Raw genomic sequence first — 56,622 nt, 5'->3', positions numbered from 1 at the left:
GCCACCACCACGCCGGTCAGCGTGCCGATGCCGATGACGAGCAGGACGAACACACCGAGCGTCCACAGGGTGGAGCGCACCGACCTGATCTTCGTCCACTCGGACGCGATGGCGTGACCGAGGTGCGTGCGCACGACCGGGATCGGCGAGGTGTAGCCGGCGCCGCCGCCGTAGGAGGCGGAACCGGGAGCCGCCTGCCAGGCGGGCGCGGCCTGCGGCATCTGGGACTGGGGGCTGCTCATCGGGCGTCCTCGGGCTTGGTCAGGTCGGAGGTCGGGGCGGCGGCGGGCGCGGACGGCGCGGCGGCGGGCTGCGCGGGCTGCGGAGCGCTCGCGGGCGCGGGCGGGGCGGCTGCCGGGGGCTGACCCGGGGCGGCCTGGGGCGCGGGCCGGGCGGAACCCTGCGGAGCATTCTGCGGCGCCTGCTGCGGGGCACCCTGGGGCGCCGGAGGCGTCTGGGGCGCGGGCTGGGCGTACGGGTTGGCGGTGCCCGGGCCGGAGGCGCTCTGGGCGGAGCCGTAGGGGCCCGCCGGAGCCTGGCCCGGCGTGCCGCCCGGTGCGCCCTGCGGCGTGCCCGGGAAGGGCGCGCCGCCCTGCTGGGGCGGCGGCGGGGCGTACCAGCCCGGCTGGCCCTGCCCGGGCACCGGCATCGGCGGCTGCGCGCCGGGCGGCAGCGGCTGCTGGAGCCCTTCCTTCTGGTCGATGGTCGAGCGGTAGTCGACGGCGCCCTGCGTCATCCGCATGTACGCCTCCTCCAGGGAGGCCTGGTGCGGCGACAGCTCCCACAGCCGTACGTCGGTGCCGTGCGCGATGTCGCTGATGCGGGGCAGCGGCAGACCGGTCACACGCAGCGCGCCGTCCTGCTCGGGCAGGACATGACCGCCCGCCTCGGTGAGCGCGGCCGACAGCTTCTCGCGCTGCTGCGGTTCGGTGTCGGGCGTCCGCACGCGCGCGAAGTCCGCCGAGTTCGCCGAGATGAAGTCGGTGACGCTCATGTCCGCGAGCAGCTGACCGCGCCCGATGACGATGAGGTGGTCGGCGGTCAGCGCCATCTCGCTCATCAGGTGGGAGGAGACGAAGACCGTGCGGCCCTCCGCCGCCAGCGCCTTCATCAGGTTGCGGACCCAGAGGATGCCCTCGGGGTCGAGGCCGTTGACCGGTTCGTCGAACAGCAGCACCTGCGGGTCGCCGAGCAGCGCCGCCGCGATGCCGAGCCGCTGCCCCATGCCGAGGGAGAAGCCCTTGGACCGCTTCTTGGCCACGTCCTGCAGACCGACGACCCCGAGCACCTCGTCCACCCGCCGGGCCGGGATGCCCGAGAGCTGGGCCAGGGACAGCAGGTGGTTGCGGGCGGACCGGCCGCCGTGCACCGCCTTGGCGTCCAGCAGCGCGCCGACCTGCCGGGCGGCGTTGGGCAGCCTGCGGTACGGATAACCGCCGATCGTCACCTGCCCGGCCGTCGGGTTGTCCAGGCCGAGGATCATGCGCATCGTCGTCGACTTGCCCGAGCCGTTCGGCCCGAGGAAGCCGGTGACGGCTCCGGGCCGCACCTGGAAGGAAAGGTTGTACACAGCGGTCTTGTCGCCGTAGCGCTTCGTCAGGCCGACTGCTTCGATCATGCTCCGCACCCATCGCAAGGTTCAGGACAGCGGGGCACACGCCCCCGTAAGGGTTAGGAGGATATCGAGGCGCTGACGGTTCCTTCCAAGAGGAGGTAAAAGACCGGCCCGCATCCGTCCCGCTAGGCGTCGCGCTTCTTCAGCAGCACGTAACCGCCGACGAGCGCGGCGAGCACCCACAGCCCCATGATTCCCAGGCCGCCCCACGGTCCGTACGGCGTGTCGTCGCCGGTCGGCGTGACCACCTGCATGATCTTGCTGCCGGCCTGGTCGGGAAGAAACCGCCCGACCTTCTTCGTCGCGTCGACATTGCCCAGGATGTTGGAGATCAGGAAGAAGAACGGCATCAGGATGCCCAGCGACAGCATCGGCGAGCGCAGCATCGCGGCGACGCCCATGGAGAACATCGCGATCAGCGCCATGTAGAGACCCCCGCCGAGCACGGCCCGCAGCACTCCCGGGTCGCCGATCTCCGCCCGGTGCGAGCCCAGCATCGCCTGCCCCAGGAAGAAGGCGGCGAAGCTGGTGACGAGACCGACCAGCAGGGCGAGCCCACTGGCGACGGCGATCTTGCTGAACAGGAAGGACCCCCGCTGCGGCACCGCGGCCAGTGAGGTGCGGATCATGCCGGTGCTGTACTCGTTCGACACGACCAGCACCCCGAACACGATCATCGCGAGCTGACCCAGGCTCATCCCCGCGAAACTGATGAACGTCGGGTCGAACTCCGCCCGGTCCTGCGCGTTCATCGAGTCGAACTCGTTCTTCGACAGCGCCGAGATCAGCATGCCGAGGGCGACCGTCACGACCACCACCAGCGAGAGTGTCCACACCGTGGATGCCACCGACCGGATCTTGGTCCACTCCGACCGGACGACCTGCGTCACCGCCATGCCTCAGCCCCTCTTCCAGCCGTCGCCCCACTGCTGCCGCGGTGGCTCGGGGCTCGTCGCGCTCGTCCCGCTGTGTGCGTGGTACTCGACCGACTCCGCGGTCAGCCGCATGAACGCCTCCTCCAGCGAGGCCTGTTGCGGACTCAGCTCGTGCAGCGTGATCCGGTGCTGCGCCGCCAGCTCACCGATCCGCTCGGCCTTGCCGCCGTCCACCTCCAGCACCCCGTCACCGCTCTGCACGGCCACGATCCCGGCCTGCTGCAGCACATCGAGCAGCCGCTCCCGCTGCGGGCTGCGGACCCGGACGTACGAGCGTGAGTTGCGGTCGATGAAGTCCGCCATGGAGGTGTCCGCGAGGAGCCGCCCCTGCCCGATCACGACGAGGTGGTCGGCCGTCAGGGCCATCTCGCTCATCAGGTGGGAGGAGACGAACACCGTCCGCCCCTGCGCGGCGAGCGACTTCATCAGGGTGCGGATCCAGTGGATGCCCTCGGGGTCGAGGCCGTTGACCGGCTCGTCGAACATCAGGATCCTCGGATCGCCGAGCAGCGCGGCCGCGATGCCGAGCCGCTGCCCCATGCCCATCGAGAAGCCCTTGGTTTTCTTCTTCGCGACCGCGGTGAGCCCGACCGTCTCCAGCACCTCACGCACCCGGCTGCGCGGAATGCCGTTGCTCTGCGCGAGGCACAGCAGATGGTTGTAGGCGGTGCGCCCGCCGTGCCAGGCCTTGGCCTCCAGCAGGGCACCGATACAGGTCAGCGGGTCCTTGAGCTGTGGGTAGTGCTTGCCGTCGATACGGACGTCGCCGGCGGTCGGATGGTCGAGACCCAGGATCATCCGCATGGTCGTCGACTTGCCCGCGCCGTTCGGCCCGAGGAAGCCGGTGACGATGCCCGGTCTGACGGTGAAGGAGAGGTTGTTGACCGCCACTTTCTCGCCGTACCGCTTCGTCAGCCCCTCGAGCTCAATCATGCCGCCACGCTAGAACGTGGCAAAGCCCTCTGCCACCCGAGCGGCAGAGGGCTTTGCGGAGGTTCAGACTCCGTATGCCTGGCTGTTACCGGGACTGCTGGGCCGGGACCCCACGGGAGATCGGCTCGTCCTCGGCCGGCGTGCCGGCGGCGGCCACCGCGGCGCCCGTGAGCGTCGCGAGCATCTCGCGGACGTTGGTCAGCTGGGCGTTGATGCTGTCGCGGCGGTTGGTGAGGGCGGCCAGCTCGCGCTCGGATTCCGAACGGATGCGGTCGGCCTTGGCGTTGGCGTCGGCCACGATGTCCTCGGCCTGGCGCTGGGCCGTCTCGACCGTCTGGCGGGCGCGGCGCTCGGCGTCCGTGCGCAGCTTCTCGGCCTCCAGGCGCAGCTGCTCGGCGCGGTGCTCGATCTCGGCGAGGCGCTTCTCGGCCTTGGCCTGACGGGAGGCCAGGTCGCGCTCGGACTGCTCCCGGCGCTTGGCGAGGTTCGTCTCGAAGTCGGCGGCGGCCTGCGCGGCCTTGGCGCGGGTCTCCTCGAAGAGGGCGTCCGCCTCCTCACGCTTGGACTGCGCGTCCTTCTGCGCCTCGGAACGCAGCTGAGCGGCGTCACTCTTGGCCTTCTCGACGATCCGCAGGCCCTCGTCCTCGGCCTTCGCCTTGCGGTCCGCGGAGTACGACTCGGCGTCGTTGCGCACCTGCTGGGCCGCCGACTCGGCGAGCTCGCGGTGCTGCTCGGCCGCGCGCCGGGCCTCCTCGCGCAGGTCCTTCGCCTCTTCCTCGGCGAGACGGAGGATCTTCTCCACGCGCGCGCCGAGACCCGCGTACGACGGCTCGGCGTCGGTGATCTGGGCCTGGGCGTTCTGCGTCTCGAGGTGGAGCTCTTCGATGCGCTTTTCCAGAGCGGTGATGCGGGAGAGAGCGCTGTCACGGTCGGAGACGAGCTTGGAGATACGTTCGTCCACCTGAGCGCGGTCGTACCCACGCCGCACAAGCTCGAAGCCGTAGGGGGAAGTGTCGCTCATGGGGTTCCTGTCGAATGAGACCGGTGAGGTGATAGGTGGAATCCTAGGGGCCGAAACGGTGTGTCATCGAGCGGATGCGCGTTTGACTTGGAAAATGAGACCCCTTTTGGGTGGCTAAGCGGCGGATCACTTGCCAAAACTTGGTCAAAGCCCCCGGATGGCCCCGGAATCGGGCTGCCCGGCCCGGCCGGACCGCTAGCCGTCCGAGGACTTGCCACCCGATCGGGGCGCGCCGACCGTCGCGCCCGCCTTGACTCCGTTGTCCTTGGAACCGGCGGGGGCCTCGAAGGATTCCAACGCCTCAAGGACGTCCTGGACACGGGAGATCTCGGCGTTGATGTCCTCACGCCGGCGGACCAGGACCTCCAGCTCGCGCTTGCCCTCCTCGACCGTGCGCTTGGCCTCGCGGATCGCCTCGGCCTTGAGCTCCTCGGCCTCGCGGACCAGCGTGGTCTTCTTCTGCTCGGCCTCCTTGAGCAGCCCCTCCGCCTTCTTCACCGCGGCGATGCGCACCTTGCCGGCCTCGGAGTTGGCCTCCGAGACGATCTCCTTGGCCTTCGCCTGCGCCTTCGCCAGCTGCTCCTCCGCCGCCTTGACGAGCGCGTCGCAGCGGTCGCCGGCCGACTTCATTGTCTCGGCCGACTCACGGCGGGCCCGCTCGTGCAGCTCCTCGATCTCGGAGGTGATGCGGTCGCGCAGCTCCTCGGCACGCTCCCTTATCTGCGTGGCGTCCCGGCGCGCACCGACCAGCAGCTCGTCGGCGTCCGTACGGGCCTTCTCCACCAGCGAGTTGCCCTCGACCGTCGCCTCGGACACGAGCCGGTCGGCCTCCTTGCGGGCCGCGCCCACCATGGTGTCGGCCCGCGACTCGGCCTCCGCGGTGGTCTTGTGCGCCTGCTGCTGTGCCTCGGTCAGCAGCTTGTCCGCCTCGGCCGTGGTCTCCGTGATGAGCTTGTCGACCTGCTCGGCCGCCTCCGAGCGCCGCTTGTTGGCGTCCTTGCGGGCCTCGTCCAGCGTGCGGTCGGCCTCCTCGCGCGCGGTGGAGACGAGGCGCTCCGCCTCCGCCTCCGCGTCGGTCTTGACGCGCTCGGCCTCACGGCGGATCCGCTCGGCGTGCTGCTGCGCCGAGCCGACCGTCTCGGCGGCCTCGGCCCGCAGCCGCTCCGCCTCGCCGGCGGCCTCCGCCACCAGCTGGTCGGCCTTGGCCACGGACTCGGTCCGCACCCGGTCGGCCTCCGCGGCCGCCTCGGACCGCACGCGCTCGGCCGCGGACAGGGCCTCCGTGCGAACCCGCTCGGCCTCGTTGACCGTCTCCATCCGCAGCCGGTCGGTCTCCTGGACCGTCTCGGTGGTGAGCCGCTCCGCCTCGGCGCGCGCCTCGCCGATGAGGGTGTCCGCCTGCGTCGCCGCGTCCGACCGGATGCGGTTGGCGTCCTCACGGGCGTCCGCACGGGTGCGCGAGGCGCTCTGCTCCGCCTCGGCGATCGCGTCCGACGCCTCCGTGCGCACCCGCTGGGCGTGCTCGGCGACCTCCGTGCGGATCCGCTCCGCCTCCGAGATCGCCTCGGTCATCGTCCGCTCGGCGAGCGCCTTGGCGGCCTCGGTCTCCTCGTGCGCCTCGCGCCGCAGCCGGCCCGCGTCCTCGCTCGCCCGCTCCCGCTCGGCGTAGGCGTCGGAGCGGACCCGGTCCGCCTCCTCCTGGGCCTCCCGGCGGGTACGGTCCGCCGCGTGCTCGGCGGCGGAGCGCAGGCCGGTGATCTCCTCCTGGGCCTGCTCGTGCAGCCCCGCGACGGAGTCCCGGACCTGCTGGGCGTGCTGCTCGGCCGCCGACACCATCTCGGTGGCACGACGGTCGGCCTCCTCGACCAGCCGTACGGCCTCGGTCTGCGCCTCCTCCACGCGCTTGCGCGCCGAGGCCAGCAGCTCCTCGCTCTGCTCGCGGGCCCGCTCGCGCTCCTGGTCGGCCTCCTGGCGGGCGCTGCCGAGGACCTCCTCGGCCTCGCGGCGACGCCGGTTGGCCTCCTCCTGGGCGGCGGCCAGCGTCTCGGACGCCTCCGTGGCGAGCCGCTCGGCCGCGGACTGCGCCTCCGCGCGCATCCGGTCGGCGCTCTCCTGCGCCTCCGACTTCAGCCGCTCGGCCTCGGTCGCCGCTTCCGAACGCAGCCGTACGGCGACGGACTCGCCCTCGGCCCGCGCCGCGGACGCGTCCGCGGCGGCCTCGTCGCGCAGCCGCTCGGCCTCCGCCTCGGCCTGCTGCCGGAGCGTACGGATCCGCTCGGCGGCCTCGGCACGCAGCCGCTCGTTCTCCTCGGAGGTCTCCCGGCGGAGCCGCGCGGCCTCCTCGCGGGCGTCCGACAACGCCTGCTCGGCGGCCGTCAGCCGCTCCTCCGCCTCCGTCTGGAGCCGGGTCAGCTCCTCGGCGGCCTCGGCCCGACGGGCCTCTATGGCCCGCTCGGTCTCCTCGTGCAGCTCCCGCGCCGCGCGCTCGGCGTCCTCCTTGAGCGCCTCGGCCTGCTCGACGACCTCCTCGCGGTGCCGCTCGGCCTCCTGCCGGGTGCGCTGGAGGGTCTCCTCGGCCTGCCGGCGCAGGGTCGTCGCCCGTTCGATGGCCTCGGTGCGGACCTTCTCGCTGTCCGCCTGGGCCGTCGTGCGCAGCTCGTCCGCGTCGGCTTTGGCCTTGGCGAGCAGTTCCTCGGCGGACTTCGCCGCCTCCTCGATCTGCGCCACGGCCTCCTTGCGGGCCTCGGCGCGGATCTTCTCGCCCTCGTCGACCGCGTCGGCGCGCAGCTGCTCGGCCTCGCCGCGCAGCCGGCGGGCCTCCTCCTGCAGCTCGACCGTCTTGGCGCGGTACTCCTTGGTGTCGTCCTTCGCCGCGCCCTTGAGCTGCTCGGCGATGTCGTGCGCCTCGGCCCGCAGCCGGTCCGCCTCGGCCTCGGCCTCGGAGCGGATCCGCTCGGCCTCCTCGGCCGCGGCCTTGGTGGTCTTCTTGGCGTCCTCCGACGCCTTGTCGAGGACCTCCTCGGCGGTCCGGGCCGCCTTGGACAGCTGGGTAGCGGTCTCCTCGGCGGTGAGCGTGCGGGCCTTCTCGGAGGCCTCCGCGACGATCTTCTCGGCCTCGGCCTTGGCGTCGGCGACGAGCTGCTCGGCCTCGGACTTGGTGTTCTCGGCCTCCTTCGTGGCCTCCTCGACCAGCCGGGCGACCTGCTCCTTGGCGGTGCGCGTGCGCGTCTCGTTCGCCGACTCGGCGCTCGCCAGGGCCTTGGCGGCGGCCTCCTTGGCCTCCGCGACCAGCTTCTCCGACTCGGCCTGCGCCTTGCGCAGCGCCTCCTCGGCCTCGGCCATCCGCTGCTCGGCGGCCTTGCTCAGCTCCTGGGCCTCGCGGCGCGCGGACTCCGACTCGGTGACCGTCGACGTACGCAGCTGCTCGGCGTGGTCCGTGGCCTCCTGTGCCTGCGTGGAGGCGGCGTTGAGCAGGCGCTCGGCGTCCGTACGGGCGCGGCGCAGGATCTGTTCGGCCTCGGCCCGGGCCTCCTCGGCCGCGCTCGTCAGCCTCTGCCGGGCCTCCGTCGCCAGCCGCTCGGCCTCGGCGCGGGCGGTGGCCAGGGACTGCTCGGCCTCGGCCCGGGACTCCTCCAGCAGCCGGCGCGCCTGCTGCTCGGTACGGGCCCGCAGCTGCTCGGCCCACGCCACGTTCTCGTTGACGTGCGACTCGACCGTCTGGCGGCGCTCGGACAGCTCCTGGTCCAGCTGCTGGCGGCGGGTCACCGCCTCCTGGTGCAGCTCCGCCTGGAGCCGGGCCGCCTGCTCGGCGTGCTCCTGGAGGATCCGCTGGGTCTGGGCCCGGGCCTCGCTCAGCTCGCGGTCGGCGTCCGCGCGGATCTGGTCGGCCTGCATCTGCGCGTTGCGCAGCAACTGCTCGGCCTGCCAGCCGATGTCGCCCCCCTCGAAGGAGGGCCGGGACATGATGGTGCGCCGCGCCTCGTGCAGCTTGGCGCGCAGCACCTCGACCTGGTAGCCGAGGTCCTCGGCGTGCTGGATCGCCTTTTCCCGTTCGGTCTTCAGCCGCTTCATCTCGGCTTCGAACCGAGAGAGGTGGTCGACGTCAGCCGCCGGCTCTCGCTCCTGGCTCTCGTAGCCCCGCACTGCGCGGTCCCATCCGTCCCCTGGTCGCAACTCTTTCCGAACGAGCTCCGTCCATCCGCCGAACGGGGCCCCCGGGGAATGGTGTCAGATCATCGGCGGAGCAGAGGCTGCTGCCCCGACGCTCGTCCCCCGAAACCCGGACCCCGGTGGTCCTGCCGTCACACGGCGGGACCGCGGTCACCCTGGACTGAGCGGCGACCGCCCCCAACCCTACCGGCCCCTATGTACGAGGGTCAGTGCTCAGGTGACTCAACAGGCGCCGAAGTGACCAGTTCTGTCAGTACGCCGTGACAGTCCTTGGGGTGCAGGAAGGTGATCCGTGACCCCATGGAACCGACTCGGGGCTCTTCGTACAGCACGCGTACGCCCTTGCCCTTGATCTCGTCGGCGTCACCGTCGACATCCGCCGTACCGAAGGCGATGTGGTGCACGCCCTCGCCGTTCTTGGCGAGCCACTTGGCGACGGTGGAGTCCTCGCGGGTCGGCTCCAGGAGCTGCAGGTACGTGGCGCCGCCGTCGGACGTCTCGTTGATCTTGAGCATGGCCTCGCGCACGCCCTGCTCCTCGTTGACCTCGGAGTGGAACACCTCGAAGCCGTAGGTGGCACGGTAGAACTCGACGGTGTTGTCGAGGTCGAAACAGGCGATTCCGATGTGGTCGATTCGCGTCAGCATGGATTCAGTGCAGCGCCCCCGGGGTGGTTACGCAACGTGCGCGCGATCACACCGACAGCCCGATGACGGCACGGAGTGCCACTCAGTACATTCGAAGTAAACCCTCGTTCACTCCTCGGCTGTGCAGCCGGTAAGGGGATCGCAGCTCATGTCTTCTGGAACTTCCGAAGCGAACAGCTCGGTGATCGTCGCGGGCGCGCGGACGCCCATGGGCCGGTTGCTCGGTTCGCTCAAGTCCTTCTCCGGAGCCGACCTCGGCGGCTTCGCGATCAAGGCCGCCCTCGACCGTGCGGGGATCGGTGGCGACCAGGTGCAGTACGTGATCATGGGGCAGGTGCTCCAGGCCGGTGCGGGGCAGATCCCGGCCCGTCAGGCCGCGGTCAAGGCCGGTATCCCGATGAACGTGCCCGCGCTGACCATCAACAAGGTGTGTCTGTCCGGCCTCGACGCCATCGCGCTCGCCGACCAGCTCATCCGCGCGGGTGAATTCGACGTGGTCGTCGCCGGTGGCCAGGAGTCGATGACCAACGCCCCGCACCTGCTGCCGAAGTCCCGCGAGGGCTACAAGTACGGCGCCGTCCAGATGCTCGACTCCATGGCCCACGACGGTCTGACCGACTCCTTCGACGGCGTCGCCATGGGCGAGTCGACGGAGAAGCACAACACCCGGCTGGGCATCGGCCGTGCCGAGCAGGACGAGATCGCCGCGCTGTCGCACCAGCGGGCGGCCGCGGCGCAGAAGAACGGCCTGTTCGAGGCCGAGATCACGCCCGTCGAGATCCCGCAGCGCAAGGGCGACCCGGTGCTGTTCAGCAAGGACGAGGGCATTCGCGGTGACACGACCGCGGAGTCGCTCGGGAAGCTGCGTCCGGCGTTCTCCAAGGACGGCACGATCACGGCCGGTTCGGCCTCGCAGATCTCCGACGGTGCCGCCGCCGTCGTGGTGATGAGCAAGGCCAAGGCGCAGGAGCTGGGCCTGGAGTGGATCGCCGAGATCGGGGCGCACGGCAACGTGGCGGGGCCGGACAACTCGCTGCAGTCGCAGCCGTCCAACGCGATCCTGCACGCGCTGAAGAAGGAGGGCCTGGAGGTTTCGGACCTCGACCTCGTCGAGATCAACGAGGCGTTCGCGGCCGTCGCCGTGCAGTCCATGAAGGACCTCGGCGTGTCCACCGAAAAGGTGAATGTCAACGGTGGTGCGATTGCCCTGGGTCACCCGATCGGGATGTCCGGTGCGCGTCTGGTGCTGCATCTCGCGCTGGAGCTGAAGCGGCGCGGGGGCGGTGTGGGTGCGGCCGCGCTGTGCGGTGGCGGCGGGCAGGGTGACGCGCTGATCGTGCGCGTGCCCAGGGCCCAGGCCTGAGTTTCGGTACGTCCCCTATCTGAACGGAGCTGTGATGCAGGACGTCTCCACCCTGGTGGCCCAGGCCAGGGAAGGCCGGCCGCGGGCCGTGGCCCGGCTGATCTCCCTGGTGGAGGGGGCGTCCCCGCAGCTGCGGGAGGTCATGGCGGCGCTCGCGCCGCTGACGGGTGGGGCGTACGTGGTCGGGCTGACCGGGTCGCCCGGGGTCGGCAAGTCCACGTCGACCTCGGCGCTGGTCTCCGCGTACCGCAAGCAGGACAAGCGGGTCGGCGTGCTCGCCGTCGACCCGTCGTCACCCTTCTCGGGCGGTGCGCTGCTCGGGGACCGGGTGCGGATGTCGGAGCACGCGTCCGACCCGGGCGTCTACATCCGCTCGATGGCGACGCGCGGGCATCTGGGCGGGCTGGCGTGGTCGGCCCCGCAGGCCATCCGGGTGCTGGACGCCGCCGGCTGTGACGTGATCCTGGTCGAGACGGTGGGGGTCGGGCAGTCGGAGGTGGAGATCGCCTCGCAGGCGGACACGTCGGTCGTGCTGCTGGCGCCCGGGATGGGCGACGGGATCCAGGCGGCCAAGGCCGGGATCCTGGAGATCGGCGACGTGTACGTCGTGAACAAGGCGGACCGGGACGGGGCGGATGCGACGGCCCGCGAGCTGAACCACATGCTGGGGCTGGGGGAGTCCCGGGGGCCGGGGGACTGGCGGCCGCCGATCGTGAAGACGGTCGCGGCGCGGGGCGAGGGCGTCGACGAGGTCGTCGAGGCGCTGGAGAAGCACCGGGCCTGGATGGAGGAGCGGGGTGTCCTCGCGGAGCGGCGTCTTTCCCGGGCGTCGCGGGAGGTCGAGACGATCGCGGTGACGGCGCTGCGGGAGCGGATCGGGGACCTGCACGGGGACCGGCGGCTCGGGGCACTGGCGGAGCGGATCATCTCGGGCGAGCTGGACCCCTACCGGGCGGCTGACGAGCTGGTCGCGGGGTTGACGGAGGGCTGAGGCGGCTTCGGCTTCTCGGCGGTGGGGTGCGGGTGGCTGCGCCTGTCGCCGGGTGTGGGTCGGGGCCGCGCCGGGGGGTGTCCGTCCTCGGAACGTCGCGATGGGGTCTGACGTCGACTGGCTGTTCGTTGACGCGACAACCGCTGCGGGCGGACACCCCCCGACACGGCCCCTTCTCGCCGTACGCGGGTGCCGGTGCGCTCTGGCCCAGCTGCGGGCATGCGTGCCGCTGGGGGAGGCACCCCGCCCCGCCGGGCCGTGCGACGCCCCGGCGTCCGTTTGGACACCGGGGCGGAGGGGATCAGGGCAGGGGCGGTCAGTCCTGGTCGTCCGAGTCGTCGTCGTCCTGGGCGTCCGAGCGGTCCGCCGTGACCTTGCCCGACTTGAGGTCGATCTTCCAGTCCTGCTCGGCTCCGCCCGACTTGCGGGTCTCGGCCTCCCAGGACTTGTTCTTGCCGTCCTCGTCGAGGCCGACCGACGTCACGACACCCTTGCCGGCGGCAGCCTTCGCGGCCTGCTCGGCGGTCACCGACGAGCCCTTCAGGGCTGCGCGCACCTGCGCCGTGTCGTCCTCGTCGTCGGTCTGCGAGCCCAGGACCTTGCCGCTGGACGGGTCGACGCTGACGCTGTGCCAGGTGTTGTCGCCGGACAGGACGTCGACGTTCCAGATCACCTTGTCGCCGTCGTCCTCGTCGTCCAGCTCGGCGGAGACGACGGTGCCCGAGGTGTGCTTCAGCGCGGAGGCGATCGCCTCGGACGCGGTGACGTCCGCGGAAGCGGCCCGGGCTGCGTCGTCGTCCCGGTCGTCGCGGTCGTCCTGCGCGTCGTCGTTCACCGGCTGGGTGGTGGCCGCCTGCCGCGCCGAGCGCTCGTCGTCTCCCGTGGTCGCGAGGGCCGTGGCCGTACCGCCTCCGATCAGAGCGGCAGCGGTCACAGCGGCGATCACGATGTTGCGCTTCATGCGGATTCCTCCCGAGTCGTTTCGTTTTCGATGTCTTCGACTCTGGCCGACGGAGGCTGAGAGGAACCTGAAGCCCCCTGAAGTGATCTTCAGCTTGCTTTTGCCACTCTTTACGCATGCGCCTGTTGATCGTGGAGGACGAGAAGCGGCTGGCCCTGTCGCTCGCCAGGGGCCTGACGGCCGAGGGGTACGCCGTGGACGTCGTCCACGACGGGCAAGAAGGGCTGTACCAGGCCTCGGAGGGCACGTACGACCTGGTCATCCTCGACATCATGCTGCCCGGCCTCAACGGCTACCGGGTCTGCGCCGCCCTGCGCGCCGCCGGGCACGACGTACCGATCCTGATGCTGACCGCCAAGGACGGCGAGTACGACGAGGCCGAGGGGCTCGACACCGGCGCGGACGACTACCTGACCAAGCCGTTCTCGTACGTCGTGCTCGTCGCCCGGGTCAAGGCGCTGCTGCGGCGGCGGGGACAGGGGGCCGGGGCGTCACCCGTGCATGTGCACGGTGACCTGAAGGTGGACACCGCGGCCCGCCGGGTGTTCCTCGGTGACGACGAGATCGCCCTGACCGCCAAGGAGTTCTCCGTACTGGAGCAGCTCGTGCTGCGGGCCGGCGAGGTGGTGTCCAAGTCCGAGATCCTGGAGCACGTCTGGGACTTCGCGTACGACGGTGACCCGAACATCGTCGAGGTGTACGTCAGCACCCTGCGGCGCAAGCTGCGGGCGGGGCTGATCCGGACCGTGCGCGGGGCCGGCTACCGGCTGGAGACCTCGCCGTGAGGCGGTTGTTCGGGTCCGTCCGGGCGCGGGCCACGCTGGGAGCGACCCTCGTGGTCGCGGTGGCGCTCGTCGCCGCCGGGGGCGCCGTGCTGCTGTCCCTGCGGTCCAACCTGATCGGCGAGGCCGGTACGCAGGCGGAGCGCTCCGCGCGGGCGGTCGCCTCGGAGCTCGCCGCCGGGACGCCGTACGACAAGCTGTCCGGGCTGGACGGCGACGACGGACCGGTGCAGGTCCTGGACGAGCACGGGCGGCTGGTCGCGGCCAGCGAGGATCTGGAGAAGATCAGCGGGACCGACAGCGGGCAGGTGAAGCCGCAGCCGGCGGCCAAGCCCACCGGGGACGACAACGACGACACCGAGGACGCGGGCGAGGCCCTCGAACCCGGTGAGATCTCCGGGGAGAGCGTCTTCAGCAACGGCTCCGCCACGATCGACGGCGAGGCGGAGGACTACCGCTTCGCCGCCGTCGAGGTGGAGACCCAGGACCGGGGGCACCTCAAGGTCTACGCCGGCTCCGCGCTGGCCGCCGAGCACGGGGCCGTGCGGACGGCGCTGACGGTGATGCTGATCGGTTTCCCGCTGCTGCTCGGCGTCGTCGCGGCCGTGACCTGGCTGGTCACCCGGCGGGCCCTGCGGCCTGTGGAGGGGATCCGGCGCGAGATGGCCGCGATCACCCACTCCGAGGACCTCGCGCGGCGCGTTCCGGAGCCGGACACGCACGACGAGATCGCCCGGCTCGCCAGCACCACCAACGAGACGCTCGCGGCCCTGGAGACGTCCGTGGAGCGGCAGCGGCGGTTCGTCGCGGACGCCTCCCACGAGCTGCGCAGTCCGATCGCCTCGCTGCGCACGCAACTGGAGGTGGCCGCCGCGCACCCCGAGCTGCTGGACCTCGACGGGGCCGTGGAGGACACCGTCCGGCTGCAGCGGCTGGCGGCCGATCTGCTCCTGCTGGCCCGGCTGGACGCGGGGGAGCGGCCCGGCGACGCCAAGGTCGACCTCGCGGGACTCGCCCGGGAGCAGGCCGAGGGCCGGACGGGTGTCGCGGTGGACGCGGAGCCGGCGGAGGTGGCCGGATCGCGGGGGCAGCTGGGGCGGGTCCTCGCCAATCTGCTCGACAACGCCCAGCGGCACGCCCGGTCGGCCGTCACCGTGACCGTGCGGCGCGAGGGAGACCGGGCCGTGGTCGGTGTGGCGGACGACGGTGACGGGGTGCCCGAGGCCGACCGGGAGCGGATCTTCGAACGGTTCGTCCGGCTGGACGCCGCCCGCAGTCGCGACGACGGCGGCGCCGGGCTGGGGCTGGCCATCGCCCGGGACGTCGCCGTCCGGCACGGCGGCACCCTCACGGCCGGGCGGGGACCCGCAGGCGGAGCCCTGTTCGAACTCCGCCTGCCGCTCGTCTAGCGGGAATCGCCGCTACGGACGCCCGCGCTGGCCGCGCAGGTGCTCCGCGATGGGCTTGAGACTCTTGTCCAGCTCGGTCAGGGCCTCGGGGGACAACAGGTCGATGAAGTGCCTGCGCACGGATGCCACATGGTGGGGCGCGACTTTCTGCATCGTCGCCATGCCGTGGTCGGTGAGGACCGCGTACAGGCCCCGGCGGTCCGACTCGCAGTTCTCCCGCCGGACCAGGTTCGCGTTCTCCATGCGCGTGATCTGGTGCGAGAGGCGGCTCTTGGACTGCAGGGTGGCGGAGGCGAGGTCGCTCATCCGCATTCTCTGGTCGTCGGACTCGGAGAGATTCACCAGGATCTCGTAGTCGTTCATTGTCAGGCCGAACGGCTGCAGGTCCTTCTCGAGCTGGTACGTCAACAGCCTGTTGACCTCCAGGTGGGTGCGCCAGGCGCACTGCTCCGCATCGGTCAGCCAGCGAGTGGCCGTCTCGGTCTCCATGAATGAAGTCTACCTAAAAGGTTGAAAGGTGAACTAGTGAGGGGTGGCGTGTGACGGTGCACGCCTGGCGGACAGCAGTGCGCAGGCGTTCGATGTCACACTCCGCAGACTACCGCTCACAGCCCGAAGCGACGCTGGAGGTCCCCCAGCTGTCCGGGAAGGCGCGGTACGCCCGACTGGCCCGCCTGGGGGCTGTGCGGCCCGCCGCCCGGCACCCCGGCCTGGTGCGGAACAGCCCCCGTGACCTGCTCGGCCATCAGGGTCTCGGACGACTGGAGCAGCACCGTCCCGGCGCCGACGAACTCGAACTGGTGCTCCTCGCCGGAGGCGCCTCCGAGGCCCGTCAGCGCACGTAGACCGCCCATGACGCCGGTCATGTACCCATGGTCGTAGTGGTGGCACGGGGAGGGGCAGTCGGCCCAGCCGACCAGGGCCTGGGGGTCGACCCGGATGGGGGGTTCCATGAACACCACCGGTCCGTTGGACGCGGCCACGAACTTTCCGGTTCCGATGAGGGTCAGAAAACCCGGCACGATTGATTGCTTCAGTGCGAGAGTTGGCTGAAAAGCGAGCAGGTTGCCCGAGCGAATGGTCAGATTGCCGTCCTCGAGGTCGTACGAATTGACGTCGAAGGCCCGGTCGGCGAGGAGCATCTTGCCCGAGCCCTCGGCCACGACCCAGTCGCTCGCGTGCAGTGGCGAATGGAACGAGGTGCGCACGAGGCGGTCCAGCCGGCCGTGCCCGACGCCGTTGAAGTCGATCGAGCCGTAGTAGGCGATCATCTTCCCCTTCTGCAGGAACCACTGGCTCCCCTTGAGCTCCACGCAGAAGGTGTAGGGATTGACGTTGTCGTCGGGCGGCAGGGTCGCCGGGTCGAAGACCACGGGGCCGGCGCCCGGGGTTCCGTACGTGCTCACAGCTTCTCCTCCGACGCCTGGACGTACACCGCACCGCTGCCGCTGAGCTCCAGCTGGAAGGCCTCGCCCGAGCCGCGGCCCACCATGTCCCGCCAGCCCAGTGCCGTGGACAGCTTGTTGCGGACGTCGCCGTGGTGGGCGACGTAGGCCTGCGGGTCCACGTGGACCGGGCGCTGCGGGCTGATCGGGATCTCGATGACACCGCCATGAGCCATGACCGCGACGGCCCCGTGCCCCTTCAGCGTCGTCGTGAACAGCCCCTGGCCGCTGACCTGGCCGCGCACCATGCCCATGACGCCGCCCTGCGAGCCCAGGAACATCGTGCCCTGCTGGAGCGTGCCCTCGAAGGCCAGGAGCCGGTCCGCCTCGACGTAGAGCGTGTCGCCGGTGAGGCGGATCACCTGGACGTGGTGCCCGCCGTGCCCGAACAGGACCGTGCCGCTGCCCTCGACGGACATCAGGGGCGTGTCCTCGTTCGCCACCCGGCGGCCGATCATCGACATGACCCCGCCCTGGCCGCCCGCCGTGTTGGGCGTGAACGACACCTCGCCCTTGTACGCGAGCATCGCCCCGCGCTGGCTGAACAGCCGCTGACCCGGCGCGACGGTCGCCTCGATCATCTTCCCGTTGATCTCCCGGAAGGCCATCTCACACGTCTCCCGCGATCGTGTTCCGCTCGCTCGGCTGCACGTACACCAGCCCGTCCCCCTCGAACCGCATCTGGAACGCCTCGCCGCCGCCCTCTCCGAGCAGCGTGCGGAAGGTCACACCGGACTGGAAGGACTGCCGCAGATTCCCCTGGTGCGCCACGTACGCCCCCGGGTCGACGGTCAGCGGGTACTGCGCGCTCACCCGCAGCACCACCGCCGGCCCGTCCGACATGATCGCCGCCTGGCCGTGGCCCTCGACGGTCGTCGTGAACAGCCCGTTGCCCTGCGAGGCGCCGCGCAGGCCGGTGAACTCCGTGCCCGTGCGCAGCCCGCCGTCGGTCGCGAGCAGGTTGCTCGACTCGACGTAGAGCTTGTCGCCCTGGACGCTGACCAGGTTTATCTCGGAGGCCCGGTCCGCGAACCAGCAGGTCCCGCGCCCCTTCACCTCCATCAACGTCATCTGCTCACCGGTCAGCCGCCGGGTCACCATTCCCCGGATCCCCTCGCCGCCGCCGCTGAGCTTCTTGAAGGCCATCTCCCCGTCGTACGCGACCATCGAGCCGTTCTTCGCCTTCACGGCGTCTCCGGTCATGTCGACGGCGAGCACCTTGCTGCTCTGAAGTCGGAACATCGCCACGAGGGGAAGGTATCCGCAGGCCGGGCCTCACGGACAGGGCCCGTGGGTGGAGAACGACCCCGATGGCACCCCTACGGGATGCCGGGCGATCCGGGCGGCCCCCCGGCCGGAGGGCCCGGGGCGGTTTGCCACAATGGGCGGGACGCTTGTGCGCGCGTTCACAAACCGTGGGGCCCGTGCCAGCCGAATCGATCGACCACCGCCGCGTAACTTCCACCGAAGGTGACCCGTGGACCTCAAGACCGCCACCGCCATCCGCCGCCTCCGCCTGGTCTCGGCCCCCGAGGCGATCTCCTTCCTCATCCTGCTGGTCTGCTCGGTGCTGAAGCGGACCACGGAGTTCAACGCCGTGCCGGTGATGGGCGCGGTGCACGGCTTCCTGTTCGTCCTGTACGTGATCTTCTGGGCCGACGCCTGGAACCGGGCGAAGTGGTCGCTGAAGACCGCCGCGCTGTACTTCGTCCTCTCGGTGCTGCCCGGCGGCGGTTTCGTCGCCGAGCGCAGGCTCCGGCGTGAGGCCGAGGACGCGGTCATCGCCTCCCGCGCGCGCAAGGAAGGCGTGGTGGGCGCATGATCGTCGCCTTTTCCGTGACGCCGCTCGGGGTCGGCGAGGACGTGGGGGAGTACGTCGCCGACGCCGTGCGGGTGGTGCGCGAGTCCGGACTGCCGAACCGCACCGACGCGATGTTCACGTCCGTCGAAGGGGAGTGGGACGAGGTCATGGACGTCGTCCGGCGCGCGGTCGCCGCGGTCGAGCGCCGCGCGCCCCGGGTCTCCCTCGTCCTCAAGGCGGACATCCGCCCCGGCGTGTCGGACGGCCTGACGTCCAAGGTGGAGACGGTGGAGCGGCACCTCGCCGGGTAGCCGCCGGGAACAGCGGCGCGGGCACCGGGGCCGGTGCCCGCGCCCGAAGGACGAGACGGGGCTGACCACCATGTGACCGGCCGGTAAGGTCGGCTTCGTGCCGAAGCCGCTCAGTCTCTCCTTCGATCCGATCGCGCGCGCCGACGAACGCTGGAAGCAGCGCTGGGGGAACGTGCCGTCCATGGCCGCGATCACCTCGATCATGCGTGCCCAGCAGATCCTCCTCGCCGAGGTCGACGCGGTGGTCAGGCCGTACGGGCTGACGTTCGCGCGGTACGAGGCGCTGGTGCTGCTCACCTTCTCCAAGTCCGGCGAGCTGCCGATGTCCAAGATCGGCGAGCGGCTCATGGTGCACCCCACGTCCGTGACGAACACCGTGGACCGGCTGGTGAAGTCGGGTCTCGTCGCCAAGCGGCCCAACCCGAACGACGGCCGCGGCACCCTCGCCAGCATCACCGCCAAGGGGCGGGAGGTCGTGGAGTCGGCCACCCGCGACCTGATGGCGATGGACTTCGGGCTCGGCGTGTACGACGCCGAGGAATGCGCGGAGATCTTCGCGATGCTGCGGCCGCTGCGCGTCTCGGCGGGCGACTTCCAAGAGGAGTGACCCGGGGCAAGATCCCCCGGAACGGGTCGTTACGCTCGACGGCATGAAGAAGAGCGTGCTGACCCGCTACCGGGTCATGGCCTACGTCACCGGTGTGCTGCTCGTCGCGCTGACCCTCGGCATGATCGGCAAGTACGTCCTCGATCTGGGCGGCGCGGCTGACTTCACGCAGGTGGTCAGCATCGCGCACGGCTGGTTGTACGTCGTGTACCTGATTTTCGCCTTCGACCTCGGCTCCAAGGCGAAGTGGCCGGTCAAGAAGCAGCTGTGGGTACTGCTCGCCGGCACGATCCCCACGGCCGCGTTCTTCGTGGAGCGCAGGATCAGCCACGAGCTGGAGGGCAGGATCGCCGAGGACGCGCCCGCGCCGGTCAAGGCGTAGCCGGACCCGGGGCCGCCGCCGCAGGCGTGCGTGCGGCGGCCGTCCTCACCCGTTCGCCAGGTCACTCCCGTCAGCCATCGACATTTACTAGGACGTCCAAGTAAATTCGAGGGTATGGACGCTGACGCCATCGACGAGGGCCGCCGCCGCTGGCAGGCCCGGTACGACGCCGCGCGCAAGCGCGAGGCCGACTTCACCACGCTCTCCGGCGACCCCGTGGAGCCGGTGTACGGGCCCCGGCCCGGTGACACCTACGAGGGGTTCGACCGGATCGGCTGGCCGGGGGAGTACCCCTTCACCCGTGGCCTGTACGCGACCGGCTACCGGGGGCGGACGTGGACCATCCGGCAGTTCGCCGGGTTCGGCAACGCCGAGCAGACCAACGAGCGCTACAAGATGATCCTCCGCAACGGCGGAGGCGGGCTCTCGGTCGCCTTCGACATGCCGACGCTGATGGGCCGCGACTCCGACGACCCGCGCTCGCTGGGTGAGGTCGGGCACTGCGGGGTCGCCATCGACTCGGCGGCCGACATGGAGGTCCTGTTCAAGGACATCCCGCTCGGTGACGTCACGACGTCGATGACCATCAGCGGCCCGGCCGTCCCCGTCTTCTGCATGTACCTGGTCGCCGCCGAACGGCAGGGCGTCGACCCGTCCGTCCTCAACGGCACGCTCCAGACGGACATCTTCAAGGAGTACATCGCCCAGAAGGAGTGGCTCTTCCAGCCCGAGCCGCACCTGCGGCTCATCGGCGACCTCATGGAGTACTGCGCGGCCGGCATCCCCGCCTACAAGCCGCTGTCCGTCTCCGGCTACCACATCCGCGAGGCCGGCTCGACGGCCGCGCAGGAGCTGGCGTACACGCTCGCGGACGGGTTCGGGTACGTCGAACTGGGCCTGTCGCGCGGGCTGGACGTGGACGTCTTCGCCCCCGGCCTGTCCTTCTTCTTCGACGCGCACGTCGACTTCTTCGAGGAGATCGCCAAGTTCCGCGCGGCCCGCCGCATCTGGGCCCGCTGGATGCGCGACGTCTACGGCGCGACGTCCGAGAAGGCGCAGTGGCTGCGGTTCCACACGCAGACCGCGGGCGTGTCCCTGACCGCGCAGCAGCCGTACAACAACGTCGTGCGGACGGCCGTGGAGGCGCTGGCGGCCGTGCTCGGCGGGACGAACTCGCTGCACACCAACGCCCTCGACGAGACCCTCGCGCTGCCGAGCGAGCAGGCGGCCGAGATCGCGCTGCGCACCCAGCAGGTGCTGATGGAGGAGACGGGGGTCGCCAACGTGGCCGACCCGCTGGGCGGTTCCTGGTACGTCGAGCAGCTGACCGACCGCATCGAGGCGGACGCGGAGAAGATCTTCGACCAGATCAAGGAGCGCGGTCTGCGGGCGCACCCCGACGGGCAGCACCCGATCGGCCCGATCACCTCCGGGATCCTGCGCGGCATCGAGGACGGCTGGTTCACCGGCGAGATCGCCGAGTCGGCCTTCCGGTACCAGCAGGCCCTGGAGAAGGGCGACAAGAGGGTCGTCGGCGTGAACTGTCACGACGGCTCGGTGACCGGGGACCTGGAGATCCTGCGGGTCAGCCACGAGGTGGAGCGCGAACAGGTCCGGGCGCTCGGCGGACGCAAGGCGGCCCGCGACGACGCGGCGGTGCGCACCGCGCTCGACGCCATGCTCGCCGCCGCCCGCAGCGGCGCCAACATGATCGAGCCGATGCTGGACGCGGTCCGGGCGGAGGCCACGCTCGGGGAGATCTGCGGAGTGCTGCGGGACGAGTGGGGGGTGTACACGGAGCCGGCCGGCTTCTGACCGGGGGCCTCCCTCCGGGCGGCGGCCTAGCCGCCCAGCCCGTGCAGCAGCACCCTGGTGAAACTGCGGACCCATTCCTCGTCCGCCGGTTCCGCGCTCACCAGGGTGCGGTGGACCACCGCACCCGCCACCATGTCGAAGATCAGGTCCACCGTGCGGTCGGCCGCGGCGGGGTTTGGCTCCGGGGGGAGTTCGCCCCGGGCCTGGGCCCGCGCGCGGCCCTCCAGGACCAGGCGCTTCTGGCGGTCGACGACCGAGGCCCGGATGCGTTCGCGCAGCGCCTCGTCGCGGGTGGCCTCCGCCACCACCGCCATCAGGCCGCTCCTCGCTTCCGGAAGAGCCAGGATCGTGGCGAACTGCAGGACCACGCCCTCGATGTCGGCGGCCAGGGAGCCGCGGTCGGGGAGTTCCAGCTCGTCGAAGAGTTCCGCGACCGCGTCGACGACCAGTTCGTTCTTGCCCGCCCAGCGGCGGTAGAGCGTCGTCTTCGCAACCCCGGCGCGCGTCGCGACGTCTCCGAGGGTGAGTTTGGACCAGCCGAGTTCCACGAGCGCCTCGCGCGTCGCGGCCAGGATCGCGGCGTCCGCCGTGGCGCTCCGCGGGCGCCCGGTGCGGCTGGCTGGGCTGCGGCTCTGCATCTGTCGACCATAAACCGGCCATTCCCGCGGAGGGCCGTGAGGGAGATCACCGGGGGGTGGTGTCCCGGCGGTACGGTGTGGCATTACGCTACGACTCGTAGCGAAAGCCCGTGAAGGACGTACACGGGCCTCGGTACACCCGGCGCGGGGTGGGGACCCGGCGCCGAACGGCACGGACCGGCCTTGCTTTGACACCGTTTTTCACACACGCGCGCAGGACGGGGGAGGATAGACGCATGCAGCCACGGAACATGTCCATGAGCGGAGTCGTCGACCTCGCCGCGGTGAAGGCGGCCCAGGAGGCCAAGGCGAAGGCGGAGCAGGCGCGCGCGCAGTCCGCCCGGGAGGGCGGGACGGGGGCGATCTCCCCGGCCGATCTCGTCATCGACGTCGATGAGGCGGGGTTCGAGAGGGACGTCCTGCAGCGTTCAGCCGAGGTCCCCGTCGTCATCGACTTCTGGGCCGAGTGGTGCGAGCCGTGCAAGCAGCTCAGCCCGGTCCTGGAGCGGCTGGCCGTCGAGTACAACGGCCGCTTCCTGCTCGCCAAGGTCGACGTCGACGCCAACCAGATGCTGATGCAGCAGTTCGGCATCCAGGGAATCCCCGCGGTGTTCGCGGTCGTCGCGGGTCAGGCACTGCCGCTCTTCCAGGGGGCGGCGGGCGAGGCGCAGATCCGGCAGACCCTCGACCAGTTGGTGCAGGTCGGTGAGCAGCGCTTCGGCCTGACCGGTCTCACCGTCGACCCCGAGGCCGTGCCGGGCGGTGCCCCCGCGGCTCCCGAGCGGCCGGCCGGCCCGCACGACGGGCTCCTCGAAGCCGCGGTGCAGGCCCTCGACTCGGGCGATCTGTCCGGTGCCGTCCAGGCGTACAAGAACGTGCTGAACGAGGACCCGGGCAACGAGGAGGCCAAGCTGGGTCTCGCGCAGGCCGAGTTGCTCCAGCGGGTGCAGGGCGTCGACCCGCAGCAGGTGCGCCGGGACGCGGCCGAGAAGCCGGCCGACGTCCAGGCGCAGATCGCCGCGGCCGATCTGGATCTGGTGGGCGGCCACGTCGAGGACGCGTTCGGCCGGCTCATCGAGACCGTGCAGCGCACGGTGGGTGACGACCGGGACACCGTGCGGATGCGGCTGCTGGAGCTGTTCGAGGTCGTCGGGCCCGACGATCCCCGTGTGATCGCGGCCCGCAGGGCCCTGGCGCGCGCCCTGTTCTGACCAGTCGTTAAACACGCGGGCATGTGGTGCCCGCGTGAAAAGTTTGCCCACAGCAGGTCACTGCGGCCGCGCTTTACCAAAACTTGGTAATCGCGGCCGCTGTTACTAGGAGTAAGTCACGGGCGTTGATCTGTCGGATTCTGTCCATTGATCAACAGCTTTGCGCCGCCCTCCGGCGCCACCCTGAGTCGTCGTCCGAGACCGATGGGTCGTTGTTCGGTTATCCGGCCGTTACTAGCGAGTAACGAACCCCCTTGTGCGGGCGGCGAGAATGCACCACGATCGGCCACGCTCGGTCCATTCCCGTACCCCGGCAGCCGGTTGGGTCGCGGGACTACCTGGGTCCCCACCGAGCAGAGCCGGCGGCAGTGGCGCCGGCTCTTGGACAGGGGGGTCTTCGCCCTTCCGGCGAAGCCTGTCCAGCAGGGTTGTGCGTGATGCGTGTCAGGCGCGACCAGTGGTTGTCGCTCGGGGGTGATCGCCGGTGATTCGGGCGCAGTTGCGCCGCCGAGTGCAGGCGCTCTCCTTCCCGAGGACGTAGCACTTCTCCCATCCCTGCCCGGCTGAGCCGCCAATCGGGGCGAGCCAGGACAGGAGATGTACGTCCGAGAAGGAGGAAATATGGAGTCCCAGGTGCGTGGCGGGACCAGATGGAAGCGGTTCGCTGTGGTCATGGTGCCCAGCGTCGCCGCCACGGCTGCGATAGGTGTCGCCCTCGCGCAGGGCGCTCTCGCCGCGTCGTTCAGCGTCTCCGGCCAGTCGTTCAAGGTCACGACCGACCAGCTCGTCGGTACGGGCTTCTCGCAGTACGGCGCCCTCGATGAGGGATACACGCTTGACGGCAAGAAGTCGGTGCACCCGGTCGCCGTCTCGTCGTTCAAGCAGGCGACGATCAAGAACCTGTGCCAGTCGGTCGTCACCCCGAACATTCCGGTGCTCGGGAACGTCAGCCTGATTCTGCGTGCGGGTCAGGGTGCCAAGCCGGTCGAGGCCCAGAACCTCTACATCGACGTCGCCGACCTCAGTGCCGACGCGACGTTCGAGAACATCGACATCGGTGTGGCCGCCAAGGACGCCAACAAGGGTCCGGCCATGAGGAAGGGCGAGACGGCGAACCCGTACGGCTTCGCCCAGCAGGCCGACAAGGCGACCCTGACCGACGTGAAGCAGACGGCGTGGGCGACCACCGCCGGAACCTTCAAGCTCAGCGGCCTGAAGATGTCGCTGTCGACGGGTGTCAAGGAGTGCTACTAAGCACTCGATGACGGGCGGGGGAGCCGGTGGCGCCCCCGCCCGTCCACCTTCCGGCCGCGCCTTCACGCGGGGCCCACATCACCACCACAGCAACGCTGTACCAGGGAGCTGTTTTTCCATGAGCGCCGAGACTCCTGCCGCCACCGGCCAGTTCACCGTCCGGAGGCAGCAGTTCCGCGCCTGGCGGGGTGAGCGGCCGTTCTGGGCCGGGCTGTTCGTCCTCCTCAGTGGACTGCCCATCGCCTACTTCCCGTACGCGAACCTCCAGATCGGTCACCTGACGCTGGCGATGGCGACCACCGCGGGTGCCGGATCCCTGATCATCGGCGTGCTGCTCGTCGTACTGGGCGTCAGCCTCTGGTTCCAGAAGCACGTCCGCGTCTTCGCGGGAGTCGCGGCCATCCTGCTGGCGCTGGTGTCCATCCCCGTGTCGAACATCGGCGGCTTCCTCATCGGCTTCCTCCTCGCCCTCGTGGGCGGGGCGATGGCCGTGGCCTGGGCGCCGGGCGCACCGCCCGCGGGACAGCCCGCCGCCATGGCCGGCACGGGCATGGGCGGAGCTCCCGAGGCCACGGACCACGACACCACGGTGCTCAAGCCCGTGGACGGGGCGGGCGAGCCGAACGATCTTTCAGGAACGAACCCGGCCAACGGGGCGAACGGGAGGCACAGTGCCGGCTGACGAGGTGACCCACGGGGTTGATGTGGAGGCGTCCCCTGTGAGAACCGGGCCGCGCCACGCGGCACCCAAGAAGCCGCTGTTCACCAGGTTCAGCAGGCCGACCGGCAAGGCGATGGCCATGGCGGCGATGCCGACGGCGGTGCTCATGGGCATGGGCTTCACGTCGACGCTCGCCATAGCCGACAGCGCCAACCCGGCGGCGCCGTCGTCGAAGAGCCTGACGGCCGACGAGTACAAGGACTGTGTGGCGGCCCTCGAGGACGACGGCAAGGCCGACGACTCCAAGGGCGAAGACTCCGCCTCGCCCACCCCGTCCGCCTCGGCGAGCGACGGCGCGGCGGACGAGAAGGACGAGCAGGGCGACACCGCCCCCGAGCCGTCCCCCTCAGGTGGTACGGAGGCGAACAACGGCGGTTCCTCTTCGTCGGATTCAGGTTCCGACGACAAGCCCGAGCCGCAGCCGTCCCCGTCCACGAGCGCGCCCGCCGCGGGCGACGAGGAGGAGGCCACGCCGTCCCCCTCGCCCTCCGAGGGCGGCGGCAACGTCCTGGAGGACATCGGCGACGCCATCGGTGGCATCTTCAACGGCGGCAACGGCGGGGACACGGCTGAGGAGAGCCCCAGCCCCACCCCGTCCGCCTCGGCGTCGGAGAGCACCGAGAAGCCCGCCGAGGACACCTCCGGTGCCGGGCAGGACACGACCGGCAAGGCCGCCGGCACGGTCGAGGACACCGTCAAGGACACCACCGGCAAGGCGTCCGGCACGGTGAAGGACACCGGCAGGACGGTGGAGGACACCACCAAGGCCGTCGAGAAGGCCGCCGAGGACGCGGCGGAGAAGGCGAAGGAGGCCACCGCCTCGCCCAGCCCCTCCCCGAGCGCCACCACGGACGCCGACGACTGCCCGGCCGCCACCGACGCCGAGGGCGGCGTCGACAACAAGGTGCCGCTGCCCGACGACCCGTGGTTCCTCAACGCCAGCTCGCTGACGCTGAAGGGCGCCGACTACAAGGGCGTCGTCGAGGTGCGCACCGCCGACGGCACCGTCAAGAAGGTGCTCAAGTACGTCATATCCGGCGGCACCGACATCGGCGACCTGCACCAGACCGTCAAGGACAAGCAGTCCGGCAAGACCTACCACGTGCAGGCGGCCAAGGGCTCGACGTCCACGATCCGCGACGGCGACACCGTGATGTACACGGAGAGCATCTCGGGCAACCTGCTCGGCCTGATACCGATCACGTTCGACCCCGAGCACCCGCCGCCGCTGAACATCCCGCTGATCTACTTCACCAACGTGAAGGTCCAGCAGGCCGGCCAGTTCGGCGGCACGCTGACCGTGCCGGGGCTGCATCAGTACGTCACGGACTGACGTCTCCGCCGGAACCGAGGGCGCCCCCTGGCCACCAGAGGGCGCCCTCTCCACTGCCTCGGAGGGATAGGGGATGGGGTGATCGCGGCATGACCATAGTGGACGTGCTGACGAAATTCGCCGAGTCCGGCGGCATCGGCGTTCTCAAACCGGGGGCGTCTCTCGCTGACGTGTCCGAGCGGCTGGGGCCGCCGAAGGATGGGGAGTACTTCCCGGGCCGGCGGCGGAAGAGGGGTGAGCCGCGCAACGTGCGCTATGGCGATGTCCGTCTCGAGGTCTGTTGCGACAGGATCCTGAGCGTGGCATTGAGCACCGGGAGCGAGTCCGTCGACCTGCCGAGCGACGTAAGGGGAGAGACAGAGGAACTGCGCTCGGCCGTGACCGCTGCGCAGCTGCGCGACGCGTTCGCTACTGCCGGGATACGTGCCGAGGAGGGGCTGTGGCCCGAGCCGGCCGACCAGTTCACCCTCGTGGTGCCCCATTCCCCGGCGGACGTGCACTTCACCTTCCGCCGGACCGACGCGGACGGATCCGGGGACAGCGGTACGGTCCTGCACAGCGCGATCGCCCGGAGCCACCACGCCTGCGGCTGACGCAGGAGTGGGGGGCCGACCCGCAGCGCGGGCCGGCCCCCTTCAGTTCTGCATCGGCGCCTACCCGACACCCTTCTGCCGGCTGATCTCCTTCAACGCCTCGACGAGACGCCTCAGTTTCGGCGCGAAGTTGGTCTGGCAACCCCACCGCAGAGCACGGGGTTTCTGACCGGGCTGCAGGTTCTCGTTGTACTTCTGGTTCGCGGCGTCCTGGTTGAAGATGCGCATCGCCTCGGTCGACTTGGCGATCAGATCCTCGCGCAGCCGGTCGTCGTCGATGAGCGTCTGGACGACCGCGCGGATCTCGTCCTTGGTGGCAGCTCCCGCCGTGACGTCGATCGCGTAGCCCATGATGCCGCCCTTGACGTGGGTGGTCTGCAACCCCACCTCACGGCCGTTCTTGAGTTGACGTGCGCACCTCGCTTGGTGCACCAGTCCCCGTCGATCGGCGAGATGTGGTGGATTCCGCAGAACCGCTTCTTGCCGCCTGCGGCCTTGGCGGCGGCGAGCCCCTTGGCCTTGGGCGCCCCGGCCGCGCTGCTGAACAGGTCCGCCGCGTCCAGCACGCACTCGCCGAGCTGGCCCTTGCGGTACTTCTCGATTATGTCCTTCAGCCGGCGAGGGTCTTCCTACCTCACGCGGCCTTCTCGAAGAACTCGGCGATACCGCCAGCGACCCGGACAATCGCCTTGCCGACAGCGGGGAGTTTGCCTTGACGTTGTTGACGCCGAGCACTTCCAGGAGGATCTCGCCGCCGCTGGCCTTCAGCCAGTCGATCACGCTCAGTGAGACAGCCGCCTGAGCCGCGCGGTAGTCATCGACGCACTGCTGGCCGCACTGGGCCCGCAGGATGGCCTCGTCGTCGGCGCTCAGGGCCGGGCCCGTGGAGCCGCCGGGTACACCGGTGCCGCCCGCCTCCATCGCCGCACGGCGCTGTGCTTCGAGCCGCTTGCGCTCGTCCTGTTCCGCACGATCGGCAGCCTGGTCCGCTTCCTTCGCGGCGCCGTCGGCGTTCTTCGCCGCCGACTCGGCCGCCGTGGCGTCCTGCTCCGCCTTGGTGGCGGTGCCGCGAGCGCTGGCCGCGTCCTTCTCCGCGGCGCCGGCGGCGGAGCGGGCGCTGGCCGCGTCCTTCTCCGCATCGTCGGCCTCACGGTCCGCCGCAGCGGCCTCTGATTCCGCCTCGTTCGCGGCCATTCCGGCGTAGACGGCATCTGTGCCCGCTTGCTGGTCGTACTTCTGAGCGTTCGCGTCGGCCTGCTTCGCCGCTTCCGCGGCGGTGGCAGCCTCGGCCGCGGAGGCGTGCGCGGCTGCCACCGAGACCGCTGCTTTCGCTGCGTCGTCGGCTGCCGCAGCGGCGGCCTCGGCGGCCCTTGGCGTCGCCCTTCGCCTTCTCGGCCAGAGCTTTGGCCTCCTTGGCCGCCTTGGCGGACTCATCGGCCTTGGCCTTGGCGGCGGCTGCCTGGCGCTGCGCGATCGGTTTGGACGTCTGCCCCACGAGAACCGCGAACGCGGCCGAGACGTCGGTCTCCTTGAACGGAGTTCCGATGGCGATGGCCTGGTTGGCGGGCTTGATCACTTCGGCGGCGGAGTCTCGGGCGGCGGTGGCCGCCGCACTCGCGGCGAAGGCGTATCCGGCCGTGGTGGCGGCCCACGCGGCCGTCTTGGCGGCCTCGGCCTTCGCGGCCGTGGCTTCCTTGCGTGCCGTAACCGCCGAGGCGGCGGCCTTCTTGCCTTCGGCCTCGGCGTCGGCGGCGTTCTTCGATGTGCAGCGCCGTACCGGCCACGCACCGGTTCGTCCGGGCGTCCGCCCCGAGACTGATCCGGAACTGGCCGGCGTCCGGGTCCTCGGTCGGCGGGTCGTCGGCCCGGGCGGGTGTCGCGTACACCAGTCCCGTCAGTACGGCGGATGCCGCTACCAGGGCGGTGCCGGCTAACCCCCGTGAGCGCAGGGCTCTTCGCATGTCGTCGCCTGTCTGCTGGATGAGTGGTCGACCCAGGAGGAGGGCAGGCGGACATGGCTGCGTGGCGGCCGTGGTCGGCCGGCAGGTGACTTCCGTCAGGAGACGTCCGTATTCTCAGTGGCAAACGCCACCATCGAGACGAGGGCGCCCGCTGGATTCCAGGAGGCGCCCTCGGTTCCGTCTACGGGCCATCACGGCCCTTTGCGGATCAGCCCTTGGCCTCGCCCAGGTGGTGGACCCGCACCATGTTGGTGGTGCCGGGTACGCCGGGGGGCGAACCGGCGGTGATGACCACGATGTCGCCGGCGTTGAAGCGGTTGAGCTTGACCAGCTCCTGCTCCACGAGGTCGACCATCTCGTCGGTGCTGTTCACGAACGGCACCACGTACGGCTCCACGCCCCAGCTCAGCGCCATCTGGTTGCGGGTGCCCTCGTCGGTGGTGAAGGCGATGATCGGCTGCTGCGCGCGGTAGCGGGACAGGCGGCGGGCCGTGTCGCCGGACTGGGTGAAGGCCACCAGGCCCCGGCCGCCGAGGAAGTCGGCGATCTCGCACGCGGCCCGGGCCACCGAACCGCCCTGCGTGCGCGGCTTCTTGCCCGGCACCAGCGGCTGCAGGCCCTTGGACATCAGCTCCTGCTCGGCCGCGGTGACGATCTTCGACATCGTCTTGACGGTCTCGATCGGGTACGCGCCCACGCTCGACTCGGCGGACAGCATGACCGCGTCGGCGCCGTCCAGGATCGCGTTGGCCACGTCGGAGGCCTCGGCGCGGGTCGGACGGGAGTTGGTGATCATCGACTCCATCATCTGGGTCGCCACGATCACCGGCTTGGCGTTGCGCCGGCACAGCTCGATCAGGCGCTTCTGCACCATGGGGACCTTCTCGAGCGGGTACTCGACGGCCAGGTCACCGCGGGCGACCATCACGCCGTCGAACGCCATCACGACGTCCTCCATGTTCTGCACCGCCTGCGGCTTCTCCACCTTGGCGATGACGGGGACCCGGCGGCCCTCCTCGTCCATCACGCGGTGCACGTCGGCGACGTCCTTGGCGTCCCGGACGAACGACAGCGCGACGAGGTCGCAGCCCATGCGGAGGGCGAAGCGGAGGTCCTCGATGTCCTTCTCGGACAGAGCGGGCACGTTGACGGCCGCGCCGGGCAGGTTGATGCCCTTGTGGTCGGAGATGACGCCGCCCTCGATGACGATCGTCTTCACCCGGTGGCCCTCGACCGCGGTGACCTTCAGCTCGACGTTGCCGTCGTTGATGAGGACCTGGTCGCCCTTGGTGACATCGCCGGGCAGACCCTTGTAGGTCGTCCCGCAGATCGTCTTGTCGCCCGGGACGTCCTCGGTGGTGATGGTGAACTCGTCACCGCGCACCAGCTCCACGGGACCCTCGGCGAAAGTCTCCAGACGGATCTTCGGGCCCTGGAGGTCGGCGAGGACACCGATGGCCCGGCCGGTCTCCTTGGCGGCGGCACGGACCCGGTCGTACCGGCCCTGGTGCTCGGCGTGGCTGCCGTGGCTGAAGTTGAAGCGGGCCACGTTCATGCCGGCTTCGATCAACGCGACAAGCTGATCGTGGGAGTCGACCGCGGGGCCGAGAGTACAGACGATTTTCGAACGGCGCATGGGGGCGATCCTATCGGTTTGTTTCGCAAGGGAATATTCCGTCTGGCGGAAAATACAAAAGGGCGGGATGCCGCTCAGGTGTGATTCCCCGAACCAATTACCAGCGCGTAGGTCTGAGTCGCGATCTCCAATTCCTCGTCAGTAGGTACCACCGCCACCGCCACCCGGGCGCCGTCGGGCGAGATCAGCCGCGCCTCGTCGCCGCGCACGGCGTTGCGCTCGCCGTCCACCGCAAGGCCCAGCTCCTCCAGGCCCGCCAGGGCGGCCGCCCGCACGGGAGCCGCGTTCTCGCCCACACCGGCGGTGAAGGCGACCGCGTCCACCCGCCCGAGGACGGCGTAATAGGCGCCGATGTACTTCTTCAGCCGGTGAATGTAGATGTCGAACGCCAGCTCCGCCTGCTCGTCGCCCTCGTCGACGCGGCGGCGGATCTCCCTCATGTCGTTGTCACCGCACAGACCGATCAGACCGCTCTTCTTGTTGAGAAGAGTGTCGATCTCGTCGGCGGACATTCCACCAACACGCATCAAATGGAAGATGACGGCCGGGTCCATGTCTCCGGAGCGCGTACCCATCACGAGCCCCTCCAAAGGCGTCAGCCCCATGGAGGTGTCCACGCAGCGTCCGCCCCGTACGGCCGAGGCGGACGCCCCGTTGCCCAGGTGCAGCACGATGACGTTGGTCTCGGCGGGGTCCTTGCCCAGCAGTTCGGCGGTGGCCCGGGAGACGTAGGCGTGGGAGGTGCCGTGGAAGCCGTAGCGGCGGATGCGGTGCTCGTCGGCCGTCTTCACGTCGATGGCGTAGCGGGCGGCCGACTCCGGCATCGTCGTGTGGAACGCGGTGTCGAAGACGGCGACCTGCGGCAGGTCGGGCCGCAGGGCCTGTGCCGTGCGGAGGCCGGTCAGGTTGGCCGGGTTGTGCAGCGGCGCGACGGGGATGAGCCGCTCGATCTCCGCGAGCACGGCGTCGTCGACGACGGTCGGTTCGGTGAAGTGCTTCCCGCCGTGCACCACCCGGTGGCCGATCGCGGCCAGTTCGGGTGAGTCCAGGCCGAGGCCGTCCTTGGCGAGCTCCTCCGCGACGGCCTTCAGGGCGGCGTCGTGGTCGGCGATCGCCCCGCCGCGCTCCCGGCTCTCGCCGCCGGCCGGGGTGTGCTTCAGACGGGAGGTCTGCTCGCCGATGCGCTCGACCAGGCCCACCGCCAGCCGGCTGTTGTCGCGCATGTCGAGCAGCTGGTACTTCACCGACGAGGAGCCGGAGTTGAGGACGAGGACACGGGTGGGGCTCACTGGGCGGCTGCCTTCTCGCTCGGGGACGGGGCGGGGGACTGGGCCTGGATCGCCGTGATGGCGACGGTGTTGACGATGTCCTGGACCAGGGCGCCCCGGGACAGGTCGTTGACCGGCTTGCGCAGACCCTGGAGCACCGGGCCGACGGCGATCGCGCCGGCCGAGCGCTGCACGGCCTTGTAGGTGTTGTTGCCGGTGTTCAGGTCGGGGAAGATCAGCACGCTCGCCTGCCCGGCGACCTCCGATCCGGGCAGCTTGGTCGCCGCGACCGACGGCTCCACGGCGGCGTCGTACTGGATCGGGCCCTCGATCTTCAGGTCGGGCCGGCGGGAGCGGACCAGCCCGGTGGCCTCGCGCACCTTGTCGACGTCGGCGCCGGAGCCGGAGGTGCCGGTGGAGTACGACAGCATCGCGATGCGCGGCTCCACGCCGAACTGCTCGGCCGTGGCCGCCGACTGGATGGCGATGTCGGCGAGCTGCTGGGCGTCCGGGTCCGGGTTGACCGCGCAGTCGCCGTAGACGAGGACCTTGTCGGCCAGGCACATGAAGAACACGGACGAGACGATGTCCGCGTCCGGCTTGGTCTTGATGATCTCGAAGGCGGGACGGATGGTCGCGGCCGTGGAGTGCACCGAGCCCGACACCATGCCGTCGGCGAGGCCCTCCTGGACCATCAGCGTGCCGAAGTAGTTCACGTCGGAGACGACGTCGTAGGCCAGCTCCACGGTGACGCCCCGGTGGGCGCGCAGGGCCGCGTACTGCTCGGCGAACGTGTCCCGCAGCTCGGAGGTCGCCGGGTCGATCAGCTGGGACTCGCCGAGGTCGATGCCGAGGTCGGCGGCCTTCTTGCGGATCTGGTCGACCGGGCCGAGCAGCGTCAGCTCGCACACGCCGCGGCGCAGCAGCACCTCGGCGGCGTGCAGCACCCGCTCCTCGGTGCCCTCGGGCAGGACGACCCGGCGCAGGTCGGAGCGGGCCTGCTCCAGCAGCTTGTGCTCGAACATCATCGGCGTGACGCGGTCACTGCTCGGCGCGGAGACCCGGCGGGCGAGGTCGGCGGTGTCGGCGTACCGCTCGAACAGGCCGAGGGCCCGCTCCGCCTTGCGCGGGGTGGCCGCGTTCAGCTTGCCCTCCAGGGAGAACAGCTGCTCGGCGGTGGGGAAGCTGGTGCCCGCCACCGACAGCACCGGGGTGCCGGGGGCGAGACGGTCGGCGAGGGTGAGGATGTGGTCGCCGGGCACCTCGTCCAGGGTGAGCAGCATGCCCGCTATCGGCGGGGTGCCGGCGCTGTGCGCGGCGAGCGAGCCGACGACCAGGTCGGAGCGGTCGCCCGGGGTGACGACGAGGCAGCCCGGGGTCAGGGCGCTCAGGAAGTTCGGCAGCATCGCCCCGCCGAAGACGAAGCCGAGCACGTCCCGGGCGAGCCCCGAGTCGTCGCCCAGCACCACCTTGGCGCCCAGGGCGTGGCCGATCTGGGAGACGGTCGGCGCGGACAGCGCGGGCTCGTCGGGCAGCACGTAACAGGGCACGGGCAGCCGGGAGTCGAGCTGGCCGGCGATCTCGTCGCGGTCCTCGCGGGCCACCCGGTTGGTGACCATGGCCAGCACGTCGCAGCCCAGGGTGTCGTAGGCGCGGTAGGCGTTGCGCGTCTCGGCCAGCACGGACTCGACGGTCTGCTTGCGGCCGCCGACGACGGGGATCACGGACGCGCCGAACTCGTTCGCCAGCCGGGCGTTGAGCGACAGCTCGTCCGGGAGCTGGGTGCCGGCGTAGTCGGTGCCGAGGACCAGCACGACGTCGTAGTCCCGGGCGACCAGGTGGAAGCGGTCGACGAGCGTGGACACCAGCTCGTCCGTGCCGGCCTCGGCCTGGAGCGCGGACGCCTCGTGGTAGTCCATGCCGTAGACGGTCGCCGGGTCCTGGGTGAGCCGGTAACGGGCGCGCAGGAGCTCGAAGAGCCGGTCGGGCCCGTCGTGGACCAGGGGCCGGAACACGCCGACCCGGTCGACCTGGCGGGTGAGGAGCTCCATGACCCCCAGTTCGACGACCTGGCGTCCGTCGCCGCGGTCGATGCCGGTCACGTACACGCTGCGGGTCACGCGCGCTCTCCGTTTCGTCTCGAGTGGGGGGAGGCCTCACACCCACGGCTTTCCAGCCACGGGGCACAAAAATCGCCCACCGAGGTGAGCAGAACCATCTTGACAATACCTCTGCCGCTGGATAAGGCGCCCGTCAGGACGGGGTGCCGCAGCGGGCTGTGGAGCGTGAAACAATCGGCAGTGGCTCACCGGTGTCAACAGCGAGCAGGAGACACAGCACGATGCGTATCGGAGTTCTCACCGCAGGCGGCGACTGCCCCGGCCTGAACGCCGTGATCCGGTCGGTCGTGCACCGGGCGGTCGACAACTACGGGGACGAGGTCATCGGTTTCGAGGACGGGTACGCGGGCCTGCTCGACGGCCGCTACCGCTCCCTCGACCTGGAGTCCGTCAGCGGCATCCTCGCCCGCGGCGGCACCATCCTCGGGTCGTCCCGGCTGGAGCGCGACCGGCTCCGGGAGGCCTGCGAGAACGCCTCCGACATGATCCACCAGTTCGGCATCGACGCGCTGATCCCGATCGGCGGCGAGGGCACGCTGACGGCCGCGCGCATGCTCAGCGACGCCGGCCTGCCCGTCGTGGGCGTCCCGAAGACGATCGACAACGACATCTCCTCCACGGACCGCACCTTCGGCTTCGACACCGCGGTGGGCGTCGCCACCGAGGCGATGGACCGGCTGAAGACCACGGCCGAGTCCCACCAGCGGGTGATGGTGGTGGAGGTCATGGGCCGGCACGCCGGGTGGATCGCCCTGGAGTCCGGCATGGCGGCCGGTGCGCACGGGATCTGCCTGCCGGAGCGGCCGTTCGACCCGGCCGACCTCGTGAAGATGGTCGAGGAGCGCTTCTCCCGCGGCAAGAAGTTCGCGGTGGTCTGCGTCGCCGAGGGCGCCCACCCCGCCGAGGGCTCCATGGACTACAACAAGGGCGCCATAGACAAGTTCGGCCACGAGCGCTTCCAGGGCATCGGCACCGCCCTCGCGCACGAGCTGGAGCGGCGCCTGGGCAAGGAGGCCAAGCCGGTCATCCTCGGCCACGTCCAGCGCGGCGGTGTGCCGACCGCCTACGACCGGGTGCTCGCCACGCGGTTCGGCTGGCACGCGGTGGAGGCGGCGCACCAGGGCCGGTTCGGCCGGATGACCGCCCTGCGCGGGACGGACATCGTGATGGTCCCGCTCGCGGAGGCCGTGACCGAGCTGAAGACGGTGCCGAAGGACCGCATGGACGAGGCCGAGTCGGTCTTCTAGGAGTCGGCTTTCCCGGAGTGTCGGACGTTCAGCCTGCCTCCGGGGCCGTGTCGCCCTGGAGCTTCGTCCAGAAGTGCTCCACGATCCGGTCGAGGAAGTCCCGGCCGGCGTCGCCCGCGTCACCGCTGCCGCCGCCCCAGCTCAGGGTGGCGGCCATGTGACCCTGATAGTCCTCGTGCAGGCCCTGCAGGGCGTGCTCCAGCAACCGCCGGTCCAGGGGCACGAGTTTGGCCACCGGGCGGACGTAGGCCTGCCAGCGGGTGGTCGCGGCGCTGCGCAGCAGATCACCCAGCCGGGCGTCGCGGCCCGTGACGGTCACGAGGTCGGGCAGCGCGAGTCCGAGCAGACCGGCGAGGGCGGCGGCCTGGCGTTCCGTGCCGCGCCAGCCGCCGGTCTCCTCCATGCGCAGGTACGCGTGTACGTCGTGCCCCACGGCCCGGGCCACGTCCTCCGGGGCGAGGCAGCGGGCGATGCGGTGTTCGCGCAGGGTGCGCGGTCTGCTGATCAGTTCGGAGGGCGAGCACCACAGCACCCCCGCGAGCGCGGTGAGTTCGGAGTCGGTCGGGGCGGCGGTCCCGCGTTCCCAGGCCATCACGTGGTCCGGGGTGACGTGCGGATGTCCGTACGAGACGCGCATGCCGTGGGCGACGTGCTCGGGTGCCATGCCGAGGGCCGCGCGCAGCCGGCGGGCGGCGGGGGCGTTGAACGGCCGGGTGGTGGGGACGGCCGGTGCGGGGGGAGAGGGGGACGGGCGGTCGGGTCGGGCTGAAGGTCGGCGCACGGCCCACAAGCTAGGGCGGCCGGGAGGGGCTGACTACGGTCTGTTCGGCCAGGATCACGGATTGTAGGAAACTACGGCTACCGGCGGGTTCGACCGGGGCTGAAGATCGTCTGTCGGCAGGGGCACGGACGCGGCGAGGATGGCGCGGGGCCTGATGAACGCAGGCCCGGAAAGGCGGTGACTCACGTGAACGGCAAGCTCAACGGGCATATTCGCGAGCGGCTCCTCGCGCCGAACTTCTGGCATCTCGCGACGGTGGGCGCGGACGGAGCGCCCCAGGTGTCGCCCATGTGGGCGGACGTCGAAGGGGAGTACGTCATGGTCAACACCTCGGTGGGGCGGGTGAAGGAGGAGAACCCGCGGCGCAATCCGTTCGTTTCGCTGTCGCACCACGACCCCGTGAACCCCGGTTCGTGGAGGGCGAGGAGGCGGAGCGGGCGATGGACCGGCCGGCTCGGAAGTACCTGGGCGAGGACCGGTATCCGTGGCTCCTGCCGGGCGAGCGCCGGGTGATGCCGCTGATCGAGCCGACGCGGGTACGGAGGCTCGACGGTGTCGAGCCGTTCCGGGCGGGCGCGCTGCCGGACGAGGCGGTCGGCTGAGCCGTCTTCTCAGGGCAGTGGATCACGACGTCCCGGCTGACGGGCCGTCACTGCCCTGTGACCCAGCGGTACTGCAGCTCCGGTCGTCCCACCGTGCCGTACTGCGGGCGGCGCGCGGCGCGGCCCGCGTCGACCAGGTGTTCCAGGTAACGGCGGGCCGTGATGCGGGAGATGCCCACGGCCTCGGCGACTCCGGCGGCCGTCAGGCCCTCCGCGCTGTCGCGCAGGACCACCGTCACCCGTTCCAGCGTCGGCGCGCTCAGTCCCTTGGGCAGCGCGGCCGGGCCCGGCGCGCGCAGGGCCGCGAGCGCGCGGTCCACCTCGTCCTGGCCGCTCGCCTCGCCGACGGCCGCGTGGAACTCGGCGTAGCGCACGAGGCGGTCGCGCAGGGTCGCGAAGGTGAACGGCTTGAGGACGTACTGCACGACCCCGAGGGAGACGCCCTCGCGGACGACGGCCAGGTCGCGGGCCGACGTCACCGCTATCACGTCCGCGTGATGACCGGCCGCCCTGAGGGAGCGGGCCAGGTGCAGTCCGTGCACGTCCGGCAGGTGCAGGTCGAGCAGGAGGAGGTCCACCGGGGTGCGCTCCAGGGCCCGGCGGGCCTCGGCGCCCGTGTGCGCCTTGCCCACGGCCACGAACCCGGGCACCCGCCCGACGTACAGGACGTGCGCGTCGGCGGCGACCGGGTCGTCCTCCACCACGAGGACACGGATGGCCTTCTCGCTGCTCGTCATGCGTCGCCTCCAGCGCCTCTGGCCACCGGGGCGGCCCCGGAGGGCACGGTGTCCGCGGGTGTCCCCGGCTGCCGAAGCGGCAGCCGTACCTCGAACTCGGCGCCGCCGCCGTCGGCCTCCGCGACCGTCAGGGAGCCCGCGTGCCGCTGGGCCGCCTGCCGGACCAGCGCCAGTCCGAGGCCCCGCCCGCCCGGTCCCGCCGGTTTCGTCGAGAAGCCGCGCTGGAAGACCGCCTCGGCGTGCTCGGGGTCCACGCCCGGCCCCGTGTCCGAGACCCGCAGCACCAGCTCCGGGCAGTCGCCGCAGTCGCGGGTGTAAGCCGCCACCGTCACCCGGGCCCGCGCGCTGCCCTGGGCGGCGTCCACGGCGTTGTCGATGAGGTTGCCGAGGATGGTCACCAGGTCCCGCGCCGGCAGGGTCTCCGGCAGCAGACCGTCGTCCAGGCTGCTGTCCTCCGACACCATCAGCTCCACGCCCCGCTCGTTCGCCTGGGCCGTCTTGCCCAGCAGCAGCGCCGCCAGCACCGGCTCGCTCACCGCCGCCACGACCTGGTCGGTCAGTGCCTGGGCCAGCTCCAGCTCGGCCGTCGCGAACTCCACCGCTTCCTCCGACCGGCCCAGCTCGATCAGCGAGACCACCGTGTGCAGCCGGTTCGCCGCCTCGTGCGCCTGCGAGCGCAACGCCTGTGTGAAGCCCCGCTCGGAGTCCAACTCGCCCATCAGCGACTGGAGTTCGGTGACATCGCGGAGGGTGACGACGGTACCGCGCCGCTCACCGCCCGACACCGGCGAGGTGTTGATCACCAGCACCCGGGACGCCGTGAGGTGCACCTCGTCCACCCGTGGCTCCGAGGCCAGCAGGGCGCCCGTCAGCGGGGCGGGCAGCCCCAGCTCCGCCACCGACCTGCCCACCACGTCCCCGGCCACGCCGAGCAACTCCCGACCTCCGTCGTTGATCAGCGCCACACGGTACTGCCCGTCCAGCATCAGCAGCCCCTCGCGCACGGCGTGCAGGGCGGCCTGATGGTAGTCGTGCATCCGGCTGAGCTCGGTCGCGTTCATGCCGTGGGTGTGGCGGCGCAGCCGGGCGTTGACGACGTACGTGCCGACCGCGCCCAGCACCAGCGCGCCGACCGCGACGCCGAGCAGGGCCGTCAGCTGGTCCTGGACCCGCTGGGTGATCTGCTCGACCCGGATCCCCGCGCTGACCAGGCCGACCACCCTGCCGCCGTCCTGGATCGGGGTGACCGCGCGGACCGACGGGCCGAGCGTGCCCGTGTAGGTCTCGGTGAAGGTCTCGCCCTTCAGGGCCCGCTCGGTGTGCCCCCGGAAGGTCTGGCCGATCTGCCGGGGGTCGGGGTGCGTCCAGCGGATGCCCCGCGGATCCATGATCGTGATGAAGTCGACCTCGGTGTCCCGCATCACCTTCAGCGCGTAGGGCTGGAGCTCGGCCGTCGGGTCGGGGGTGTGTGTCGCCGCCAGCACCGACGGGGAGTCCGCGACGGACCGCGCCACCGCCCTGGCCTGCCGGGTCGCGGCCTCTTCCGCCTGGCTGCGGTCGCTGACGTAGGAGAACAGCGCGTATCCGGCCACGACGACCGCTATCAGCACGGCCTGCATGGCGAACAGCTGGCCCGCCAGACTGCGGGGACCGGGGACGGTGAAGCGCATGTCGTCAGTCTGCCTCGTGGCTGATTGTGAACTAAATGAACGGAAGGGTGACCGCGCTCACAGAGAACGACATAGTCACGGCATTCCCCATAACGCATCTCCGGGAGCCCCGCTCGGTGTTTCCCGAGTTTTCCCGGAGTCTCCCCGGACGTGAGCCGCACGCCGGTGATGCCGACGACGTCGTCAAGGAGGGCCGCCGTGACCAGCGCAGCCGATACGGCACCTGCCGCACGCAAACCCAAGCGGGACCGCACGCACTACCTCTACATCGCGGTGATCATCGCGGTCGCCGCCGGTATCGCGGTGGGCCTGGCCGCTCCGGACTTCGCTGTCGGGCTGAAGCCGATCGGCACCGGGTTCGTGGCGCTGATCAAGATGATGATCTCGCCGATCATCTTCTGCACGATCGTGCTGGGCATCGGCTCGGTACGGAAGGCCGCCAAGGTCGGTGCCGTCGGCGGTATCGCCCTGGGCTACTTCATGGTGATGTCGCTCGTCGCGCTGGGCATCGGCCTGGTCGTCGGCAACATCCTGGAGCCGGGCACCGGCCTCGCGGTCACCGACGCGATCAAGGACGCCGGTCACGCGCAGGTCGATTCCGAGGCCAAGGACACCACGGAGTTCCTGCTCGGCATCATCCCGACGACCATCGTCTCGGCCTTCACCAACGAGTCGGTGCTGCAGACCCTGCTGATCGCCCTCCTCGCGGGCTTCGCGCTGCAGGGCATGGGCTCGGCCGGCCAGCCGATCCTGCGGGGCATCGAGCACATCCAGCGGCTCGTCTTCCGCATCCTCGCCATGGTCATGTGGGCCGCCCCGATCGGTGCCTTCGGCGCCATCGCCGCCGTCACCGGCTCGGCCGGCCTGGATGCGCTCAAGAGCCTCGCCGTGCTGATGCTCGGCTTCTACGTGACCTGCTTCCTGTTCGTCTTCATCGTGCTCGGCGCCCTGCTGCGCGTGGTCTGCGGCCTGAACATCCTCACGCTGTTCAAGTACCTGGGCCGGGAGTTCCTGCTGATCCTGTCCACGTCCTCCTCCGAGTCCGCGCTGCCGCGGCTCATCGCGAAGATGGAGCACCTGGGCGTCAGCAAGCCGGTGGTCGGCATCACCGTCCCGACCGGCTACTCGTTCAACCTCGACGGCACCATGATCTACATGACCATGGCCTCGCTGTTCATCGCCGACGCCATGGGTACGCCGATGTCGATCGGTGAGCAGATCCCGCTGCTGCTCTTCCTGCTGGTCGCCTCGAAGGGCGCCGCCGGTGTCACCGGTGCGGGTCTGGCCACGCTGGCCGGCGGTCTGCAGTCGCACAAGCCGGCCTTGGTGGACGGCATCGGCCTCATCGTCGGCATCGACCGCTTCATGAGCGAGGCCCGCGCCCTGACCAACTTCGCCGGCAACGCCGTGGCCACCGTGCTGATCGGCACCTGGACGAAGGAGATCGACAAGGAGCGGGTGGGCCAGGTCCTGGCCGGTCAGCTGCCCTTCGACGAGAAGACGCTGCTGGACGACGGCCACGGCGGCCCGGCCGACGACCACGTCGAGGCCGAGGTGCCCGAGAAGGGCGGCGAGAAGGAGCTGGCGAAGGCCTGACGGCCGCGCCGCCCCCACGGATTCCGGGCGGCTGGGTGTCCCCCCGTCACTCAGCCGCCCGGTCCACACATCGAGAAGTTCACGCGTTCAGCTTCGCCACCAGCTCGGTGGCCCTCGAGGCGGGCACGCCCGCCGCGGTCAGTACGGTGACCGCGGCGCAGCGGCCCGCCTCTCGCGCTGCCAGCAGACCGTCGTTCACGGCCTCCATCACGGCGAACAGCATCTGCTCGTGCACGTACGCCAGGGCCGGAGCCGGCAGCGGCGAGCTGAAGACGTTCTCGTCCAGCCCCTGCTGCAGCAGCCCGATGCTCGCGTCCCGGACCGGGGCGAGCCGCTCCCGGATGCCCTGCATGGTGACCGTGCGCTGGGCAAGGGCGACCAGCAGCCGGTAGCGGTCGGCGATCTCCCACACCGCCAGCACCGAGCGCGCCACCGCCTCCGCCGGTTCCCGCACGTCCTCGCGACCCGCCGCGTGCGCGGCCGACAGCGCCTCCACGGCCTCGTCGACGAGCGTGCTGATCAGCGCCTCGCGGCTCGGGAAGTGTCCGTACACCGTGCGCCGTACGACGCCCGCTGCCCGTGCGATCTGGTCCATGGACGCGTCCGGGTCGCGCAGCAGCTCGGTCAGGGCGACGTCGAGGATGCGGCGGCGGTTGGCGTCGGCGCGGCTGGTTCCCGTGGTCATGGACGTCATTGTGCCCCTTCCCTCATCGAGTTGCACAGTGCTGTGCAACGGCGTAGATTGCACAGTGTTGTGTAAATGCACAGCCATGTGCAACCACGAGCTGGGAAGGCGACCCCTGTCATGCGACTCGTCATGAACGAACCGGCCGAGAGGATGGACCACCCCTATCCGCGCCGCTGGTGGGCGCTCCTCGTGCTCTGCCTCAGCCTGCTGATCATCGTGATGGCCAACACCGCCCTCACCGTCGCGGCGCCCGCCATGACCGAGGACCTCGGCCTGTCCAGCGCGGACCTGCAGTGGGTGATCGACGGCTACACCGTCCCGTACGCCGCGCTGATGCTGCTGCTCGGCGCGATCGGCGACAAGTACAGCCGCCGGGGCGCGCTCGTTCTCGGTCTGGTCGTCTTCGCGGGCGGCTCCGTCTTCGGCTACCTCGCCGACAGCTCCACGACGGTCATCGCCGCCCGGGCCGTGATGGGCGCGGGCGCTGCGATGATCATGCCCGCCACGCTGTCCCTGCTCGCCGCGACCTTCCCCAGGGCCGAACGCGCCAAGGCCATCACCCTGTGGACCGCCACGGCCGGACTCGCCATCGCGGCCGGACCGCTGGTCGCCGGGGCGCTGCTGGAGGACCACGGCTGGTCGTCGACGTTCCTCATCAACGTCCCCGTCGCCGTCCTGGCCCTCGCCGGCGCCTTCGTCCTCGTACCGCCGTCCAGGGCCGCGGACCGCGGTCGCATCGACTACGGCGGCGGGCTGCTGTCGGTGGTGTGGATCGCCGCGCTGGTCTACATGATCATCGAGGGGCCGCACTTCGGCTGGGGCGTCAAGGCCGTCACCGCGGCGGTCGTCGCCGCAGCCGGGCTCGTCGCCTTCGTCCTCTGGGAGCTGCGCCACCCGCGTCCGCTGCTCGACGTCCGCCGCTTCACCGACCGCGGTTTCGCCGGCTCCAACCTCGCCGTCGCCCTGTTCTTCCTCGCGGTCTTCGGCGCCTTCTACTACCTGACGCAGCACCTCCAGTTCGTCCTCGGCTACGACGCCCTGGACACGGGCCTGCGCATGCTCCCGCTGGCGGGTGCCGTGTTCGCGGGGGCGGCCCTCACCGGCTTCCTCACCCCCCGGGTCGGCATGAAGTGGACCGTCACGGCCGGCATGGTCGGCGGCACGGCGGCCCTGGCGCTGCTCACCCGGGTCGACTCCGGCGCGTCCTACGGCGACTTCGTCGCGCCGCTGATCGTCCTCGGTCTGTCGATCGGGCTCGCGCTCTCGCCCTGCACGGACGCGATCATGGGGGCGTTCCCGGAGTCGAAGCTGGGTGTCGGCGGTGCGGTGAACGACACGTCGCTGGAGCTCGGCGGTTCGCTGGGCATCGCCATCCTCGGCTCGCTGCTGGCGACCTCGTACTCCGGCCACCTCTCGGACGCGACGGCCGGCAGCAAGCTCCCCGCGTCCTCCCTCTCCACGGCCCAGGACTCCGTCGGGGCGGGGTACGCCGTCGCCCGGGGCATCGGTGACAAGGCCCGGCAGCTCACCGAGCAGGCCGCGCACACCAGCGACCCCCAGCAGGCCGAGCGGCTCCGGGCGCAGGCCGGGCAGCTCGGCGGCGGGGCCAAGCAGATGGCCGAGGCGGTCGGGTCCTCCTTCTCCGACGCGGTCGCGCACACCAGCCTCATCGGGGCCGTGATCCTGGGCGTCGGCACGGTGGTGGTGGCGCTGCTGCTGCCCGGCAAGGACAAGACGGTGGCCGAACCCGCCGAAGAGAACGAGGAGAGCAGGGAACCGGAGTCCGCAGGGGCCCGCTAGGGCCGCGGGAAGCCCCGCCCGCCCGCTCGCCGGGTGGGCGGGGCTTCCCGGGCGCTCCCTCAGCCGTGCGCGCGAGCGTCCTGTGCCGCCCCGGCCGCCACGTCCAGCCGGGTCCGTTCCTCCGGTGTCAGCAGCAGGTCCGCCGCGGCCGCCGAGTCCCTGATCGTCTCCGGCCGGCTCGCCCCCGGGATCGGGACGACCGCCGGGGACCGCGCCAGCAGCCAGGCCAGCGCCACCTGCTGGGGACTGACGCCGCGTTCCGCCGCCACCGCGTGGAAGGCGGCGAAGCGCTCTTCCCCCTCCGTGCGCGACGGCCCGTCCAGGGAGCTGCGGGCCAGCCCGCCCAGCGGACTCCACGGCAGGAACGCCAGCCCCAGCTCCGCGCAGAGCCGCAAGGCCGGTTCGCTGTCCCGCACGGCGGGGGAGTACCGGTTCTGCACCGACACCAGCCGGTCGCCGAGGATCTCGCGGGCTCTGCGGATCTGGTCCGCGTCGACGTTGGACACACCGGCCAGCCGGATCGTGCCCGCGTCGAGCAGCTCGCGCAGCGCGCCGACCGACTCCTCGAACGGCACCGCGGGGTCCGGCTTGTGCAGCTGGTAGAGGCCGATCGCCTCCACGCCGAGCCGCTTGCGCGACGCCTCGGCGGCGGCCTTGAGGTGACGGGGCGTGCCGTTCACCGTCCAGTCGCCGCCCGCCGGCCGGCCGCGTCCGCCCTTCGTCGCCACCAGGACGCCGGAGGTGTCACCGCCGTAGGAGGCCAACGCCCGGGCGACCAGACGTTCGTTGTGCCCGGGCTCCGCTCCCGGGAGATGGTACGAGTCGGCCGTGTCCAGGAGGGTCACGCCCGCGTCGAGGGCGGCGTGCACGGTGGCCAGGGCGCGTTCCTCGTCCGGCCGGCCCTCGATGGACAGCGGCATCGCGCCGAGCCCGACCGCGCTCACCCGAAGTCCGCCCAGTGTCCTGTACCGCATGTCAGGCGCCCTTCCCGAGCGTCTCGGCGACGGCATGCGGCAGCCACTGGCGGGCCTCGCCGAAGGTGAAACCGAGCCGGGCGGCACGGCCGTTGTCCACGCCGTAGGAACGGCGGAAGGAGAACGGCGAGACCTCACCGACCTCCACCGGCAGGAACTGGACCCGACCGCCGGGCACATGAGCGGCCACCGCCACGCACAGCTCCTCGGTGCTCAGCACCCCGCAGGAGGCGGCGTTCACCGGCCCGGTGAAGTCCTCGCCCGCCGCCCAGGCCAGGAACCGGGCGATCTCCTCCACGTACACATAGGTGGCGGGCCGGTTCACCGCAGGCACGGCGATCGGCTCGCCGGTGCGTATCCGCTCGGCGTAGTGGGCCAGCCTGCCCGTGAAGTCGTCGTTCCCGCCCAGCACATGGGCGACCCGCACCACCGTGGACTCGAACTCCGGTCCGGCCGCGAGAACCGCCTCGGCCTGCCGCTTGCCCTCCCCGTAATGCGCCTCCGCGAACGCGGGGTCGTCCCAGGCCAGGTCCAGGTCGACGGGGACGGTGGACGGGTCGACGGCCTCCTCGCGCACGAGAGCGGGGGAGTCCTCGTACTCGTACACCTCGACCGTCGAGGTCATCACGTAGCGGCGTGTGCGGCCGGTGAAGACACGGCGGGCGATCGCGGCCTGGCGCGGGGTGTAGCAGACCTGGTCGACGACGACGTCGAAGACGCGGGAGCCGAGCGCGTCGGTCAGTGACCGTTCGTCGTCCCGGTCGGCGCACAGGTGCTCCACCCCGGCGGGCGGCGGGGAGGAACCCCGGTTCAGGACGGTGACGCGGTGGCCTTCGGCGAGCAGCCGTGCGATCAGACGCTTTCCGACGTATCGATTGCCGCCGATAACCAGGATGTTCAGGGCCTTTTCCATGGCCATAATTCTCCCGGCGTACATCCACGCTCTGAAGGGGGAACCATGGGAGTTCAGGCCGCCGCACCGAAAGAACCACGGCAGTCGCGGACCGTCGCCGACGAAACGTCGGTGGCCTTCGACGCGCTGGACCGGCAGATCCTCCAGCTGCTCCAGGCCGACGGCCGGATCAAGCTCAGCGAGCTGGGCCGCCGGGTCAGGCTGAGCCCCGCGGCCGTCACCGAGCGGGTGCGGCGGCTGGAGGCGGCGGGCGTGATCAGCGGCTACGGCGCCCACGTCGTGCCGTCCCGGCTCGGCTACGGCATCCAGGCGTTCATCCGGGTCAATCCGCACGGCGGTTACACCCTGAAGCACCCCAGGACCCTGGAGCTGATCGAGCGGCCCGAGATCACCGAGGTGCACCACGTGGTCGGGGAGGACTGCTGGATCCTCAAGGTCGCGGTACGGGACACCGTCCATCTGGAGGACGTCCTGGAAGCCGTCTCCGCGCTGGGCCGCACCACGACGTCGATCGTGCTGACCTCCCCGGTGGAACGGAAACCGCTGTTGCCTTGACGCCGGGGTCAAGGATTACGTTCGAGCGCATGCGAATCGGCGAGCTGGCCGCACGGGCCGGAACCACGACGCGGACGCTGCGGTACTACGAGTCGCGCGGGCTGCTGCCCGCGCGGCGCACCGGCAACGGATACCGGAATTACGACGAGAGCGACCTGCGCCTGCTGCGGCAGATCAGGACGCTCCAGGACTTCGGGTTCGACCTGGAGGAGACACGGCCCTTCGTGGAGTGCCTGCGTGCCGGGCACCCCGAGGGAGACTCGTGCCCGGCATCGCTCGCGGTCTACCGGCGCAAGCTGGACGAACTCGACGCGCTGATCGGCCAGCTGACCGGCGTGCGGGAGACCGTCGCACGGCAACTTGAGCGGGCCGAGCTGGCGCGGGCCGAGCTGGCCGCCGAGGCGGAGGTTCCGGGTGGTCCGGAGCCCGTGTGCGAGCTGGGAGGGGAACCATGGTGACGAAAATGGCCGCAGTGACCGGCGTTACCGACGTGACGGACGCGGACTTCGAGGCGGAGGTGATCCGCGCGCAGCTTCCGGTGCTGGTGGAGTTCACCGCCGACTGGTGCCCGCCCTGCCGGCAGATGGGGCCGGTACTCAAGGCCCTCGCCGCCGAGGAGGGCGACCGGCTGAAGGTGGTGCAGCTCGACGTGGACTCCAACCCGGCGACGACCAACGCCTACAAGGTGCTGTCCATGCCGACGTTCATGGTGTTCCGGGGCGGTGAGCCCGTGAAGTCGATGGTCGGCGCACGGGCCAAGCGGAAACTGCTGGAGGAGCTGGCCGACGTGATGTAGGCGACCCGCCCGGACAACAGGAAATCCCCCGAGCAATTGCGCTCGGGGGATTTCCTTGCGTATATTTGTCTGTTCGTGACTTCAAGCAGATTGCGGTCACGTGAAGTTCAGTGAGCACAGTATATCCGGGCGGGAGCGGAATTGTCAAACACCGAATTTCCGGACGATGAATTGCGACAGGAACAGGAATTCATCGACGGGTTGTACGCGCGCGTGGACGCGCTGCGCGGCGACGCCGAGACCTCCGTCGCGGACGCGCTCGCGCAGGGCAACACGCCCCAGCAGGCCAGACTCGAGCGGGACATCCTCGTCGCCGAGCGCTCCGGGCTGCTCGCCGCGCTGAACGCGGTGGACGGCTCCCTGTGCTTCGGCCGGATCGACCTCACCTCGGGCGTCACCCACCACATCGGCCGCATCGGCCTGCGCACCGACGACGCCGAGCGCACCCCGGTGCTCATCGACTGGCGCGCCGATGTCGCCCGCCCCTTCTACCTGGCCACCGGGCACACCCCCATGGGTCTCCGGCGCCGCCGGCACATCGCCACCGACGGCCGCCGGGTCACCCAGCTGCACGACGAGATCCTCGACCTCGGTGACGAGACCCGCACCGGCCACGAGGACCCGACGGGCGACGCCGTACTGCTCGCCGCCCTCAACTCGGCGCGCACCGGCCGCATGGGCGACATCGTGCAGACCATCCAGGCCGACCAGGACCGCATCATCCGCGCCCCGCACCGCGGCGTCATGGTGGTGGAGGGCGGCCCGGGCACCGGCAAGACGGCCGTCGCCCTGCACCGCGCCGCCTACCTGCTGTACGAGCACCGGGAGCTGCTCGCCAAGCGGGCCGTGCTGATCGTCGGGCCCAACCCGGCGTTCCTCGGCTACATCGGTGAGGTGCTGCCCTCCCTCGGTGAGACCGGTGTGCTCCTGGCGACCGTGGGCGAGCTGTTCCCCGGGGTGAAGGCGACCGCGACCGACACGCCCGAGGCGGCCGCGGTGAAGGGCCGTGCCGGCATGGCCGACGTGCTCGCCGAGGCCGTGCGCAGCCGGCAGGCGCTGCCCGATCCCGTGATCGCCATCGAGCACGACCGCGAGGTCCTCATGCTCGACGACGGCCTGGTCAACATGGCCCGCGAACGCACCCGCGCCGCCAAGCTGCCGCACAACGCCGCCCGCGAGCACTTCGAGGGCCACATCCTCAACGCCCTCACCGACCTGTACGCCGAGCGGATCGGCACCGACCCCTTCGACGGGTCCAGCCTGCTCGACCCCAGCGACATCACCCAGATCCGTGACGACCTCGCCGAGAACCCCGAGGTCTGGGCGGCCGTCGACCGGCTGTGGCCGCTGCTGACCCCGCAGCGGCTCGTCGCCGACCTCCTCGCCGCGCCCGAGGAGTTCCTGACGGCCGAGGACGCCGACGCCGTACGCCGCCCGGTGACCCGGCGCTGGACGGTCGCGGACGTGCCGCTGCTCGACGAGGCCGCCGAGCTCCTCGGCGACGACGACCGGCTCGCCCGCGACCGCGCCGAGCGCGAGCGACGGCGGCAGATCGCCTACGCCCAGGGCGTGCTCGACGTGTCCTACGCCTCCCGGACCTACGAGTTCGAGGACAAGGAGGAGGACGACCCCGAGAGCTCCGAGGTGCTGTCCGCGCACGACATCATCGACGCCGAGCGGTTCGCCGAGCGGCACGAGGAGGACGACCACCGCAGTGCCGCCGAACGCGCCGCCGCCGACCGCACCTGGGCGTTCGGGCACATCATCGTCGACGAGGCGCAGGAGCTGTCGCCGATGGCGTGGCGGCTGCTGATGCGGCGCAGCCCGACCCGCTCGATGACCCTGGTCGGCGACCCGGCCCAGACGGCGGAGGCGGCCGGGGTCGGTTCCTGGTCGGGCATCCTCTCGCCGTTCGTCGAGGACCGCTGGGAGCACACCCGCCTGGGCGTCAACTACCGCACCCCGGCCGAGATCATGGACGTCGCCGCGGCCGTGGTGCGCGCCGAGCACCCGGACTTCGAGCCGCCCAGCTCGGTCCGTTCGACCGGCGTTCGCCCCTGGGCGCGTGCCACCGACGACCTTCCGGGCGCCGTCGCCGCGGCGGTCGGGGAGCTCGTCCCGGCCGAAGGCAGGCTCGCGGTGATCGCGCCGCGCGACCTCCACCGCTCCCTCGCGGCCCGGCTGGACGGCGTCACGGCGGGCTCCGAACCCGACCTCACGCAGACGGTGGTGCTGCTCGACCCCCGCCAGGCCAAGGGGCTGGAGTTCGACTCCGTCCTCGTGGTCGAGCCCGGCCGGTACGGCACCAGCGACCTGTACGTGGCCCTGACCCGGGCCACCCAGCGGCTGGGCGTGCTGCACACCGGGAAGCTGCCGAAGCCCCTGGCGGCAGCGCTCGGGTAATGGAGCGGCCCCGTACCCGCCCGGGTACGGGGCCCTCCTACCGCAGCAGCGACCTCGGATCCCGCAGGGCGTGCCACAGCCCGGCCGCGAGCGGTACGACCGTCAGGGCGAAGAAGACCCAGAAGAGGAACTCGGCCCCCGGCGCGAGCTCGTAGACGGTGCCGTCCTCCCACAGGCAGTAGGCCCGCGGCGGAAAGGGGGTGGAGACCCCCGTGACCTTTCCGCTCCCGAGGACGCCCTTGAGGTACGGCTCCCGGGGGCAGGGAGCGGTCTCCGGGAACAGCACGGGATCGTCCGCCCCCATGATGTACGCCCAGGTGAGGGCGCCGAGCGGTACCGACCAGAAAACCGAGGTCCTCACCCACAGCGGCAGCAGCGGATGCGCCAGGAGTCCCCGCAGCGAGACCCAGCACACCACCAGGACGACGAAGACGGGGAGCAGTGTCATGACGACACGGCCGCCTTCCGGGCGCGCAGTTCGCTCGCGCAGCCCACGCCGATGACGAGCAGGGCGGCGGTCAGGGCGAGGGACGCGCTCGCCCCGTTCATCCACCCGTAGTCCGGATCACTGGAGTAGACGGAGCCGTCCTCGCGCACGCAGTCGAAGCGCAGCGGCAGGTACGAGGACCGGTGGTGGGACAGCCCGTCCCGCGTGGCCTCGTCGAATCCGTCGCGGCAGGCCGGGGCCGGGATCGAGTCGGCGCCGTCACCGAACGCGTGCTCGGACGCCAGCACGGAGGAGAGCCCCAGCGCGTACACGGCCGCCGCACCCCACGCGGCGGCCGCCGCAACACGGCGCAGCAGATGCGCGGGCCACGGCTCGGGCCGGCCGGGAAGCGCCATCGCGACGGCACCGGCCGCGGCGACGAGCGCGCCGACGGCACAGGCGACCGAGACTCCGAGCCCCGTCAGCACGGCGGAACCTTCGAGGTGGTGTCCATGCGGCCACCCCAGCAGTTCCGGCCCCGGGCGGGCAGTGGTGGAAGCCACTCCTCCGGTCACACCCCTGTCACAGGCAACGGGCTCACCCCGCCGCGGGTGCGCGTTCGCGGGCTGCTCGGGCAGCCAGTCGCGCGCCGGATCGTACTCCGGCCACCGGCTCGGCCCCGCCTGCGGCGGCGCGGAGCGACTGGCTGCCCCCGCTCGCCATCGGCATCTCCCGCACGCGCTGACGGGAGCGGCGGTGTGAGCCGCTCCCGTCCACGCCTTGTGCCTTCCCCTGCCCGGCTCCTTACGCCGGCCGCAGCCACACCGTCGCCAGCGGCGGCAGCGTCAGGCGGATGCTGGCCGGGCGGCCGTGCCAGGCCACGGGTTCGGGCTTGACCGGGTCGGGGTTGGTGACGTCGCTGCCGCCGTAACGGGCCGCGTCGGTGTTCACGGCCTCGTGCCAGGCGGGGACGTCGTCGGGGACACCCAGGCGGTAGTCCGGGCGGGTGACCGGCGCGAAGTTGGACACCGCCAGCACCGGGACGCCCTCCGGGTCCAGCCGCAGGAAGGCGAGGACGTTGTCGTCGGCGGCGTCCCCGACGATCCACTCGAAACCGGCCGGGTCCGTGTCCAGGCGCCACAGCGCCGGGGTCGCCCGGTAGACGGTGTTCAGGTCGCGGACCAGGTCACGCACCCCGCGGTGGTCGGGCTCCGCCCCGTACCCCGGATCCAGCAGCCACCAGTCGGGGCCGTGCGCCTCGGACCACTCGGCGCCCTGTGCGAACTCCTGCCCCATGAACAGCAGCTGCTTGCCCGGATGGGCCCACATGAAGCCCAGGTAGGACCGGACCCCGGCGCGCTGCTGCCACCAGTCGCCGGGCATCTTCGACACCAGGGAGCCCTTGCCGTGCACGACCTCGTCGTGCGAGATCGGCAGGACGTAGTTCTCGCTGTAGGCGTACACCATGGAGAAGGTCATCTCCCCGTGGTGGTACTTGCGGTGCACCGGCTCGTGGCTCATGTACTGCAGCGAGTCGTGCATCCAGCCCATGTTCCACTTCAGCCCGAACCCGAGCCCGCCGAAGCCGCTCGGGCCCTTGTGGTGGGTGGCCCGGGTGACACCGTCCCAGGCGGTGGACTCCTCGGCGATCGTGACCACGCCGGGCACCCTGCGGTACACCGTCGCGTTCATCTCCTGCAGGAACGCCACCGCGTCCAGGTTCTCCCGGCCGCCGTGCTCGTTGGGCGTCCACTGACCCGCCTCACGCGAGTAGTCCAGGTAGAGCATCGAGGCGACGGCGTCCACGCGCAGGCCGTCGATGTGGAACTCCTCGCACCAGTACACGGCGTTCGCGACCAGGAAGTTGCGCACCTCGTTGCGGCCGAAGTCGAACTCCAGGGTGCCCCAGTCCGGGTGTGCGGCCCGTAGCGGATCCTCGTGCTCGTACAGGGGCCGGCCGTCGAACTCGGCCAGCGCCCAGGCGTCGCGCGGGAAGTGCGCCGGCACCCAGTCCATGAGGACGCCGATGCCGGCCTGGTGCAGCTTGTCGACCAGGTACCGGAAGTCGTCCGGCGTGCCCAGCCGGGCCGTCGGCGCGTAGAAGCCGGTCACCTGGTAGCCCCAGGAGCCGCCGAACGGATGCTCCGCGACCGGCATCAGCTCGACGTGCGTGAAGCCCAGGTTCTTCACGTAGCCGGGGAGCTGCTCGGCCAGCTGACGGTACGTCAGACCGGGCCGCCAGGACGGCAGATGGATCTCGTACACCGAGAACGGCGCCTCGTGCGCGGGGACGTCCGCGCGCCGGGCCACCCAGTCGGCGTCGCCCCACTCGTACCGCGAGGACGTGATCACCGACGAGGTGGCGGGCGGTACCTCCGTGCGGCGGGCCAGCGGGTCGGCGCGCAGCGTCTTCGAGCCGTCGGGGCGGGTGATCTCGAACTTGTACAGCTCGCCCTCGCCGATGTCCGGCAGGAACAGCTCCCACACCCCGGACGAGCCCAGCGAGCGCATGACGTGCCCGGTGCCGTCCCAGAAGTTGAAGGTGCCGGCCACACGCACCCCGCGCGCGTTCGGCGCCCAGACCGCGAACCGGGTGCCGGTCACACCCTGGTGGGTCATCGGGTGCGCACCCAGCGCCGTCCACAGCTCCTCGTGCCGGCCCTCGCCGATCAGGTGCAGGTCGAGGTCGCCCAGGGTGGGCAGGAAGCGGTAGGCGTCCTCGGTCTCCAGGACCGTGCCCTCGTACTCCACGATCAGCCGGTACGCCGGGACCTCGCGCAGCGGCAGCAGCCCCGAGAAGAACCCCTCTCCGTCGTCGTGCAGCTCGGCCCGCAGCTCCCCGGCGACGACGGTCACCCCCAGGGCGTACGGCCGGAACGCCCGGAAGGCGACGCCGCCGGGCACGGGGTGCGCGCCGAGCACGGAGTGCGGGTCGTGGTGCGTGCCGCCCAGCAGCCGCTCCCGGTCCGCCGCGGCGACGGCGGGCGAGACGGCGACTTCCATCTCCGGCGGAACGACCTGGGCGGCAGCGGCCCGGTCGGCGGGTGCCTCCGGGGCCGGGGCCTTCCTGGCCGCGCTCTTCTTCGGGAGGGTCTCCGCGGGCACCTTGGACGCGGTGTTCTTGACCGCGGCGGTCTTCTTCGCGGGGGCCTTGGCGGGGGGCACCTTCTTGGCGGTGGCCTTCTTGGCGGTGGCCTTGGTGGCGGCGGCCTTCTTCGCCGTGGCCTTCTTCGCGGCGGTCTTCTTCGCGGTGGCCCCGGCCGCAGGAGACCCGGCAGCCGTGACGTCCGCCGCCGCGGTTTTCGTGGCGGTGTTCCTGGCCGCCGTCGCCCTGACCGCCGTGGCCTTCTCGGCAGCGGTCTTCTTGACGGCAGTCTTGGCCGCGGTCTTCTTCGCGGCGGTCTTCTTCACAGCCGTCTTCTTGACGGCGGTCTTCTTCACGACCGCCGCCTTCTCCGACGAGGGCTGTCCGGCCGGCGTCTTCTTGGCGGGAGCCTTCTTCGTCGCCGCCATCCCGGCCACGGTCTTGGCGACGGTGGTCTTGCCGGCGGCGGCCTTCTTGGCGGTCGCCTTCGCCGGGGCCGTCTTCTTCGCCGCTGCCTGTTTGGGCACCGCCGTCTTCTTCGCGGCGCTCTTCTGCTGGGCGGCCGTGGGCTGCTCGGGGATCTTCTCCCCGGCGGTCCCCTTGGGACGCGAACCGCTGGACTCAGGGCGGGGGGTCACGGGCGGAGCCTCCAGGGCGAGGGGTCGGTCAGGTCAGGTGGCCGGTCGCGGCGAGCCGGTCTATGGCGGCCAGGGGCACCGGCAGCCAGTCGGGGCGGTGCCGGGCCTCGTACACCACCTCGTAGATCGCCTTGTCCGTCTCGTAGGCCCGCAGCAGCACCGGGTCGGTGCGCGGATCGCGGCCGGAGGCCTCCGCGTAGCCGGAGCAGTACGCGGAGCGGCAGGTCTCGGCCCAGTCCGGCTGGGGCGGGTCGGCCGAGCGTGCCGCGTAGTCGAAGGACCGCAGCATGCCGGCGACGTCACGTACCGCCGGCTGCGGCATGCGGCGCTCGGCCAGCGGCCGGGCCGGCTCGCCCTCGAAGTCGATCAGCCGCCACTCGCCGGACGGCGAGCGCAGGCACTGCCCCAGATGCAGATCACCGTGCACCCGCTGCGCGGTCCAGGTGCGGCCCTCGGCGGCCAGATCGCCCAGCGCGGTGAACGCCGACCGCAGGCCGCGGGCGTACGGCCGCAGCGCGGGCACCGCCTGGACGGCGGCTTCCAGCCGCTCGATCATGCCGCCGACCATGAGCTCGAGCTGCGTGTGACCGAGTGTGACGGTCGGCAACGCCCGGGCCAGCGCGGTGTGCACCTCGGCGGTGGCCCGCCCCAGTGCCCGTGCCTCGGCGCCGAAGTCCTCGCCCTTGGCCAGCTCGCGCAGCGCCAGCTCCCAGCCGTCGGAGGCGCCCTGCAGGAACGGCTGGAGCACCCCGAGGACGTACGGCCGGCCGGCGAGGTCGCCCGGGCCCGCCGCGACGACCGGGTCGGCCGTGGGGGCGATGTCCGCGACCATCCAGGCCGTCGGCGCGGGCACCCGGGGGCAGTTCTCCCGGGCCAGCGCGAGAGGCAGCTCCAGATCGGGGTTGACCCCGGGCACGATCCGGCGGAGCAGCTTCAGGATGAACGTATCTCCGTAGATGATCGACGAGTTGGACTGCTCGGCGGTCACCACGCGTGGCACCAGCCCGGAGCGGATGTCCTGGCCGGGGTCGCGCTCGAAGCGGAGCCGTCCGACCCGGGCCTGGGCGCGCAGCGCCTCCAGAAGCAGCTCGGCGGGCCGGGTGTCGTGCAGTGCGTCGTAGACGGTCCGGCCGGCCAGCGGTCCCGTCGGCACGTGTCCGATCAGCGCGGGCGCCAGCCGAGGCGGCAGCGCCTCGCGCACGCCTATCAGCAGCTGGTAGCAGTCACCGGGGTGATCCGGCGCCCCGTGGGACGGCGTGACGGGCTGACGGGCGCGGACGAGCAGGTGGTAGAGCCCCAGCTTGGACGTGGCCGGGAGCAGCTCGGTGGCCTCGACCAGCGTGAACCCGGTGACCGGCCGCCCCTTGCCCGCGAACCAGCGCTGCCGCGGCAGCCATTCCCGCAGCAGCGGATCCAGGGAGGACAGAAGGCCGGGCGGGGTGGTGACGGTGCGTGTGACGGCTTCCGACATGGCGTCGCGTCCTTTCACCCATGTGTGGTGCGCCTCCGGCGCCTGCGAGCGGCCCCGGACGGCGCCCCTCCGGCTCACGCGGGCGGGCGGGGTGTTACTGATGCGTGCCCCGGGCGGGGCGGAGGAAACGCCCCGCCGCCGGGGTTTGCGGCCCGTCCCGCGGATCGGGCCTCAACAGGCCTTTCCAGGCCTCACATGCTCTCCTTGCGGAGCCTGAACCAGTAGAACCCGTGCCCCCCGAGGGTCAGCAGGTACGGCAGCTCGCCGATCGCCGGGAAACGGACCCCGCCGAACAGCTCCACCGGGTGCCGCCCCTCGAAGGCGCTCAGGTCCAGCTCGGTGGGCTGCGCGAAACGGGAGAAGTTGTTCACGCACAGCACCAGGTCGTCCTCGTACTCGCGCAGGAACGCCAGTACGGCCGGGTTCGTCGAGGGCAGCTCGGTGTACGAGCCCAGTCCGAAGGCCGGGTTCTGCTTGCGGATCTCGATCATGCGGCGGGTCCAGTGCAGCAGCGACGAGGGCGACGACATCGACGCCTCGACGCTCGTGACCTGGTAGCCGTAGACCGGGTCCATGATCGTGGGCAGGAACAGCCGGCCCGGGTCGCACGAGGAGAACCCCGCGTTGCGGTCGGGCGTCCACTGCATCGGCGTGCGCACCGCGTCCCGGTCGCCGAGCCAGATGTTGTCGCCCATGCCGATCTCGTCGCCGTAGTACAGGATCGGCGAGCCCGGCAGGGACAGCAGCAGGGCCGTGAACAGTTCGATCTGGTTGCGGTCGTTGTCCAGCAGCGGGGCGAGCCTGCGGCGGATGCCGATGTTGGCACGCATGCGGGGGTCCTTGGCGTACTCGGCCCACATGTAGTCGCGCTCTTCGTCGGTGACCATCTCGAGCGTCAGCTCGTCGTGGTTGCGCAGGAAGATGCCCCACTGGCAGCCCGAGGGGATGGCCGGGGTCTTGGCCAGGATCTCGGAAACGGGGTAGCGCGATTCGCGGCGTACGGCCATGAAGATGCGCGGCATGACCGGGAAGTGGAACGCCATGTGGCACTCGTCGCCGCCGCTCGGATAGTCGCCGAAGTAGTCGACGACGTCCTCGGGCCACTGGTTGGCCTCCGCCAGCAGCACCGTGTCCGGGTACTGCGCGTCGATCTCCTTGCGCACCCGCTTCAGGAAGTCGTGGGTGGCCGGGAGGTTCTCGCAGTTCGTGCCCTCCTGCTGGTACAGGTACGGCACCGCGTCCAGCCGGAAACCGTCGATGCCCAGGTCCAGCCAGAACTTCAGCGCGGAGATCATCTCCTCCTGCACGGCCGGGTTCTCGTAGTTGAGGTCCGGCTGGTGGGAGAAGAAACGATGCCAGTAGTACTGCTTGCGGACCGGGTCGTAGGTCCAGTTGGAGGCCTCGGTGTCGACGAAGATGATCCGCGCGTCCTGGTACTGCTTGTCGTCGTCCGCCCACACGTAGTAGTCGCCGTAGGGCCCGTCGGGGTCCTTGCGCGACTCCTGGAACCACGGGTGCTGGTCGCTGGTGTGGTTCATGACGAAGTCGATGATCACGCGCATGCCGCGCTGGTGCGCGGCGTCGACGAACTCGACGAAGTCCGCGAGGTCACCGAACTCCGGCAGCACCGCCGTGTAGTCGGAGACGTCGTAGCCGCCGTCCCGCAGCGGGGACTTGAAGAACGGCGGGAGCCACAGGCAGTCGACGCCCAGCCACTGCAGGTAGTCGAGTTTCGCGGTCAGGCCCTTGAGGTCGCCGACGCCGTCGCCGTTGCTGTCCTGGAACGAGCGGACGAGCACCTCGTAGAAGACGGCGCGCTTGAACCACTCCGGGTCACGGTCCCTGGCAGGAGTGTCCTCGAAGGTGTCCGGAACGGGTTCGTTGACGATCATGTTGTGGCTGACCCTCCGATCTCCGGGGTGGACGGTCGCAGAACCGTGAAGACGTGCGCGGGCCGGTGGCCCGGTTCGAGGCGCACATAGTTGGCCCTGCCCCAGTGGTAGGTCTCGCCGGTGAGCTCGTCGCGCACCGGCACCGACTCGTGCCAGTCGAGGCCGAGTTGCGGCATGTCCAACGAGACCGTGGCCTCCTGGGTGTGGTGGGGGTCGAGGTTGGCGACCACCAGAACCGTGTTCGAACCCTTCCGCTTCGAGTAGGCGATCACCGCCTCCTGGTCGGCGTGGTGGAAGTGCAGGTCGCGCAGCTGCTGGAGGGCCGGGTTCTCGCGCCGGACGGTGTTGAGCCGGGTCAGCAGCGGGGCGATGGTGCGGCCCTCGCGTTCGGCGGCCTCCCAGTCGCGGTGGCGCAGCTGGTACT

The 56,622-nt window shown here is 71.0% G+C and carries 51 protein-coding genes and 1 pseudogene (1 of these 52 only partly in view); 23 read left to right on the top strand and 29 right to left on the bottom strand.

The window, feature by feature from the left end; translation table 11 throughout:
- From AB0F04_RS10560 to mce, 7 genes are all read right to left on the bottom strand, one after another.
- Positions 1-242 carry the beginning of an ABC transporter permease subunit gene (locus AB0F04_RS10560; RefSeq protein ID WP_362039899.1) on the bottom strand. The gene continues 640 nt to the left of window position 1, outside the view, so only the first 242 of its 882 coding nucleotides appear in the window; its start codon is at positions 240-242; the stop codon falls past the left edge of the window.
- Complete coding sequence (locus AB0F04_RS10555) at positions 239-1,618, bottom strand: ABC transporter ATP-binding protein (protein WP_362039897.1); 1,380 nt, start codon at positions 1,616-1,618, stop codon at positions 239-241. Before AB0F04_RS10555 ends, AB0F04_RS10560 begins: the two co-directional genes overlap by 4 nt.
- Before the next feature lie 122 nt (positions 1,619-1,740).
- Positions 1,741-2,511 carry an ABC transporter permease gene (locus AB0F04_RS10550; RefSeq protein ID WP_362039895.1) on the bottom strand — a complete coding sequence of 257 codons (771 nt, stop codon included), beginning with the start codon at positions 2,509-2,511 and terminating at the stop codon, positions 1,741-1,743.
- Between the two features lie 3 nt (positions 2,512-2,514).
- On the bottom strand, positions 2,515-3,483 hold the full coding sequence (locus tag AB0F04_RS10545; protein WP_362039894.1) for an ABC transporter ATP-binding protein: 969 nt from the start codon (positions 3,481-3,483) through the stop codon (positions 2,515-2,517).
- 85 nt (positions 3,484-3,568) lie between these two features.
- Positions 3,569-4,504, bottom strand: coding sequence for a cellulose-binding protein (locus AB0F04_RS10540; protein ID WP_362039892.1), 936 nt, complete (start codon positions 4,502-4,504; stop codon positions 3,569-3,571).
- Between the two features lie 195 nt (positions 4,505-4,699).
- Positions 4,700-8,647, bottom strand: a complete 3,948-nt coding sequence (gene scy, locus AB0F04_RS10535) for a polarized growth protein Scy (RefSeq protein ID WP_362039890.1) — start codon at positions 8,645-8,647, stop codon at positions 4,700-4,702.
- 233 nt (positions 8,648-8,880) lie between these two features.
- Positions 8,881-9,321 carry a methylmalonyl-CoA epimerase gene (mce, locus tag AB0F04_RS10530; protein ID WP_362039888.1) on the bottom strand — a complete coding sequence of 147 codons (441 nt, stop codon included), beginning with the start codon at positions 9,319-9,321 and terminating at the stop codon, positions 8,881-8,883.
- Positions 9,322-9,469: 148 nt separating this feature from the next.
- Here mce and AB0F04_RS10525 point away from each other — a divergent pair, with 148 nt between their 5' ends.
- Both AB0F04_RS10525 and meaB read left to right on the top strand, forming a co-directional pair.
- Positions 9,470-10,684, top strand: a complete 1,215-nt coding sequence (locus AB0F04_RS10525; RefSeq protein ID WP_362039886.1) for an acetyl-CoA C-acetyltransferase — start codon at positions 9,470-9,472, stop codon at positions 10,682-10,684.
- Between the two features lie 34 nt (positions 10,685-10,718).
- Positions 10,719-11,675, top strand: coding sequence for a methylmalonyl Co-A mutase-associated GTPase MeaB (gene meaB, locus AB0F04_RS10520; protein ID WP_362039884.1), 957 nt, complete (start codon positions 10,719-10,721; stop codon positions 11,673-11,675).
- A 316-nt stretch (positions 11,676-11,991) separates the two neighbouring features.
- Here the strand turns inward: meaB and AB0F04_RS10515 are convergent, their stop codons facing one another.
- Positions 11,992-12,636, bottom strand: a complete 645-nt coding sequence (locus AB0F04_RS10515; RefSeq protein ID WP_362039882.1) for a PepSY domain-containing protein — start codon at positions 12,634-12,636, stop codon at positions 11,992-11,994.
- Between the two features lie 116 nt (positions 12,637-12,752).
- Here AB0F04_RS10515 and AB0F04_RS10510 point away from each other — a divergent pair, with 116 nt between their 5' ends.
- Positions 12,753-13,421 (top strand): response regulator transcription factor, encoded by a 669-nt coding sequence (locus AB0F04_RS10510; RefSeq protein ID WP_053670554.1) that lies wholly within the window; start codon positions 12,753-12,755, stop codon positions 13,419-13,421.
- Positions 13,418-14,827, top strand: a complete 1,410-nt coding sequence (locus tag AB0F04_RS10505) for an ATP-binding protein (protein ID WP_362039880.1) — start codon at positions 13,418-13,420, stop codon at positions 14,825-14,827. The genes AB0F04_RS10510 and AB0F04_RS10505 overlap by 4 nt, the downstream gene beginning before the upstream one ends.
- A gap of 12 nt (positions 14,828-14,839) precedes the next feature.
- On the opposite strand, the gene AB0F04_RS10500 is transcribed toward AB0F04_RS10505, so the two are convergent.
- From AB0F04_RS10500 to AB0F04_RS10485, 4 genes are all read right to left on the bottom strand, one after another.
- The gene (locus AB0F04_RS10500) at positions 14,840-15,316 is read right to left on the bottom strand and encodes a MarR family transcriptional regulator (RefSeq protein ID WP_053670552.1); all 477 of its coding nucleotides are present in this window, start codon (positions 15,314-15,316) and stop codon (positions 14,840-14,842) included.
- A 116-nt stretch (positions 15,317-15,432) separates the two neighbouring features.
- Positions 15,433-16,233, bottom strand: coding sequence for an AIM24 family protein (locus AB0F04_RS10495; protein WP_362039878.1), 801 nt, complete (start codon positions 16,231-16,233; stop codon positions 15,433-15,435).
- The gene (locus AB0F04_RS10490; RefSeq protein ID WP_362039876.1) at positions 16,230-16,880 is read right to left on the bottom strand and encodes an AIM24 family protein; all 651 of its coding nucleotides are present in this window, start codon (positions 16,878-16,880) and stop codon (positions 16,230-16,232) included. Before AB0F04_RS10490 ends, AB0F04_RS10495 begins: the two co-directional genes overlap by 4 nt.
- A gap of 1 nt (position 16,881) precedes the next feature.
- Positions 16,882-17,514, bottom strand: coding sequence for an AIM24 family protein (locus AB0F04_RS10485; RefSeq protein ID WP_102911820.1), 633 nt, complete (start codon positions 17,512-17,514; stop codon positions 16,882-16,884).
- Between the two features lie 235 nt (positions 17,515-17,749).
- Here AB0F04_RS10485 and AB0F04_RS10480 point away from each other — a divergent pair, with 235 nt between their 5' ends.
- From AB0F04_RS10480 to AB0F04_RS10460, 5 genes are all read left to right on the top strand, one after another.
- Positions 17,750-18,094: a DUF3817 domain-containing protein gene (locus tag AB0F04_RS10480; RefSeq protein ID WP_362039874.1), complete on the top strand. Its 345-nt coding sequence runs from the start codon at positions 17,750-17,752 to the stop codon at positions 18,092-18,094.
- Positions 18,091-18,384, top strand: a complete 294-nt coding sequence (locus AB0F04_RS10475) for an MTH1187 family thiamine-binding protein (protein WP_362039871.1) — start codon at positions 18,091-18,093, stop codon at positions 18,382-18,384. Before AB0F04_RS10480 ends, AB0F04_RS10475 begins: the two co-directional genes overlap by 4 nt.
- Positions 18,385-18,481: 97 nt before the next feature.
- The gene (locus tag AB0F04_RS10470; protein WP_362039869.1) at positions 18,482-18,991 is read left to right on the top strand and encodes a MarR family transcriptional regulator; all 510 of its coding nucleotides are present in this window, start codon (positions 18,482-18,484) and stop codon (positions 18,989-18,991) included.
- A 43-nt stretch (positions 18,992-19,034) separates the two neighbouring features.
- Positions 19,035-19,373: a DUF3817 domain-containing protein gene (locus tag AB0F04_RS10465; protein ID WP_362039867.1), complete on the top strand. Its 339-nt coding sequence runs from the start codon at positions 19,035-19,037 to the stop codon at positions 19,371-19,373.
- Between the two features lie 114 nt (positions 19,374-19,487).
- Positions 19,488-21,188: a methylmalonyl-CoA mutase family protein gene (locus AB0F04_RS10460; protein WP_362039865.1), complete on the top strand. Its 1,701-nt coding sequence runs from the start codon at positions 19,488-19,490 to the stop codon at positions 21,186-21,188.
- A gap of 26 nt (positions 21,189-21,214) precedes the next feature.
- Here AB0F04_RS10460 and AB0F04_RS10455 read toward each other — a convergent pair whose 3' ends face one another.
- Positions 21,215-21,826, bottom strand: a complete 612-nt coding sequence (locus tag AB0F04_RS10455) for a TetR/AcrR family transcriptional regulator (protein WP_362039863.1) — start codon at positions 21,824-21,826, stop codon at positions 21,215-21,217.
- 236 nt (positions 21,827-22,062) lie between these two features.
- Here AB0F04_RS10455 and AB0F04_RS10450 point away from each other — a divergent pair, with 236 nt between their 5' ends.
- The 5 genes from AB0F04_RS10450 to AB0F04_RS10430 all read left to right on the top strand — a co-directional run bounded on the left by AB0F04_RS10450 (position 22,063) and on the right by AB0F04_RS10430 (position 26,938).
- The gene (locus AB0F04_RS10450; protein ID WP_362039861.1) at positions 22,063-23,037 is read left to right on the top strand and encodes a tetratricopeptide repeat protein; all 975 of its coding nucleotides are present in this window, start codon (positions 22,063-22,065) and stop codon (positions 23,035-23,037) included.
- Between the two features lie 621 nt (positions 23,038-23,658).
- Complete coding sequence (locus AB0F04_RS10445; RefSeq protein WP_033312948.1) at positions 23,659-24,291, top strand: DUF6230 family protein; 633 nt, start codon at positions 23,659-23,661, stop codon at positions 24,289-24,291.
- 118 nt (positions 24,292-24,409) lie between these two features.
- Positions 24,410-24,973, top strand: coding sequence for a DUF6114 domain-containing protein (locus tag AB0F04_RS10440; RefSeq protein WP_362039859.1), 564 nt, complete (start codon positions 24,410-24,412; stop codon positions 24,971-24,973).
- A complete protein-coding gene (locus tag AB0F04_RS10435; RefSeq protein WP_362039857.1) occupies positions 24,963-26,345 on the top strand; it encodes a hypothetical protein in 1,383 nt (460 codons plus the stop codon). The genes AB0F04_RS10440 and AB0F04_RS10435 overlap by 11 nt, the downstream gene beginning before the upstream one ends.
- A gap of 89 nt (positions 26,346-26,434) precedes the next feature.
- Positions 26,435-26,938, top strand: a complete 504-nt coding sequence (locus tag AB0F04_RS10430) for a hypothetical protein (protein ID WP_362039855.1) — start codon at positions 26,435-26,437, stop codon at positions 26,936-26,938.
- A gap of 60 nt (positions 26,939-26,998) precedes the next feature.
- On the opposite strand, the gene AB0F04_RS10425 is transcribed toward AB0F04_RS10430, so the two are convergent.
- Positions 26,999-28,252, bottom strand: a complete 1,254-nt coding sequence (locus AB0F04_RS10425; RefSeq protein WP_362039853.1) for a hypothetical protein — start codon at positions 28,250-28,252, stop codon at positions 26,999-27,001.
- 230 nt (positions 28,253-28,482) lie between these two features.
- Here AB0F04_RS10425 and AB0F04_RS10420 point away from each other — a divergent pair, with 230 nt between their 5' ends.
- Positions 28,483-28,872: a hypothetical protein gene (locus AB0F04_RS10420; RefSeq protein ID WP_362039852.1), complete on the top strand. Its 390-nt coding sequence runs from the start codon at positions 28,483-28,485 to the stop codon at positions 28,870-28,872.
- Positions 28,873-29,107: 235 nt separating this feature from the next.
- Here the strand turns inward: AB0F04_RS10420 and pyk are convergent, their stop codons facing one another.
- The 3 genes from pyk to pta form a co-directional block, all read right to left on the bottom strand.
- Entirely contained in the window at positions 29,108-30,535 is a 1,428-nt protein-coding gene (gene pyk, locus AB0F04_RS10415; protein WP_362039850.1) for a pyruvate kinase, read from the bottom strand.
- Positions 30,536-30,609: 74 nt separating this feature from the next.
- A complete protein-coding gene (locus AB0F04_RS10410; protein ID WP_362039848.1) occupies positions 30,610-31,824 on the bottom strand; it encodes an acetate kinase in 1,215 nt (404 codons plus the stop codon).
- Complete coding sequence (gene pta / locus AB0F04_RS10405; RefSeq protein ID WP_362039846.1) at positions 31,821-33,923, bottom strand: phosphate acetyltransferase; 2,103 nt, start codon at positions 33,921-33,923, stop codon at positions 31,821-31,823. Before pta ends, AB0F04_RS10410 begins: the two co-directional genes overlap by 4 nt.
- Before the next feature lie 221 nt (positions 33,924-34,144).
- Between pta and AB0F04_RS10400 the strand changes: the two genes are divergently transcribed.
- Entirely contained in the window at positions 34,145-35,170 is a 1,026-nt protein-coding gene (locus tag AB0F04_RS10400) for an ATP-dependent 6-phosphofructokinase (RefSeq protein ID WP_053670536.1), read from the top strand.
- A gap of 28 nt (positions 35,171-35,198) precedes the next feature.
- On the opposite strand, the gene AB0F04_RS10395 is transcribed toward AB0F04_RS10400, so the two are convergent.
- Positions 35,199-35,951 carry a helix-turn-helix transcriptional regulator gene (locus AB0F04_RS10395; protein ID WP_362039844.1) on the bottom strand — a complete coding sequence of 251 codons (753 nt, stop codon included), beginning with the start codon at positions 35,949-35,951 and terminating at the stop codon, positions 35,199-35,201.
- Between the two features lie 186 nt (positions 35,952-36,137).
- Here AB0F04_RS10395 and AB0F04_RS10390 point away from each other — a divergent pair.
- Positions 36,138-36,553, top strand: a pseudogene (locus AB0F04_RS10390) (pyridoxamine 5'-phosphate oxidase family protein).
- Positions 36,554-36,600: 47 nt separating this feature from the next.
- Here AB0F04_RS10390 and AB0F04_RS10385 read toward each other — a convergent pair.
- Both AB0F04_RS10385 and AB0F04_RS10380 read right to left on the bottom strand, forming a co-directional pair.
- The gene (locus AB0F04_RS10385) at positions 36,601-37,290 is read right to left on the bottom strand and encodes a response regulator (protein WP_362039843.1); all 690 of its coding nucleotides are present in this window, start codon (positions 37,288-37,290) and stop codon (positions 36,601-36,603) included.
- Positions 37,287-38,960 carry a sensor histidine kinase gene (locus AB0F04_RS10380; RefSeq protein WP_362039841.1) on the bottom strand — a complete coding sequence of 558 codons (1,674 nt, stop codon included), beginning with the start codon at positions 38,958-38,960 and terminating at the stop codon, positions 37,287-37,289. The genes AB0F04_RS10385 and AB0F04_RS10380 overlap by 4 nt, the downstream gene beginning before the upstream one ends.
- 198 nt (positions 38,961-39,158) lie before the next feature.
- On the opposite strand from AB0F04_RS10380, the gene AB0F04_RS10375 reads away from it, so the two are divergent.
- Positions 39,159-40,556, top strand: coding sequence for a cation:dicarboxylase symporter family transporter (locus AB0F04_RS10375; protein ID WP_362039839.1), 1,398 nt, complete (start codon positions 39,159-39,161; stop codon positions 40,554-40,556).
- A 79-nt stretch (positions 40,557-40,635) separates the two neighbouring features.
- Here the strand turns inward: AB0F04_RS10375 and AB0F04_RS10370 are convergent, their stop codons facing one another.
- A complete protein-coding gene (locus AB0F04_RS10370) occupies positions 40,636-41,250 on the bottom strand; it encodes a TetR/AcrR family transcriptional regulator (RefSeq protein WP_362039837.1) in 615 nt (204 codons plus the stop codon).
- 111 nt (positions 41,251-41,361) lie between these two features.
- Between AB0F04_RS10370 and AB0F04_RS10365 the strand changes: the two genes are divergently transcribed.
- Positions 41,362-43,044: a DHA2 family efflux MFS transporter permease subunit gene (locus tag AB0F04_RS10365; RefSeq protein ID WP_362039835.1), complete on the top strand. Its 1,683-nt coding sequence runs from the start codon at positions 41,362-41,364 to the stop codon at positions 43,042-43,044.
- Between the two features lie 59 nt (positions 43,045-43,103).
- On the opposite strand, the gene AB0F04_RS10360 is transcribed toward AB0F04_RS10365, so the two are convergent.
- Positions 43,104-44,018, bottom strand: coding sequence for an aldo/keto reductase (locus tag AB0F04_RS10360; RefSeq protein ID WP_362039834.1), 915 nt, complete (start codon positions 44,016-44,018; stop codon positions 43,104-43,106).
- A 1-nt stretch (position 44,019) separates the two neighbouring features.
- Entirely contained in the window at positions 44,020-44,931 is a 912-nt protein-coding gene (locus AB0F04_RS10355) for an NAD-dependent epimerase/dehydratase family protein (RefSeq protein WP_362039832.1), read from the bottom strand.
- A 45-nt stretch (positions 44,932-44,976) separates the two neighbouring features.
- Here AB0F04_RS10355 and AB0F04_RS10350 point away from each other — a divergent pair, with 45 nt between their 5' ends.
- From AB0F04_RS10350 to AB0F04_RS10335, 4 genes are all read left to right on the top strand, one after another.
- The gene (locus tag AB0F04_RS10350; RefSeq protein WP_362039831.1) at positions 44,977-45,486 is read left to right on the top strand and encodes an Lrp/AsnC family transcriptional regulator; all 510 of its coding nucleotides are present in this window, start codon (positions 44,977-44,979) and stop codon (positions 45,484-45,486) included.
- A 29-nt stretch (positions 45,487-45,515) separates the two neighbouring features.
- A complete protein-coding gene (locus tag AB0F04_RS10345) occupies positions 45,516-45,944 on the top strand; it encodes a MerR family transcriptional regulator (protein WP_362039829.1) in 429 nt (142 codons plus the stop codon).
- A gap of 5 nt (positions 45,945-45,949) precedes the next feature.
- Positions 45,950-46,282, top strand: a complete 333-nt coding sequence (locus tag AB0F04_RS10340; RefSeq protein WP_362039827.1) for a thioredoxin family protein — start codon at positions 45,950-45,952, stop codon at positions 46,280-46,282.
- Positions 46,283-46,453: 171 nt separating this feature from the next.
- Complete coding sequence (locus AB0F04_RS10335; protein ID WP_362039825.1) at positions 46,454-48,685, top strand: ATP-dependent DNA helicase; 2,232 nt, start codon at positions 46,454-46,456, stop codon at positions 48,683-48,685.
- A gap of 37 nt (positions 48,686-48,722) precedes the next feature.
- On the opposite strand, the gene AB0F04_RS10330 is transcribed toward AB0F04_RS10335, so the two are convergent.
- From AB0F04_RS10330 to AB0F04_RS10305, 6 genes are all read right to left on the bottom strand, one after another.
- Positions 48,723-49,133, bottom strand: coding sequence for a hypothetical protein (locus AB0F04_RS10330; protein ID WP_362039824.1), 411 nt, complete (start codon positions 49,131-49,133; stop codon positions 48,723-48,725).
- Complete coding sequence (locus tag AB0F04_RS10325; RefSeq protein ID WP_362039823.1) at positions 49,130-49,675, bottom strand: hypothetical protein; 546 nt, start codon at positions 49,673-49,675, stop codon at positions 49,130-49,132. Before AB0F04_RS10325 ends, AB0F04_RS10330 begins: the two co-directional genes overlap by 4 nt.
- 241 nt (positions 49,676-49,916) lie before the next feature.
- Positions 49,917-52,835 (bottom strand): 1,4-alpha-glucan branching enzyme, encoded by a 2,919-nt coding sequence (gene glgB / locus AB0F04_RS10320; protein WP_362039822.1) that lies wholly within the window; start codon positions 52,833-52,835, stop codon positions 49,917-49,919.
- A 28-nt stretch (positions 52,836-52,863) separates the two neighbouring features.
- Complete coding sequence (locus AB0F04_RS10315) at positions 52,864-54,306, bottom strand: maltokinase (RefSeq protein WP_362039820.1); 1,443 nt, start codon at positions 54,304-54,306, stop codon at positions 52,864-52,866.
- A 191-nt stretch (positions 54,307-54,497) separates the two neighbouring features.
- Positions 54,498-56,198, bottom strand: coding sequence for a maltose alpha-D-glucosyltransferase (gene treS / locus AB0F04_RS10310; RefSeq protein WP_362039818.1), 1,701 nt, complete (start codon positions 56,196-56,198; stop codon positions 54,498-54,500).
- Positions 56,195-56,622 (bottom strand): DUF3459 domain-containing protein (locus AB0F04_RS10305; protein ID WP_362039817.1); only part of this gene is annotated, 428 nt, incomplete at its 5' end. The genes AB0F04_RS10305 and treS, both read right to left, overlap by 4 nt.

Origin of the sequence: Streptomyces sp. NPDC029041 (assembly GCF_040637515.1) — a bacterium.
Lineage (GTDB): Bacteria > Actinomycetota > Actinomycetes > Streptomycetales > Streptomycetaceae > Streptomyces.
This window is presented reverse-complemented; position numbering and strand designations above follow the sequence as displayed.

Bases quoted from the DNA above. Each gene is read 5' to 3' on its own strand.
- AB0F04_RS10330 (WP_362039824.1), bottom strand. From the start codon at position 49,133: ATGACACTGCTCCCCGTCTTCGTCGTCCTGGTGGTGTGCTGGGTCTCG.
- AB0F04_RS10490 (WP_362039876.1), bottom strand. From the start codon at position 16,880: ATGGCCTTCCGGGAGATCAACGGGAAGATGATCGAGGCGACCGTCGCG.
- AB0F04_RS10455 (WP_362039863.1), bottom strand. From the start codon at position 21,826: ATGCAGAGCCGCAGCCCAGCCAGCCGCACCGGGCGCCCGCGGAGCGCC.
- pyk (WP_362039850.1), bottom strand. From the start codon at position 30,535: ATGCGCCGTTCGAAAATCGTCTGTACTCTCGGCCCCGCGGTCGACTCC.
- AB0F04_RS10440 (WP_362039859.1), top strand. From the start codon at position 24,410: ATGAGCGCCGAGACTCCTGCCGCCACCGGCCAGTTCACCGTCCGGAGG.
- AB0F04_RS10485 (WP_102911820.1), bottom strand. From the start codon at position 17,514: ATGTTCCGACTTCAGAGCAGCAAGGTGCTCGCCGTCGACATGACCGGA.
- AB0F04_RS10460 (WP_362039865.1), top strand. From the start codon at position 19,488: ATGGACGCTGACGCCATCGACGAGGGCCGCCGCCGCTGGCAGGCCCGG.
- AB0F04_RS10545 (WP_362039894.1), bottom strand. From the start codon at position 3,483: ATGATTGAGCTCGAGGGGCTGACGAAGCGGTACGGCGAGAAAGTGGCG.
- meaB (WP_362039884.1), top strand. From the start codon at position 10,719: ATGCAGGACGTCTCCACCCTGGTGGCCCAGGCCAGGGAAGGCCGGCCG.
- AB0F04_RS10510 (WP_053670554.1), top strand. From the start codon at position 12,753: ATGCGCCTGTTGATCGTGGAGGACGAGAAGCGGCTGGCCCTGTCGCTC.
- AB0F04_RS10340 (WP_362039827.1), top strand. From the start codon at position 45,950: ATGGCCGCAGTGACCGGCGTTACCGACGTGACGGACGCGGACTTCGAG.
- AB0F04_RS10450 (WP_362039861.1), top strand. From the start codon at position 22,063: ATGCAGCCACGGAACATGTCCATGAGCGGAGTCGTCGACCTCGCCGCG.
- AB0F04_RS10475 (WP_362039871.1), top strand. From the start codon at position 18,091: ATGATCGTCGCCTTTTCCGTGACGCCGCTCGGGGTCGGCGAGGACGTG.
- AB0F04_RS10445 (WP_033312948.1), top strand. From the start codon at position 23,659: ATGGAGTCCCAGGTGCGTGGCGGGACCAGATGGAAGCGGTTCGCTGTG.
- AB0F04_RS10500 (WP_053670552.1), bottom strand. From the start codon at position 15,316: ATGGAGACCGAGACGGCCACTCGCTGGCTGACCGATGCGGAGCAGTGC.
- AB0F04_RS10385 (WP_362039843.1), bottom strand. From the start codon at position 37,290: ATGACGAGCAGCGAGAAGGCCATCCGTGTCCTCGTGGTGGAGGACGAC.
- AB0F04_RS10540 (WP_362039892.1), bottom strand. From the start codon at position 4,504: ATGAGCGACACTTCCCCCTACGGCTTCGAGCTTGTGCGGCGTGGGTAC.
- AB0F04_RS10515 (WP_362039882.1), bottom strand. From the start codon at position 12,636: ATGAAGCGCAACATCGTGATCGCCGCTGTGACCGCTGCCGCTCTGATC.
- AB0F04_RS10380 (WP_362039841.1), bottom strand. From the start codon at position 38,960: ATGCGCTTCACCGTCCCCGGTCCCCGCAGTCTGGCGGGCCAGCTGTTC.
- AB0F04_RS10555 (WP_362039897.1), bottom strand. From the start codon at position 1,618: ATGATCGAAGCAGTCGGCCTGACGAAGCGCTACGGCGACAAGACCGCT.
- AB0F04_RS10400 (WP_053670536.1), top strand. From the start codon at position 34,145: ATGCGTATCGGAGTTCTCACCGCAGGCGGCGACTGCCCCGGCCTGAAC.
- mce (WP_362039888.1), bottom strand. From the start codon at position 9,321: ATGCTGACGCGAATCGACCACATCGGAATCGCCTGTTTCGACCTCGAC.
- AB0F04_RS10525 (WP_362039886.1), top strand. From the start codon at position 9,470: ATGTCTTCTGGAACTTCCGAAGCGAACAGCTCGGTGATCGTCGCGGGC.
- AB0F04_RS10430 (WP_362039855.1), top strand. From the start codon at position 26,435: ATGACCATAGTGGACGTGCTGACGAAATTCGCCGAGTCCGGCGGCATC.
- AB0F04_RS10465 (WP_362039867.1), top strand. From the start codon at position 19,035: ATGAAGAAGAGCGTGCTGACCCGCTACCGGGTCATGGCCTACGTCACC.
- AB0F04_RS10360 (WP_362039834.1), bottom strand. From the start codon at position 44,018: ATGCGGTACAGGACACTGGGCGGACTTCGGGTGAGCGCGGTCGGGCTC.
- AB0F04_RS10370 (WP_362039837.1), bottom strand. From the start codon at position 41,250: ATGACGTCCATGACCACGGGAACCAGCCGCGCCGACGCCAACCGCCGC.
- AB0F04_RS10420 (WP_362039852.1), top strand. From the start codon at position 28,483: ATGGCGATGGCCTGGTTGGCGGGCTTGATCACTTCGGCGGCGGAGTCT.
- treS (WP_362039818.1), bottom strand. From the start codon at position 56,198: ATGATCGTCAACGAACCCGTTCCGGACACCTTCGAGGACACTCCTGCC.
- AB0F04_RS10550 (WP_362039895.1), bottom strand. From the start codon at position 2,511: ATGGCGGTGACGCAGGTCGTCCGGTCGGAGTGGACCAAGATCCGGTCG.
- AB0F04_RS10350 (WP_362039831.1), top strand. From the start codon at position 44,977: ATGGGAGTTCAGGCCGCCGCACCGAAAGAACCACGGCAGTCGCGGACC.
- AB0F04_RS10365 (WP_362039835.1), top strand. From the start codon at position 41,362: ATGCGACTCGTCATGAACGAACCGGCCGAGAGGATGGACCACCCCTAT.
- AB0F04_RS10345 (WP_362039829.1), top strand. From the start codon at position 45,516: ATGCGAATCGGCGAGCTGGCCGCACGGGCCGGAACCACGACGCGGACG.
- AB0F04_RS10355 (WP_362039832.1), bottom strand. From the start codon at position 44,931: ATGGAAAAGGCCCTGAACATCCTGGTTATCGGCGGCAATCGATACGTC.
- AB0F04_RS10315 (WP_362039820.1), bottom strand. From the start codon at position 54,306: ATGTCGGAAGCCGTCACACGCACCGTCACCACCCCGCCCGGCCTTCTG.